General features: G+C 66.6%; 48 protein-coding genes, 4 pseudogenes and 1 riboswitch (1 of these 53 only partly in view). Of the genes and pseudogenes, 38 read left to right on the top strand and 14 right to left on the bottom strand.

Annotation, left to right across the window (positions count from 1 at the left end; genetic code table 11):
- Positions 1-61 precede the first annotated feature (61 nt).
- From gspE to AB4Y98_RS15905, 25 genes are all read left to right on the top strand, one after another.
- Complete coding sequence (gene gspE, locus AB4Y98_RS16025) at positions 62-1,783, top strand: type II secretion system ATPase GspE (protein ID WP_099820353.1); 1,722 nt, start codon at positions 62-64, stop codon at positions 1,781-1,783.
- A 24-nt stretch (positions 1,784-1,807) separates the two neighbouring features.
- Positions 1,808-3,028, top strand: coding sequence for a type II secretion system protein XpsF (gene xpsF / locus AB4Y98_RS16020; protein ID WP_442244688.1), 1,221 nt, complete (start codon positions 1,808-1,810; stop codon positions 3,026-3,028).
- Between the two features lie 49 nt (positions 3,029-3,077).
- Complete coding sequence (gene gspG / locus AB4Y98_RS16015) at positions 3,078-3,521, top strand: type II secretion system major pseudopilin GspG (protein ID WP_032951922.1); 444 nt, start codon at positions 3,078-3,080, stop codon at positions 3,519-3,521.
- Positions 3,522-3,527: 6 nt separating this feature from the next.
- On the top strand, positions 3,528-4,022 hold the full coding sequence (gene xpsH / locus AB4Y98_RS16010) for a type II secretion system protein XpsH (protein WP_127564701.1): 495 nt from the start codon (positions 3,528-3,530) through the stop codon (positions 4,020-4,022).
- Positions 4,019-4,438 (top strand): type II secretion system protein XpsI, encoded by a 420-nt coding sequence (xpsI, locus tag AB4Y98_RS16005; RefSeq protein ID WP_025876704.1) that lies wholly within the window; start codon positions 4,019-4,021, stop codon positions 4,436-4,438. The genes xpsH and xpsI overlap by 4 nt, the downstream gene beginning before the upstream one ends.
- Positions 4,435-5,067, top strand: coding sequence for a type II secretion system protein J (locus AB4Y98_RS16000; RefSeq protein ID WP_442244687.1), 633 nt, complete (start codon positions 4,435-4,437; stop codon positions 5,065-5,067). The genes xpsI and AB4Y98_RS16000 overlap by 4 nt, the downstream gene beginning before the upstream one ends.
- Complete coding sequence (locus AB4Y98_RS15995) at positions 5,064-5,927, top strand: general secretion pathway protein GspK (protein ID WP_117309501.1); 864 nt, start codon at positions 5,064-5,066, stop codon at positions 5,925-5,927. Before AB4Y98_RS16000 ends, AB4Y98_RS15995 begins: the two co-directional genes overlap by 4 nt.
- On the top strand, positions 5,924-7,093 hold the full coding sequence (locus AB4Y98_RS15990; protein ID WP_442244686.1) for a PilN domain-containing protein: 1,170 nt from the start codon (positions 5,924-5,926) through the stop codon (positions 7,091-7,093). The genes AB4Y98_RS15995 and AB4Y98_RS15990 overlap by 4 nt, the downstream gene beginning before the upstream one ends.
- Complete coding sequence (gspM, locus tag AB4Y98_RS15985) at positions 7,068-7,787, top strand: type II secretion system protein GspM (protein WP_425518182.1); 720 nt, start codon at positions 7,068-7,070, stop codon at positions 7,785-7,787. The genes AB4Y98_RS15990 and gspM overlap by 26 nt, the downstream gene beginning before the upstream one ends.
- Entirely contained in the window at positions 7,777-8,559 is a 783-nt protein-coding gene (locus tag AB4Y98_RS15980) for a hypothetical protein (RefSeq protein ID WP_363729748.1), read from the top strand. The genes gspM and AB4Y98_RS15980 overlap by 11 nt, the downstream gene beginning before the upstream one ends.
- Before the next feature lie 9 nt (positions 8,560-8,568).
- Positions 8,569-10,776: a type II secretion system secretin GspD gene (gene gspD, locus AB4Y98_RS15975; protein ID WP_363729751.1), complete on the top strand. Its 2,208-nt coding sequence runs from the start codon at positions 8,569-8,571 to the stop codon at positions 10,774-10,776.
- A 466-nt stretch (positions 10,777-11,242) separates the two neighbouring features.
- Positions 11,243-12,097, top strand: coding sequence for a glycosyltransferase family 2 protein (locus AB4Y98_RS15970; protein WP_312108535.1), 855 nt, complete (start codon positions 11,243-11,245; stop codon positions 12,095-12,097).
- The gene (locus tag AB4Y98_RS15965) at positions 12,094-12,933 is read left to right on the top strand and encodes a glycosyltransferase family 2 protein (RefSeq protein ID WP_312108533.1); all 840 of its coding nucleotides are present in this window, start codon (positions 12,094-12,096) and stop codon (positions 12,931-12,933) included. The genes AB4Y98_RS15970 and AB4Y98_RS15965 overlap by 4 nt, the downstream gene beginning before the upstream one ends.
- 109 nt (positions 12,934-13,042) lie before the next feature.
- A complete protein-coding gene (gene pncB, locus AB4Y98_RS15960) occupies positions 13,043-14,239 on the top strand; it encodes a nicotinate phosphoribosyltransferase (protein WP_442244685.1) in 1,197 nt (398 codons plus the stop codon).
- Positions 14,240-14,374: 135 nt separating this feature from the next.
- Positions 14,375-15,556, top strand: a complete 1,182-nt coding sequence (gene wecB / locus AB4Y98_RS15955) for a UDP-N-acetyl glucosamine 2-epimerase (protein ID WP_442244684.1) — start codon at positions 14,375-14,377, stop codon at positions 15,554-15,556.
- A complete protein-coding gene (locus AB4Y98_RS15950) occupies positions 15,553-17,754 on the top strand; it encodes a hypothetical protein (protein WP_442244683.1) in 2,202 nt (733 codons plus the stop codon). Before wecB ends, AB4Y98_RS15950 begins: the two co-directional genes overlap by 4 nt.
- Before the next feature lie 6 nt (positions 17,755-17,760).
- Positions 17,761-19,908 (top strand): glycosyl transferase family protein, encoded by a 2,148-nt coding sequence (locus tag AB4Y98_RS15945; RefSeq protein ID WP_032978927.1) that lies wholly within the window; start codon positions 17,761-17,763, stop codon positions 19,906-19,908.
- Positions 19,905-22,724 (top strand): NfrA family protein, encoded by a 2,820-nt coding sequence (locus AB4Y98_RS15940; protein WP_442244682.1) that lies wholly within the window; start codon positions 19,905-19,907, stop codon positions 22,722-22,724. The genes AB4Y98_RS15945 and AB4Y98_RS15940 overlap by 4 nt, the downstream gene beginning before the upstream one ends.
- A 21-nt stretch (positions 22,725-22,745) precedes the next feature.
- Positions 22,746-23,774 (top strand): alginate O-acetyltransferase AlgX-related protein, encoded by a 1,029-nt coding sequence (locus AB4Y98_RS15935; protein ID WP_442244681.1) that lies wholly within the window; start codon positions 22,746-22,748, stop codon positions 23,772-23,774.
- Between the two features lie 4 nt (positions 23,775-23,778).
- Entirely contained in the window at positions 23,779-24,903 is a 1,125-nt protein-coding gene (locus AB4Y98_RS15930) for an alginate O-acetyltransferase AlgX-related protein (RefSeq protein WP_442244680.1), read from the top strand.
- Positions 24,904-24,916: 13 nt separating this feature from the next.
- The gene (locus AB4Y98_RS15925) at positions 24,917-26,497 is read left to right on the top strand and encodes an MBOAT family O-acyltransferase (RefSeq protein ID WP_442244679.1); all 1,581 of its coding nucleotides are present in this window, start codon (positions 24,917-24,919) and stop codon (positions 26,495-26,497) included.
- Positions 26,498-26,513: 16 nt separating this feature from the next.
- Entirely contained in the window at positions 26,514-26,747 is a 234-nt protein-coding gene (locus tag AB4Y98_RS15920) for an acyl carrier protein (protein ID WP_032978935.1), read from the top strand.
- Positions 26,748-26,774: 27 nt separating this feature from the next.
- Positions 26,775-28,253: an AMP-binding protein gene (locus AB4Y98_RS15915; RefSeq protein ID WP_442244678.1), complete on the top strand. Its 1,479-nt coding sequence runs from the start codon at positions 26,775-26,777 to the stop codon at positions 28,251-28,253.
- Positions 28,250-28,933 (top strand): alginate O-acetyltransferase AlgF, encoded by a 684-nt coding sequence (locus AB4Y98_RS15910; protein WP_442244677.1) that lies wholly within the window; start codon positions 28,250-28,252, stop codon positions 28,931-28,933. Before AB4Y98_RS15915 ends, AB4Y98_RS15910 begins: the two co-directional genes overlap by 4 nt.
- Positions 28,934-28,937: 4 nt before the next feature.
- On the top strand, positions 28,938-30,071 hold the full coding sequence (locus AB4Y98_RS15905; RefSeq protein WP_442244676.1) for an acyl-CoA dehydrogenase family protein: 1,134 nt from the start codon (positions 28,938-28,940) through the stop codon (positions 30,069-30,071).
- Positions 30,072-30,096: 25 nt separating this feature from the next.
- Here AB4Y98_RS15905 and AB4Y98_RS15900 read toward each other — a convergent pair whose 3' ends face one another.
- The 4 genes from AB4Y98_RS15900 to ettA all read right to left on the bottom strand — a co-directional run bounded on the left by AB4Y98_RS15900 (position 30,097) and on the right by ettA (position 35,147).
- Positions 30,097-31,095 carry a DUF4434 domain-containing protein gene (locus AB4Y98_RS15900; RefSeq protein ID WP_442244675.1) on the bottom strand — a complete coding sequence of 333 codons (999 nt, stop codon included), beginning with the start codon at positions 31,093-31,095 and terminating at the stop codon, positions 30,097-30,099.
- A gap of 72 nt (positions 31,096-31,167) precedes the next feature.
- Positions 31,168-32,484, bottom strand: coding sequence for an NCS2 family permease (locus AB4Y98_RS15895; protein WP_025876668.1), 1,317 nt, complete (start codon positions 32,482-32,484; stop codon positions 31,168-31,170).
- Between the two features lie 63 nt (positions 32,485-32,547).
- Positions 32,548-33,237 carry an outer membrane protein gene (locus AB4Y98_RS15890; RefSeq protein WP_312785965.1) on the bottom strand — a complete coding sequence of 230 codons (690 nt, stop codon included), beginning with the start codon at positions 33,235-33,237 and terminating at the stop codon, positions 32,548-32,550.
- Positions 33,238-33,482: 245 nt separating this feature from the next.
- On the bottom strand, positions 33,483-35,147 hold the full coding sequence (gene ettA / locus AB4Y98_RS15885) for an energy-dependent translational throttle protein EttA (RefSeq protein ID WP_442244674.1): 1,665 nt from the start codon (positions 35,145-35,147) through the stop codon (positions 33,483-33,485).
- A gap of 252 nt (positions 35,148-35,399) precedes the next feature.
- On the opposite strand from ettA, the gene AB4Y98_RS15880 reads away from it, so the two are divergent.
- From AB4Y98_RS15880 to ribD, 6 genes are all read left to right on the top strand, one after another.
- On the top strand, positions 35,400-35,876 hold the full coding sequence (locus AB4Y98_RS15880) for an RcnB family protein (RefSeq protein WP_312785966.1): 477 nt from the start codon (positions 35,400-35,402) through the stop codon (positions 35,874-35,876).
- Between the two features lie 184 nt (positions 35,877-36,060).
- On the top strand, positions 36,061-37,314 hold the full coding sequence (gene glyA, locus AB4Y98_RS15875; RefSeq protein WP_442244673.1) for a serine hydroxymethyltransferase: 1,254 nt from the start codon (positions 36,061-36,063) through the stop codon (positions 37,312-37,314).
- Positions 37,315-37,381: 67 nt separating this feature from the next.
- Complete coding sequence (locus tag AB4Y98_RS15870) at positions 37,382-37,810, top strand: hypothetical protein (RefSeq protein ID WP_049469471.1); 429 nt, start codon at positions 37,382-37,384, stop codon at positions 37,808-37,810.
- 30 nt (positions 37,811-37,840) lie between these two features.
- The gene (locus tag AB4Y98_RS15865) at positions 37,841-38,284 is read left to right on the top strand and encodes a hypothetical protein (protein ID WP_442244672.1); all 444 of its coding nucleotides are present in this window, start codon (positions 37,841-37,843) and stop codon (positions 38,282-38,284) included.
- Between the two features lie 95 nt (positions 38,285-38,379).
- A complete protein-coding gene (gene nrdR / locus AB4Y98_RS15860; protein WP_025876654.1) occupies positions 38,380-38,901 on the top strand; it encodes a transcriptional regulator NrdR in 522 nt (173 codons plus the stop codon).
- A gap of 173 nt (positions 38,902-39,074) precedes the next feature.
- Positions 39,075-40,160, top strand: a complete 1,086-nt coding sequence (gene ribD, locus AB4Y98_RS15855; RefSeq protein WP_442244671.1) for a bifunctional diaminohydroxyphosphoribosylaminopyrimidine deaminase/5-amino-6-(5-phosphoribosylamino)uracil reductase RibD — start codon at positions 39,075-39,077, stop codon at positions 40,158-40,160.
- A gap of 70 nt (positions 40,161-40,230) precedes the next feature.
- Here the strand turns inward: ribD and AB4Y98_RS15850 are convergent, their stop codons facing one another.
- From AB4Y98_RS15850 to AB4Y98_RS15840, 3 genes are all read right to left on the bottom strand, one after another.
- A complete protein-coding gene (locus AB4Y98_RS15850; RefSeq protein WP_442244670.1) occupies positions 40,231-40,872 on the bottom strand; it encodes a hypothetical protein in 642 nt (213 codons plus the stop codon).
- On the bottom strand, positions 40,859-41,740 hold the full coding sequence (locus AB4Y98_RS15845; protein ID WP_442244669.1) for a hypothetical protein: 882 nt from the start codon (positions 41,738-41,740) through the stop codon (positions 40,859-40,861). The genes AB4Y98_RS15850 and AB4Y98_RS15845 overlap by 14 nt, the downstream gene beginning before the upstream one ends.
- Positions 41,741-41,889: 149 nt before the next feature.
- Positions 41,890-42,513 carry an outer membrane beta-barrel protein gene (locus tag AB4Y98_RS15840; RefSeq protein WP_442244668.1) on the bottom strand — a complete coding sequence of 208 codons (624 nt, stop codon included), beginning with the start codon at positions 42,511-42,513 and terminating at the stop codon, positions 41,890-41,892.
- Between the two features lie 230 nt (positions 42,514-42,743).
- Positions 42,744-42,890, top strand: a riboswitch (FMN riboswitch).
- Between the two features lie 77 nt (positions 42,891-42,967).
- Between AB4Y98_RS15840 and AB4Y98_RS15835 the strand changes: the two genes are divergently transcribed.
- The 5 genes and pseudogenes from AB4Y98_RS15835 to thiL all read left to right on the top strand — a co-directional run bounded on the left by AB4Y98_RS15835 (position 42,968) and on the right by thiL (position 47,058).
- Positions 42,968-43,594 carry a riboflavin synthase gene (locus tag AB4Y98_RS15835; RefSeq protein ID WP_346586836.1) on the top strand — a complete coding sequence of 209 codons (627 nt, stop codon included), beginning with the start codon at positions 42,968-42,970 and terminating at the stop codon, positions 43,592-43,594.
- Positions 43,591-44,631, top strand: a pseudogene (gene ribB / locus AB4Y98_RS15830) (3,4-dihydroxy-2-butanone-4-phosphate synthase); the annotation flags it as partial. The gene AB4Y98_RS15835 and the pseudogene ribB, both read left to right, overlap by 4 nt.
- A 275-nt stretch (positions 44,632-44,906) precedes the next feature.
- Complete coding sequence (gene ribH, locus AB4Y98_RS15825; RefSeq protein ID WP_089238735.1) at positions 44,907-45,374, top strand: 6,7-dimethyl-8-ribityllumazine synthase; 468 nt, start codon at positions 44,907-44,909, stop codon at positions 45,372-45,374.
- On the top strand, positions 45,371-45,850 hold the full coding sequence (gene nusB / locus AB4Y98_RS15820) for a transcription antitermination factor NusB (protein WP_442244667.1): 480 nt from the start codon (positions 45,371-45,373) through the stop codon (positions 45,848-45,850). Before ribH ends, nusB begins: the two co-directional genes overlap by 4 nt.
- Positions 45,851-46,095: 245 nt before the next feature.
- Entirely contained in the window at positions 46,096-47,058 is a 963-nt protein-coding gene (thiL, locus tag AB4Y98_RS15815; protein WP_442244666.1) for a thiamine-phosphate kinase, read from the top strand.
- 171 nt (positions 47,059-47,229) lie between these two features.
- On the opposite strand, the gene AB4Y98_RS15810 is transcribed toward thiL, so the two are convergent.
- The 5 genes and pseudogenes from AB4Y98_RS15810 to AB4Y98_RS15790 form a co-directional block, all read right to left on the bottom strand.
- Positions 47,230-47,640 (bottom strand): hypothetical protein, encoded by a 411-nt coding sequence (locus tag AB4Y98_RS15810; RefSeq protein ID WP_230110873.1) that lies wholly within the window; start codon positions 47,638-47,640, stop codon positions 47,230-47,232.
- A gap of 481 nt (positions 47,641-48,121) precedes the next feature.
- Entirely contained in the window at positions 48,122-50,473 is a 2,352-nt protein-coding gene (locus AB4Y98_RS15805) for an autotransporter family protein (protein WP_442244665.1), read from the bottom strand.
- Between the two features lie 248 nt (positions 50,474-50,721).
- The gene (locus AB4Y98_RS15800) at positions 50,722-52,143 is read right to left on the bottom strand and encodes an ATP-binding cassette domain-containing protein (RefSeq protein WP_442244664.1); all 1,422 of its coding nucleotides are present in this window, start codon (positions 52,141-52,143) and stop codon (positions 50,722-50,724) included.
- Positions 52,144-52,409: 266 nt separating this feature from the next.
- A pseudogene (locus tag AB4Y98_RS15795) lies at positions 52,410-53,365 on the bottom strand (FAD-binding oxidoreductase); the annotation flags it as partial.
- Positions 53,366-53,448: 83 nt separating this feature from the next.
- Positions 53,449-53,757 (bottom strand): annotated as a pseudogene (locus AB4Y98_RS15790) (penicillin-binding protein activator); the annotation flags it as partial.
- Position 53,758: 1 nt separating this feature from the next.
- Here AB4Y98_RS15790 and AB4Y98_RS15785 point away from each other — a divergent pair.
- Positions 53,759-53,977 (top strand): annotated as a pseudogene (locus tag AB4Y98_RS15785) (autotransporter outer membrane beta-barrel domain-containing protein); the annotation flags it as partial.
- Positions 53,978-54,127: 150 nt separating this feature from the next.
- Here AB4Y98_RS15785 and AB4Y98_RS15780 read toward each other — a convergent pair.
- Both AB4Y98_RS15780 and AB4Y98_RS15775 read right to left on the bottom strand, forming a co-directional pair.
- The gene (locus AB4Y98_RS15780; RefSeq protein WP_038690519.1) at positions 54,128-54,853 is read right to left on the bottom strand and encodes a fimbrial biogenesis chaperone; all 726 of its coding nucleotides are present in this window, start codon (positions 54,851-54,853) and stop codon (positions 54,128-54,130) included.
- A gap of 57 nt (positions 54,854-54,910) precedes the next feature.
- Positions 54,911-55,423, bottom strand: coding sequence for a fimbrial protein (locus AB4Y98_RS15775; RefSeq protein WP_442244663.1), 513 nt, complete (start codon positions 55,421-55,423; stop codon positions 54,911-54,913).
- 311 nt (positions 55,424-55,734) lie between these two features.
- Between AB4Y98_RS15775 and AB4Y98_RS15770 the strand changes: the two genes are divergently transcribed.
- Positions 55,735-57,116, top strand: partial view of a fimbria/pilus outer membrane usher protein gene (locus AB4Y98_RS15770; RefSeq protein ID WP_363729799.1) — the 5' portion only. The gene runs 1,126 nt beyond the window's last position; 1,382 of the gene's 2,508 nt are visible here — the first part of the coding sequence; it begins with the start codon at positions 55,735-55,737; its stop codon lies off the right edge, out of view.

Here is a 57,116-nt window from a genome sequence, read left to right as displayed (position 1 = left end):
CCGGAGCGGGTGGAAACCACGGCTTAACTGCTAAAGTCGGGACGATCGACAGGAGAGTCACGTGAACGCGCTCGCTGCCACCGCCATCGACGACACTGAAGGCCGCATCCTCGATGCGCTGCTGGCACGTGGTCGGCTCAAGGAAGGAGATCTGGCACGTGCGCGGCCGCTGCATGCCGAGTCCGGTGGCAGCCTGCTTGGGCTGCTGGTACGGCTTGGGCTGGTGTCCGAACGTGACCAGGCGCAGGCCAGCGCCGATGTGCTGGGCCTGCCGCTGCTGGAAGGACGGCAGCTGCCTGAATCGCCACCGCAGGCGCTGGCCGAAGGCCTGCCGCTGTCGCTGCGCTTCCTCAAGCAGTTCCACGTGTGCCCGCTGGCGCTGGATGAACACGGCGTGCAGCTGTGGCTGGCCGATGCTCACGACCCTTACCCGCAGCAGGCCGTGCAATTGGCACTGGGCGTGCCGGTCACGCCGCTGTTGGGCATGCGTGCAGAGATCGATGACCTGGTCGAGCGCTGGTTCGGCCAGGGCCGCAGCGCGATGGGGGCGATCGTGGAAACCGCCGATGGCGAAGGCGGCGCAGTGGATGATATCGAGCACCTGCGCGATCTCGCCTCTGAAGCGCCGGTGATCCGCCTGGTCAACCTGGTCATCCAGCGCGCGGTCGAACTGCGCGCGTCGGACATCCACGTCGAGCCTTTCGAAAACCGACTCAAAGTGCGTTACCGCGTCGATGGCGTGCTGGTCGAAGGCGAGAGCCCGCCGGCCAACCTGACCGCCGCGGTGATCAGCCGCATCAAGATCATGGCCCGGCTCAACATCGCCGAGCGCCGCTTGCCGCAGGACGGCCGCATCATGCTGCGCGTGCAGGGCAAGGAACTGGACCTGCGTGTCAGCACGGTGCCCACCGCGCACGGCGAAAGCGTGGTGATGCGTCTGCTTGATCGCGAGACGGTGGTGTTCGACTTCCATCGGCTGGGCTTCACCGATGCTTTCCTGCCGCAGTTCCGCAAGGTGCTTGAACAGCCGCACGGCATCCTGCTGGTGACCGGTCCCACCGGTTCGGGCAAGACCACCACGCTGTACACCGCGCTGAGCCAGCTCAACACCGCCGACGTCAAGATCATCACCGTTGAAGATCCGGTCGAGTACCAGATCGAGGGCATCAACCAGATCCAGGCCAAGCCGCAGATCGGGCTGGATTTCGCCAATGCGCTGCGCAGCATCGTGCGCCAGGATCCGGACATCATCATGATCGGCGAAATGCGCGACCTGGAAACCGCGCGCATCGCGATCCAGTCGGCGTTGACCGGCCACCTGGTGCTGTCCACGCTGCATACCAACAATGCCGCGGGCGGCATCACCCGCCTGCTCGACATGGGCGTGGAAGACTATCTGCTCACCTCCACCATCAACGGCATCCTGGCCCAGCGCCTGGTGCGCCGGCTGGAGCCAACCCACGCCGAGCGCTATGAAGCCTCGCCGGAAGAAATCGAGCGCTTCGACCTGCGCCGCCTGCAGCCGCAGGGGACGATCCACCTGTATCGGCCGAAGCCATCGGCGCTGGCGCCGACCGGCTACCTGGGGCGCACCACCATCATGGAATTCCTGGTGATGAACGACGCGCTGCGCCGTGCGGTGATGCGCCGCGATGGCATGGGCGAGATCGAACGCATCGCCCGTGAAGCCGGCATGCGCACCATGTACGAGGACGGCCTGAGCAAGGCCCTGAGCGGGCAGACGACCCTTGAGGAAGTCCTGCGCGTGACCGAGGAAGGCTGATGCGCGCGCAGGGACGACGCTGACATGCCGAACTACCGTTACAAGGCGCTCAATACACACGGTGAAGTGTTCGACGGGCAGATGGAAGCGGCCAGCGAGGCCGAGCTGGTCGCTCGCCTGCAGGACCAGGGCCATCTGCCGATGGAAACGCAGCTGGCCGACGGTGGTGCGGTTGGCGGCAGCAGCCTGCGCGGCCTGTTCCGCCAGCGTCCGCTGCAGGGCGCGGCATTGCTGCAGTTCACCCAGCAGCTGGCGACGCTGCTCGGTGCCGGGCAGCCACTGGACCGCGCGCTGTCGATCCTGCTCAGCCTGCCCGAAGACGAGCGCTCGCGCCGCGCGATCACCGACATCCGCGACGTGGTGCGCGGTGGCGCGCCGTTGTCGACCGCGCTGGAGCGCCAGCACGGCCTGTTCTCGCGCCTGTACGTGAACATGGTGCGCGCCGGTGAAGCCGGTGGCAGCCTGCACGACACACTGCAACGCCTGGCCGATTACCTTGAACGCAGCCGTGCGCTGCAGGGCAAGGTGATCAACGCGCTGGTCTACCCGGCGATCCTGCTGGTGGTGGTGGGTGGTGCGCTGCTGTTCCTGCTGGGTTATGTGGTGCCGCAGTTCGCACAGATGTACGAAAGCCTGGACGTGGCGCTGCCGTGGTTCACCAACCTGGTGCTGCAGCTGGGCTTGTTCGTGCGTGACTGGTGGGTGCTGCTGCTGGTGGTGCCGGGCGTGCTGCTGCTGTTGTTCGAACGCAAGGCGCGGCAGCCCGCGTTCCGTCTGGCACTGGATGGCTGGCTGCTGCAACGCCGCGGCATCGGCCGCCTGCTGGGCGAGCTGGAAACCGCGCGGCTGGCGCGCACCCTGGGGACACTGCTGCGCAACGGCGTGCCACTGCTGGGCGCGCTGGGCATCGCCCGCAACGTCCTTGGCAACCGCGCCCTTGCGGCAGACCTGGAGACCGCCGCCGACGAGGTCAAGAACGGCACCGGCTTGTCGCTGGCGTTGTCGCGCGGCAAACGTTTTCCCCGGCTGGCGCTGCAGATGATCCAGGTTGGCGAGGAGTCCGGCGCACTCGATACCATGCTGCTGAAAGCTGCTGATACTTTCGAACAGGACAGTGCCCGCCGCATCGACCGCCTGCTGGCGGCGATGGTGCCGGCGATCACCCTGGTGCTGGCCTCGGTGGTCGGCGCGGTGATCGTGGCCGTGCTGGTGCCGTTGTACGACCTTACCAACGCCATCGGCTGACGATGGCCTCCTTCGCAACCCCGACATCCCGTACCTGAAAGGACCGACCATGATTGCTTCCCGTCGACCGATCCGCCTTTCCTTCACCGCCGCACGTCACCAGTCGGGCATGAGCCTGCTGGAGATCATCATCGTCATCGTGCTGATCGGCGCAGTGCTGACTCTGGTCGCCAGCCGCGTGCTCGGCGGCGCCGATCGTGGCAAGGCCAACATCGCCAAGGCGCAGGTGCAGACCGTTGCCTCCAAGGTCGACAACTACCAGATCGACACCGGCAAGCTGCCCGCCTCGCTCAACGACCTGGTGACCGCACCGGCCGGCGTCGGTGGCTGGCTGGGCCCGTATGCCAAGCCTGCCGACCTCAACGACCCGTGGGGCCACGCGCTGGAGTACCGCGCACCGGGCGAGGGCCAGGCGTATGAACTGATCAGCCTGGGCAAGGACGGCAAGGCCGGCGGCAGCAGCGTCGACGCTGACATCCGCTACCAGCCGTAAGCGCGCATGCTGCTTTTCCTGCCGCGCCGGGTGTCACGCCCGCGCCTGCACGGCAGGCGCGCGGCGGGCCTGTCGCTGCTGGAAATGCTGCTGGTGATCGCGTTGATCGCGGCCATCGGGCTGATCACCGCCGCTGGCATGTCGCGCGGCTTTGCCGGCATGCAGCTGCGCAGTGCCGGCAAGGACATCGCCAACCAGCTGCGCATGGTGCGCGCGCAGGCCATTGCCCGCGGCGAACCGCAGCGCTTCGTGATCGAACCGGCGCAGCATCGTTGGCAGGGCGCCAGCCAGCGCCACGGTGAAGTGCCGGCCAAGCTGAAGGTGCAGTTCGAAGGTGCCGCGCAGCTGGCCACTGCGCCCGGCCAGGGCGTGATCGAATTCCATCCCGACGGCGGCTCCAGTGGCGGCCGCATCCGCCTGCAGCTGGACAGCGCCGAATGGCGCATCGATGTGGGCTGGTTGACCGGTGAAGTCCGTTCCGGACCGTGGCGGGCCCAATGAGGTCGCGCGCCCGTGGCTTCACCCTGCTGGAAGTGATCGTTGCCTTCGCCTTGCTCGGGTTGGCGTTGACGCTGTTGCTGGGCAGCCTGTCCGGTGGCGCGCGGCAGGTGCGCGATGCCGAGCTGCGCACGCGCGCGGTGCTGCACGCGCAATCGTTGCTGGCCGCTGCCGGCGTGGAAGCGCCGCTGCAGGCCGGCAGCCAGCAGGGCGAGTGGGAGCAGGGGCGTTATCACTGGCAGCTGCAGGTGCAGCCCTGGGCCGAGCCGCGTAGTGGTGCACTGCCCGCTGCGCAGTCGCCGGGCGCACCCTGGCTGGCGGAACTGCAGCTGCAAGTGCGCTGGGGCGACAGCGAGCGCGAGCAGTTGCGCTGGCGCAGCCTGCGTCTGTTGCCGCCCGCGCTGGAGAATGCGCGATGAGGCGCCGCGCGCGGGGCTTCACCCTGATCGAAGTGATGCTGGCCACGGTGCTGCTGGCAGGCGGCCTGGCGTTGGCGTTCGCCAGCGTGCGCTCGGCGATGGCGATCAGCCAGCGCGGTGAGCAGATTGCCGCGCAGAGCGAACGCATGCGCGCAGTGCAGGCCCTGCTGCGGCGCCAGCTCGCCAGCGCCCTGCGCAGCCCGCTGGAAGTGCCCGATCCTACCCGCGAACCGGTGTTCTTCCAGGGTGACGATCAGGGCATGCAGTTCGTTGCCGACCTGCCGGGCTATCTCGGTCGCGGCGGCCCCTACCTGCATGCGCTGCAGGTGGATGGCGCAGCCGGCCACCGCCGCTTGCTGCTGGAACTGGTGCTGCTGCAGGAAGGCGAGCGCATCGAAGAGAACCCGCCGCGCCCGCCCGAAGTGCTGGCGGACGAGTTGAAGGACGTAAGGCTGCGCTATCGCGGTGTCGACGCCAGCAACGGGCAGTTGACCGAATGGTTGCCACGCTGGGAGGACACCCGTCGCCTGCCGTTGCTGGTGGAGGTGCAGATCGTGCCAACCCGGGGCACGCCATGGCCGCCGCTGGTGGTGGCACTGCGGGCTGGCGGCAGCGGAGGCGCGCGATGAAGCGTCCACGTGGTGCCGCGCTGGTCCTGGTGCTGTGGCTGATCGCGCTGATGACCGCACTGGTCGGCGCTTTTGCGCTCAGCGCACGGGTCGAACACCTGCAGCAGCGGGTGCTCGGTGACGATGCACGCGGCCAGGAGCGCGCCCGTGCGGGCCTGGAGTACGCGCTGCTGCGGTTGCAGCCAGACCCGCAGCGTCCACCGTGGCAGGCCGACGGCCGGGCCTATCGCTGGCAGTTCGACGACGCCCGCATCGAGATCCGGGTGCTGGACGAGAACGGCAAGATCAACCTCAACCTGGCCGATGCGGCCCTGCTGTCCGCATTCATGCAGGCACTGGGCGAGCCAGCAGAAAGCGCCAGGCAGCTGGCCGGTGCGATCATCGACTGGCGCGACGAAGACAGCCTGCTGCAGCCCGGTGGTGGTGCCGAAGCGCCCGAGTACGCCGCCGCAGGCCTGCCCTATGGCCCGCGCAACAAGCGCTTTGAAACCCTGGGCGAACTGCAGCGGGTGCTGGGGATGCGCGGGCCGCTGTATGCCGCGATGCTGCCGCACCTGACGCTTTACAGCCGGCAGGCGCGACCGGATCCACGCTTCGCCAGTGGCCCGGTGTTGACCGCAATGGGCCTGGATGCGGAACAACTGCTGGCGCAACGCGCCCAGCAGGAGCGTGACGGAGATAACGCTGCGGGTGCATCGGCGCTTGCCAGCGGCAGTGGCACCTATAGTATCGAGTCCCGCGCCACTGACGGCAGCGGACGCCTGTCGGTGCTGCAGGCGGTGGTGCGCAACGGATCGGGCGGGGTGCCCGGCCGGACCTACACAGTGCTTCGCTGGGAGCAGGGAATGGCAGCAAGATGACGGCGTGGCAGGACAGTCTGCGGCAGGTGCAGGGCCAGATCGGCCCCGGTGCCGGCCGTTTCCTGCGCTGGTGGCGGCAGTCGTTGCTGGCCTGGGTGCCGATGCGTTGGCAATGGGCGCTGGGCTGGTCGCAGACCCGCCTGCTGCTGCAGTGCGAAGACGGGCAGTTGCAGGTCTGGCGCGAAACCGGTGACGGCCTCGAGCCTGTAGCCCGCCTTCCATGGCCGCTGCAACCGGCGGACCTGGACCGCGTGCTGGAGCTGCGCCTGCGCAGCCTGCCACGGGTGTGGCTGCTGCCGGCCGGGCAGGTCCTGCGGCGTACTCTGCGCCTGCCTGCCGCAGCCGCTGACCGCCTGCGTGCGGTGGTCGGCTACGAGATCGACCGGCAGACACCGTTCGAAGCCAGCCAGGTCAGCTATGACATCCGTGAGCTGGGCAGTGCCGGCGAAGGCCTGCTGCAGGTGGAGCTGGTGGCCTGGCCGCTGCGCCAGCTGGATGACTGGCGCGCGCAGATCGGAGCGTGGGCCGACGTGCTGGCCGGTGTCGATGCGATCGATGCCCAGGGCCGCGCGCTGCAGGTCAACCTGCTGCCGCCCGCGCAGCGTCAGCAGCGACCGGACCCGATGCGGCGCTGGAATCTGCTGCTTGCCATGGCTGCCCTGGTGATGCTGGTGCTGGCGGCGATGCAGCTGCTGGACAACCGTCGTGACGCCGTCGATGCGCTGCGCGCAGACGTCGAGCGCAGCGCCCGCAGTGCGCGTGGCGTGGCCAGCGAACGCAGCCAGCTGCAGGCGCTGCTGGATGGAGCGGCGTTCCTGGAAACACAGCGCAACCAGCGCGCCAGTACCGTCGAAGTCTGGAACGAGCTGACCCGACGCCTGCCCGATGGCACCTACCTGGAAAAACTGGCGATCGAGAACAACAGCCTGCAGTTGATCGGCCTCAGCAGCGAAGCATCTCAGCTGGTCCCGTTGCTGCAGGACGCGCCGCAGTGGCGCAAGGTCAATCTCACCGGCGTGCTGCAGGCTGACGGTGCCGCCAGTGGCCGCGACCGCTTCACCCTGACCGCCGAGCTGCAGCCATTGCCTTCGGCAGCACCGGCGCCGGCACCCGCCCCGACTGCAACCACGGAGGCGGCCAATGCCGATGCCAAGCGCACGCCGTGACCGCTGGCTGGCACTGGCACTGCTGTTGGCAGTGCTGGGCCTGGCCTACCTGCTGCTGGTGCACCCGTGGTTCACCCAGCCGCTGCGCGCGATCGATGCCGATGCCGCTGCCCTGCGCGAGCGCCAGCAGCGCGTGCAGGCGCAGCTGCAGCAGCAGCCGCAGATCGAACAGCGGCTGCGCGCGACCCGCGACGCCCTGCAGCAGCGCCCGGGTTTCCTGCAGGAAGCCACCGCCGAGGCCGCTGCGGCCGCGCTCGGCGCACGCCTGCAGGATGCGGTGGCGATGGCCAGCCCGGGCAACCGCAGCTGCACCATCAGCAACCGCACCCCATTGAGCGACAACCGTCGCGATGCCGCCTTCGTGCGCGTGGCCATGCAGGTGCGCCTGCGCTGTGGCGTGGCCGAACTGGCCACCGTGCTGCACAGTCTGGAGACCGGCAGCCCGCGCCTGTTCGTGGACAACCTCAACCTGATCGCGCAGCGCTTCCAGCAATCGCCGAACGAATCCGGCCTCGGCCTGGATGTGTCCTTCGAGCTGGCCGGCTACCTGTTGCCGGGTGCTGCCGCCGATTCCTCCACAGCGCCCGTGGCCACACCGCCTGCAGCGGCGCCGGTGGTGTCGCCGCCGGCACCTGTACCTGCACCAGCGGAGCAGCCTGCTGCCGATGCGCAGGAGGTGGCCGATGAAGCTTGAGCAGATCAACCTGCGCACCGGGTTGTTGCTGGCGGTGGCCGGATGGGCTGCGGCGACCTGGCTGGCCACCGGCTTCGGGCTGGGCAGCCAGCTGCCCACGGTCAGCACAGAGGGCGACGCGCAGGCCGCGTTGCCGGCGCTGCCCGTGCTGGCGCCCGAACGCATGGCCGGCGCAGACAGCTATAGCGTGATCAGCGAACGGCCCCTGTTTGCCGAAGACCGCAAGCCGCGCCCGTATCTGCTGGGGGGCAGCGAAGCGGCCGCCAGTCCCGCGCTGCGCCTGACCGGCGTGCTGATGACCCGTGATTTCAGCATGGCCACCTTCACCACCGAGCAGGGCCGGTCGCTGCGCCTGCGCCTCAATGGCGATGCAGTCGATGGCTGGCAACTGGTCGCATTGGAACCGCGCCAGGCCACGGTGATCGGCTCCAGTGGCAGCCAAGTGCTGGAGCTGGCCGTGTTCAATGGCCAGGGCGGTGAAGCGCCGACCGCGCTGCGCGGGGCCAATGGCACACCGCCTGTGCCCGGCGCGGTGGTTCCGCCGCCACAGCCAACGCCCAGCCAGACCCTGCCCAACCCCCGTGCCGCCGATGGCAATGTGGCTCCCGCCTCGCCTGCACCGGCCGCAGCCGCCGCACCCCCTGCAAATACCAACGGTCCCAGCGAAGCGCAGATGCAGGCCATCCGCGAACGCATCCAGGCCCGCCGCCGTCAGCTGCAGCAACAGCAGCAACAACCGTCGCCGCCCCCGGGCGATGGCACCAACCGATAGAGTGAATGCATGAATCTGCGTTTTCTTCCCTGGTCCCTTGCCCTGACACTGCTGGTCGGCTGCAGCACCGTGTCGGCCCCGCATGTGCAACGCAACGGCAACCTGCAGCCATCGGCAAGCGCCGGTCAGGCCGCCACCGATGCGCAGACCGAAGCGGCCGATCAAGCCCAGGGAACGCCGCAGGCGGTGATCCGTCGCGGCACCGGCACCATGATCAACCGCGAGGCCGCGCGCAAGCCGTCGCCCGCGTTGCATGCGGCCAGCTCCGGCGAAGCCACCTTCAACTTCGAGGGCGAGTCGGTGCACGCGGTGGTCAAGGCCATCCTCGGTGACATGCTCGGCCAGAACTACGTGATCGCCCCGGGGGTGCAGGGCACGGTGACGCTGGCCACGCCCAAGCCGGTGTCGCCGGCACAGGCACTGAACCTGCTGGAGATGGTGCTGGGCTGGAACAACGCCCGCATGGTCTACAGCGGTGGTCGCTACAACATCGTCGCCGCCGACCAGGCACTGGCCGGCACCGTGGCGCCGAGCACCGCGCCGGCATCCAGCGCACGCGGTTTCGAAGTGCGCGTGGTGCCGCTGCAGTTCATCTCCGCCACGGAGATGAAGAAGGTACTGGAGCCGTATGCGCGGCCCAATGCCATCGTCAACGTCGACAGCGGCCGCAACGTGATCACCCTTGGCGGCACCCGTGCCGAACTCGAGAACTACCTGCATACCGTCGAAATCTTCGATGTCGACTGGCTCTCGGGCATGTCGGTGGGCGTGTTCCCGATCCAGTCCGGCAAGGCCGAGCAGGTCGCCGCCGATCTGGAGAAGGTCTTCGGCGAAGAGAGCAAGACGCCCAGCGCGGGCATGTTCCGTTTCCTGCCGCTGGAAAACGCCAACGCGGTGCTGGTGATCACCCCGCAGGTGCGCTACCTGGACCAGATCCAGCAGTGGCTGGACCGCATCGATACTGCCGGTGGCAGCGCGCGCCTGTTCTCGCATGAGCTGCGCTACATCAAGGCGCGCGACCTGGCCGAGCGCCTCAGTGAAGCCTTTGCCAGCAGTGGTAACCGTGGCGGTTCCGGCTCGGCAGCGCTGGCGCCAGGCGCCATCCCGTCGCAGCTGGGCAGCGATGGCGACCGTGGCATGGATGCGGGCAACAGCAGCAGTTTCAACAACCAGGTCGGCGGCGGCAGCAGTGGTAGTGGTAGCAGTGCCGGCAGCCTGAACCTGCCGCAGCGCCAGTCGGGCAACGTCAGCATCAGCCTGGAAGTGGAAGGCGATCGTGTTGGCGTGTCGGCGGTGGAGGAAACCAACACGCTGCTGGTGCGTTCGACGCCGCAGGCCTGGCGCTCGATCCGCGAAGTGATCGAGAAACTGGACGTGATGCCGCTGCAGGTGCACATCGAAGCGCAGGTAGCCGAAGTCGGGCTGACCGGCGACCTGAAGTACGGCGTGAACTGGTATTTCGACAACGCCGTGGCAGGGCGCGCGCTGACCGGTGCGCTGTCCGGGTTGTCATTGCCGGCGATGGCCGGCGGTTCCTGGAACACCTTCGCCGGTGCGGTGACCGGCACCGACGGCGCCAACTGGGCCTTCACTGGCCATAACGGCGCTGCCGTGGTCAGTGCACTGGACAAAGTCACCGACGTGCGCCTGCTGCAGACACCCTCGGTGTTCGTGCGCAACAACGCCGAAGCCACGCTCAACGTGGGCGACAAGGTGCCGATCAACACCACCACGGTCAACACCGGTGTCGGCACCAGCAGCTACAGCTCGGTGCAGTACATCGACACCGGCGTGATCCTCAAGGTGCGCCCGCGGGTCACCCGCGACGGCACGGTGTTCCTGGATATCGTGCAGGAGATCAGCAGCGCCTCGGACGTACCGGAGAACTGCAATCCGCAGGAGCGCAACTGCAATCCGCGCATCTCCACCAAGAAGCTGGCCACCGAGGCGGCGGTGCAGAGCGGCGACACCATCATGCTGGCCGGCCTGATCACCGATTCGGCCACGGATGGCAGCAGCGGCATTCCCGGCCTCAGCCGGATTCCGGTGCTGGGTGCACTGTTCGGCCAGAAGAGCCGCACCAGCCGTCGTTCGGAAGTGATCGTGCTGCTGACCCCGACCATCGTCCGCAACGGCCAGGAAGCACGCACCCTGACCGACGAATACAGCCAGCGCTTCCGCGCGATGGAGCCGCTGAACCAGCCGGGCAGGAAGTAAGCCGGCCGGGCTGCGCCCGGCACCCTCCGAAGCCGAAGCCAAAGCAACGGCAACAGCAACAGCAACAGCGGGTTTACTGGGGGAGGGCGGGGCACTGTGGGTTTGCGGGGACGCCGTGAATACGTCCATGTAGGCTTGGTCGCCGCATCCATGCGGCTCACACCCCGCAAACCCACAGTGCCCCACCTTCGACAGTTTCCTGCTGCTGTTGGTAGGTGTCGACCTTGGTCGACACATCTTTCAGATATCGAAATACAGGAATGGGGTCAGAGCATGGATGCGGCTGCCAAGCCCCCATGGATGGGTTTACGGCGTCCCCGCAATCCGACACCACCCCGCCATCCCCCAGGAACCCAGCTGTTGCTGTTGCTTCGGCCCTGGCTTGAAGCCTCTGCAGGTGCCGGGTGCAACCCGGCCGATACCCTCCCGGTGCTAGGCTGTGGCCACCGACAACCACGGAGGCGGGATGGGGGCGATCGTGTTGTTGCCGCTGGGCGTGGACGACGCGGTGCTTGACCGCTGCCTGGCCGCGCTTGATGCCGGTACCGCAGCGGGAACATCGATCTGGCTGGCCGATGACGCGCAGGCCGGGCCACGCGCACAGGCGGTGGTCGAACACTGGCTGGCGCACACCCCGCTGCAGGCCGAATACACCCGCCGCGCCAGGCCACTCGGCGAGGTTGCCCACCTGGACGAAATGCTGCGTGCCTGCGATGGCCTGGACGTCGCGGTGCTGGCCCCGGACAGCGTGCCTGCACCGGGATGGCTGCAGCAGCTGCAGGCCACGTTTGCACGCGACGCGGCCATTGCCACGGCCACGCCGTGGTGCAACGTGGGCGAAACTGCGGCGTGGCCGCGCTTGGGTGAGCTCAACCCCGAACCGGACGACCCAGCGCTGTTGGCCCATGTCTGCGCCGCGCTGCCGACCCTGCATCCTGAACTCCCTTCGGCGGTCACCCACGCCGTGCTGGTGCGCGCCAATGCACGGCGGCGCGCCGGTGGCCTGGATGCAGAAAGTTACCTGGGCTGGAACGCGGCGCTGGTCGATCTGAGCCTGCGCATGGCCGGTCTCGGTTGGCGCAACGTGTTGTGCGAAAACGCCTTCGTCAGCCGTGCCAGTGAAGCGCCCAGCCGCGACGGCGATCTGGAAGCACTGGCCGCGCGCTGGCCAGGCTGGGTACCGCGGCTGGCTGACTTCCTGATGCACGATCCGCTGCACACGCTGCGCCAGGACCTGCAGCACGGCCTGCAGCAGGCGATAATGCCGCGCGGGCAGGGCGACCTGTTCGTCCCGCCATCACCGTTGGAGCCGCCTGTTTGAATTCCGCCATTGCCGCCATCGTCGTCACCTACCAGAGCGGCAGCACCATCGATGCCTGCCTGTCGCGGCTGCGCCAGGCGCAGGACGTGGCCGAGATCCGGGTGGTCGACAATGGATCGCTGGATGACACCCTGGAAGTCGTGCAGCGCCACGCCAGCCACGATCCGCGCGTACGTTTCATCGCCAACCCGGACAATCCCGGTTTCGCCGCGGCCAACAACCAGGGCGTTGCCGATTCACGCAGCCCGTGGCTGGCCTTCATCAATCCGGACCTGATGGTCGAAGTCGATACGCTGGCAGCCCTGCGTGACCGCGCCAATGCGGTGGGCGACAGTCTGCTGGGGGTGGAGCAGGTGGACGAACACGGGCAGGCCGATGACGCGGTGCGGCGCCGTGATCCGGACTTCCTTGCCATGCTGCGCTCGCCCGGTCGTGGCGCGCGGTTGGCTATTGCCCGCGACCCGGCGCAGCCGTTGCAGCAGGTGCCGGCATTGTCCGGTGCGCTGCTGCTGATGCCGCGCGCCCTGTTTGATCGCATCGGCGGCTGGGATGCCGGCTACCGGCTGCACGCCGAAGACCTGGACCTGTGCCGCCGCGTGCGTGAGGCCGGTGGCGTGGTCGCCATCGCCAACGACCTGAAGGTGACCCACGTGCGCGGGGTATCCAGCCGTTCGCGCCCGTTCTTCGTGGAATGGCACAAGCATCGCGGGCTGTGGCGCTATTTCAGCAAGTTCGAGGCGTCGCAGCGGTCGTTGCCGGTGCGGGTGGCAGTGTGGGGGGCGATCTGGGCCCATGCCCTGGTGCAGGTGCCGAGGTTGCTGCGCAGGTCGCTGTAACGCGCTGCCACAGGATCCTCCACGCATGGCGTGGATCTACTGCAGAGCGCGTGAGGGGCCCGCCTCCATCGCGGACCCCGGTTCACCCATACGGGCGCATAATTCCCCCATGCCTATCATCCAGTCCCTGCTCGACACCGACCTGTACAAGTTCACCATGATGCAGGCGGTGCTGCACCAGCACCCCGGCGCGCAGGTTCAATACCGTTTCAAATGCCGCACCCCCGGTATCGAGCTGGCCCGCTACATCGACCAGATCGATGAAGAGATCGACCACCTGTGCAGTCTGCGCTTCAGCCAGGAAGAGCTGGACTACATGCGTGGCCTGCGCTTCGTGAAGCCGGATTTCGCCGACTTCCTCGGCCTGTTCCATCTGGATCGCAAGTACATCCAGCTGCGCGCATCGAAGACCGTACCCGGTGAGATCGAACTGGACATCACCGGCCCGTGGCTGCACACCATCCTGTTCGAAGTGCCGCTGCTGGCGATCATCAACGAAGTCTGGTTCCGCAACACCACCACGGCGGATTTCGCCGAAGGCGAACGCCGCCTGCAGGCCAAGGCCGCGCTGCTGCGCGATACCCCCGGCTTCGAACAGTGCCGCATCGCCGACTACGGCAGCCGCCGCCGCTACTCGCGCGACTGGCATGCCCGCCTGCTGCCGCTGCTGCGCGATGCGCTGGGCCCGCAGCTGGTCGGCACCAGCAACGTGCACTTCGCGCGCCTGTACGGCATGACGCCGCACGGCACCATGGCCCACGAGTACCTGCAGGCGTTCCAGGCACTGGGCCCGCGCCTGCGCGATTCGCAGGTGGCGGCGCTGGAGTCGTGGGCGCGCGAGTACCGCGGCGACCTTGGCATCGCCCTGTCCGACGTGGTCGGGCTGGATGCGTTCCTGCGCGACTTCGACATGTATTTCTGCAAGCTGTTCGACGGCGTGCGCCATGATTCCGGCGACCCGTTCGACTGGGGCGACCGCATGCTGGCCCACTTCCAGCTGCGCCGGGTCGACCCGCGCAGCAAAGTACTGGTGTTCAGCGATGGGCTCGACATCACCAAGGTGATGCGCCTGTACGACTACTTCCGTGGCCGCTGCCAGGTGGCGTTCGGCGTGGGCACCCACCTGACCAACGATCTGGGGCCGACCCCGCTGAACATCGTCATCAAGATGGTCCGCTGCAACGGCCAGCCGGTGGCCAAGCTCAGTGACTCGCCGGGCAAGAGCATGTGCGACGACCCGGGCTACCTGTCCTACCTACGGCAAGTGTTCGAACTGCCTCCTGAAACGGGCCCTAGCGTCACATAGTGACGCTCTGCGTCAGTTGCTTCATCCGGCTTGCTACGCGTCTTTGTGATGCGTATCACATTTACGTGGCCGAACTTCACGAGATCGCTTACGATCCGCGTACAGGATGTTTGCAGGTCTTGAGGGAGTTCTGCGGTGAAGGTTCTTTCTGTTTTCGGTACCCGTCCTGAAGCAATCAAGATGGGGCCGCTGGTAAAGGCGCTGGGTGAGGCGCCGGATATCGAATCCATCGTCTGCACCACAGGCCAGCATCGGGCGATGCTGGACCAGGTGATGTCGCTGTTCGAGATCACCGCCGATCACGATCTTGATGTGATGGTTCCCAACCAGACCCTCAACGGCCTGTGCGCCAAGCTGTTCGAGCGCTTGGATGCGTTGTATGCGCAGGTGCGGCCCGATCGCGTGCTGGTCCACGGTGATACCACCACGGCGATGACCGCTGCAGTCGCTGCCTTCCATCACCGCATTCCGGTGGGGCACGTCGAAGCGGGCCTGCGTACCGGCGACATCACCCGGCCGTGGCCGGAAGAGATGAATCGCCGCGTCATCGATGTCGTCTCTGATTTCCTGTTTGCGCCGACGCCGAGCTCGCGTGCCAACCTTGCACGCGAACATCTGGGCGGCAGGATCCTGGTGACCGGCAACACCGTCATCGACGCCCTGCAGCAGACCGTACAGCAGCTCGATCGCGACCCGGCACTGCGCGCGCGCGCCGATGCGCCCTTCCAGATGCTTGATCCCGAGCGTCGCCTGCTGCTGGTCACCGGCCATCGCCGCGAGAGTTTCGGCCAGGGCTTCCTGGACATCTGCCGCGCACTGGCCGAGCTGGCCCAGCGCGAAGACCTGCAGGTGCTCTATCCGGTGCACCTCAACCCCAACGTGCAGGGCCCGGTGAATGCCGAGCTGGGCCATCTGGGCAACGTGCACCTGGTACCGCCGCAGGATTACCTGAGCTTCGTGCGCCTGATGCAACGCGCCGACGTGATCCTTACCGACTCCGGCGGCGTGCAGGAAGAAGCGCCCGCTCTGGGCAAGCCGGTGCTGGTGATGCGCGATGTCACCGAGCGTCCGGAGGCGGTCGATGCCGGGGTGGTGAAGCTGGTCGGCACCGCGCCGACGCGGATCGTCGATGCCGTCAACGCCGCGCTGGCACAGCCACCCCATTCGACGCATTTCGACCCCGACGCCAGTCCTTATGGTGATGGTCGAGCCAGTGCGCGCATCGTCGCAGCCCTGCGTGGGCATCCACTACCCGAATTCGCCACCGGCCACCGTGCCGGTCTTGCTCCCTCTCCTCTGCAAGAAGTGACGCCATGACCCAGACCGGCCGACGTAGCTTCCTCGTTGTTTCCTCCGTGCTGGCCCTGGCGAGCTCCGCTGCCGCTGCCGCTGCTGACAGCGCTGCCGGCCAGTTCACCGAATGGACCGGGGACAGCACGGTAAGCCGGCAGATGACGCTGCGCCAGCTCGGCTTCCGCCAGCCGCTGGTGCTCAGCGGGCAGGAGAGCCAGCGCGAGGTCTACCTGCCCGTACCAGTGGGCGTGCCGACCCGCGATGCGCAGCTGCAGCTGGATGGCCGCTATGTGCGTGGCCATACCGGGCGCACGTCGGGGCTGTGGTCGGTCGATGGCGATCCGATGGCGGCACGTTCGATCACCGACGCGCAGGGCGACGCCAGCCAGCTGCTGGCCATTGATGGCGAGCCCCGCGAGAACGGCTTCGTCCGTGTCGGCGTGGGCTGGTGGTCGATCGTTTCCGACTACCGCTGCGCGGACCAGAGCGCGCCAGCCAACGTACTGCGGCTGTCGCCGGATTCGCGCTTCAGCTATCGCTTCGATGGACGTGCGGTGGACACCGTGGCCAAGGCCTGGGGCGCACTGCCGCCGCGCGTGCGCCTGCTGGTGGAGGGCAAGGCGCTGCAGGCATCGACCTACGATGCGGCGTGGCGCATCGGTGCAGCATTGCAGACCGGAGGCAAGCAGGTTGATGTGGTCGCACTGCCCAAGGTCGGCGACAGCGTGGACCTGACCGGCATCATCATTCCCGCCAGTCTGCAGGGCGTGCCTGCCTACGCGGCGCTGGCAGCCGGTGAGCGCGCGCACGCAATCAAGGATCTGGCCGAAGTCGGTGCGCTGTTGTCGCTGCGTGACAGCGGCCCACTCGCCGCCGATGTGATGATCGGCAGCGATGCGCTGCGCAACGGCGTGCGGGCGGCACTGGATGCGCTGGCCGTGCAGGTCGGTGCCAGCGGCGCGGATGCCGCCAGCGCCTTCAGCACCTGGCGCGGCGCCGACATGGCGGCATTGGAAAAGCCGATGGCCAATGCCTCGGTGAGCGTGACCACCGTTGCCGGACGGCCGACCCTGGTGGTCGACCCGGCAGCCGGCGGCAAGGTAGCAGGGCTGCTGTCCGAACAGTGGCGCAACTATGCGTTGGGGCGTTCGCTGCAGGTCACGCAGGCGACCGCACCGGCGATGGAAGGGGATCGCGTGCTGCTGAGCCGGCTGGGCAACATCGCCGGCACGCAGGACATCGTCACCCGTGGCGACCGCAGCGCGACCTTCGAACTGGGCGCATTGTCGGCCGATGGCCGGTTGCCGGAAGAGGTGGTGCTGGATGTATCGGCTGCACCCAATGCGGCCGGGCAGGGCGCGGTTGCGACGATCTATTTCAACGACTACCTGCTCGGGGCAAAGGTGCTGTCCACCGATGGCAAGCCGCAGCGGCTGGTTGCCAAGGTGCCCACCTACGCGTTGTCGGCCCGCAATGAAGTGCGGGTCAGCTTCCTGCGGCAGCCGGCGCGGCCTTACTGCCACGATCCAGCCACCGCGTTCCCTGTGTCGATCCTGCCCAGCAGCCACCTGAAACTGGCCAAGCGCACGCTCGGCGCAGACTTCATCGGTGCGGCCAGCCAGTTGGCGCATGCCAATGAAGTGTTCGTGCCGGGTACCTGGCTGCAGGATGCGCCGACCTCGTTGGCCAAGGTCATCGCCATCGCCAGCGCCGTGGGCGCATCGCCGGAAGCAGCCAGCTTCAAGGTTGTGGATGCGGGCACGGCGATCAGCCCGACCAAGCCTTACCTGGCCTTCGCGCTGGCACCGTCCGGTGTCTCGCTGGCGGGCCTGAAGAATGGTCAGCTGCTGATTGCCGGCAAGCCGCAGCCGCTGCTGGACCTGACCGGGTTGGAACACGCCGCTGCAGTGCAGGTGGCCACTGCCGGTGGCCAGACCGGTGTGCTGTACAGCGATCTGGGCACCCGGGGTCCGACGCTCGACACACCGTTCCGCCTGCTGCGTGGCGACCTCGCCGTGATCGACGGCAGTAACGTCGTCCGTGATTTCGACAGCCAGGATCCCTACGGTTCGCGTATCGCCCAGGAGGGCAATCCGCAGTCGAAATGGGAACAGCACATGATATGGCTGCTGTTGCTGGTGGGCATCGTGGTGCTCGCCCTGGCGGCCGCCCGCATCACCCAGATCCGTCGCCGCCGCAAGTCTGCCAGCACCGGGCACTGATCGACCGTGGACGGTCTGTTCTGGAACATCCAGCTGGCCAACTACTACGCTGCCCTGGAGACAGTGGCAGCGGCGGTGGCCGTGCTGATCCTGATTTCCAGCCTTGATGACCTGTTCATCGACGTCTGGTACTGGGTCCGCGAAAGCTGGCGCACGCTGACGGTCAAGAAGCGCCGTGAGTACAAGCCGCTGACCCAGCAGGACCTGCTGCAGCGGCCGGAACAGCCGCTGGCGATCATGGTGCCGGCGTGGATGGAATACGACGTCATCGCGCAGATGGTGGAGAACATGATCGATGTGCTCGACTATCGCGAGTACATCGTATTCGTCGGCACCTATCCCAACGACCAGCAGACCATCGACGAAGTCGAGCGCATGCGCCGGCGCTACAAGCGTCTGCGCCGCGTGGAAGTGCCGCATGACGGCCCCACCAGCAAGGCCGATTGCCTGAACTGGTTGATCCTGTCGATCTTCGACTACGAAAAGCGCCACGACATGGAGTTCGCCGGCGTCATCCTGCACGACAGTGAAGACGTGCTGCACCCGATGGAACTGCGTTTCTTCAACTACCTGCTGCCACGCAAGGACATGATCCAGTTGCCGGTGACCTCGCTGGACCGCGAGTGGTACGAACTGGTGGCGGGCGTGTACATGGATGAGTTCGCCGAATGGCATGCCAAGGACTTGGTGGTCCGCGAGAGCGTGTCCGGCATGGTGCCGTCGGCGGGCGTGGGCACCTGTTTCTCGCGACGTGCGCTGCTGGCGCTGAGCGAGGCCACCGGCAACCAGCCGTTCAATACAGACAGCCTGACCGAAGACTATGACGTCGGCGCACGGTTGGCGACGATGGGAATGCACTCGATCTTCGCCCGCTTCCCGGTGCAGTTCCTGGTACGGCGACCGTCCTGGTTTGGCTGGGGGCCGGTGCGTGAGCGCACCCAGCAGATGGCGCTGTGCGTACGCGAGTATTTTCCCGACAACTTCCGTGCGTCCTACCGGCAGAAGGCGCGCTGGGTACTGGGTATCGGCCTGCAGAGCTGGGAAACGCTGGGCTGGCGCGGCTCGCTGGCGACCAAGTACCTGCTGGCGCGCGATCGCAAAGGCATCATCACCTCCTTTGTCAGCATCATCGCCTACCTGATCTTCCTGCAGCTGCTGCTGTTCTGGCTGCTGAAGATGACCGGTGTGTGGAACCTGCAGTACCCCAGCGTGTTCCAGGCGGGCAGCTGGCAGATGAACGTGGCGCTGCTGACCACCGCTGCCCTGGCCACCCGCGTGGTGCAGCGCTTCTACTTCGTCAACCGGCTGTATGGCTGGGAACACGCGTTGATGTCGATCCCACGCATGGTGGTCGGCAACATGGTCAATTTCATGGCCACCGCGCGCGCATGGCGGATGTTCCTGGCCTATCTGTTTTTCGGCAAGCGCATGGTCTGGGACAAGACCATGCATGATTTCCCCGATGCCGCAGCACTGGTGCAGACCCGCAAGCGCCTGGGTGAACTGCTGACCACCTGGCAGGCCGTCGAGCCCGAGCGCCTGGAACAGGCGCTGCAGCAACAGCAGGGCGGGCGCCAGCAGCCTCTGGGCCGGATCCTGTTGTCGCAGGGCTGGCTGGATGATGAAACGCTGGCCGAGGCGATTGCCTTCCAGGGCGACCTGCAGCGTGCGGTGATCGACGTCGATTATCTGGGCCGGGGCGGGTTCCCGGTCAGCGTCGACGCCTGCGTGCAGTGGCGCATGCTGCCGTTGCCGCCCCTGCAGGAAGGTACCCTGCGGCTGGCCGTGGCCAATCCACTGTCGGAGGCCGCACTGGACCTGTTGAAGCAGGAAACCGGCAACGCCCAGGTCGAGCAGAGCATTGCCCGCGAAAGCGAGATCAACGCCGGCCTGCGCATGATCAGTGGCGCCGAGCTTTGGCGCATCGATACCGTGCCGTTGCTGGGCGACCTGCTGGTGGAAATGCGCCTGATCGACCACGCGCATTTCGAGATCGCACTGGATGAGTACAAGCCCCAGCGTGATGGACGCATCGGCGACTACCTGGTCAAGCGGGGCATCGCCACCGAAGACGCCATCGCCCAGGCGATGGAAGAACAACGCCGCCGCGCGGCGATGCTGCAGTCGCCGCCTCCCGGAGTTGCAACGGTATGAAGACCTCGCTGCTGTCCACCGTCATCGCCGTTGCCCTGGCGGCCGCTGCCCCGGCATACGCGCAGGCCGACGTGCCATTGCCGCTGTCCGGGCCCGCCTACCGCATGGCCGAGCAGGCGTTCGCCGCCTACGAGCGTGGCGATTACAGCACGGCCCTGCGACAGGCCGGCGAAGCATCGCGGCTGCGCCCGGATGTGGTGCGCCTGCGGTTGCTGCAGATCTATTCGCTGCAGAAGCTCGGTCGCAGTGATGAGGCACGCCAGCAGGCGCGGCGTGCGCTGGATGCGGGGCTGAAGGATCCGGCGTTGCCGGGGCTGGCCACCGCGCCGGCGGCCGCTGCTGCCAGCGGCGGTGGTGCCCGCGCCGTTCCGGCGGCACGACAGACGCCGGCTGAGCGCGCTTACCAGCAGGCATTCGCCATCGCGACCGAAGCCTATACCGCCTACAACAACGACCAGATGGCGGTGGCCGCCAGCAAGGCCGAACAGGCCTTCCGTCAGCAGCCGCAGCAGGGTGCATGGGCGATGCTGTGGGTCGCCTCGCTGGAAGCGCAGCAGCAGTTGGAGCAGGCCGACGCTGCGGCGGCTACTGCACTGCAGCTGGGCGCACCGAATGTGGCAGATCTACGCGCCAAGCGCGTGGCATTGGGCCGCCAGCGTGCAGTGAAACCGGCACAGGAAGGCTACCAGGCGCTGATATCGCAGGATTTCCGGGCCGCCGTCGGGTTCGCCCGCGAAGCGGTGGCACGTGCGCCCGACGTCGCCTCGCACCGCCTGCTGCTGATGACCACGCAGTTGCTCGATGGGCAGCTGGCAGAAGCCGAACGCACCGCCGACCAGGCCCTGGACAACGATGCCGACGATACCGTCGCCCTGGTGATGCGGGCCTATCTGCGCCAGCGCCAGGGCAACGCCGCACAGGCCAACGCCGATTTCGACGCGGCCCTGCAGCAGGACTGGCTCGATGATCAGCAGCGCCGCAACGTGCGCCTGCTGGCGGTGGACGCCGCAGTGGCTGCCGGCGATCGCAGCCGTGCCACCGCGCTGCTGGCGCCGCTGCAGGCGGATCCCCTGGACGACGTAGACGCGTCCTCACGGCAGGGCATCCGCGAGGCGGTGACCCAGCGCGAAAAGGCGATCCGTGGCGCACGCGCCGGCCAGACCCTGACGCTGCAGTCCTATCCGGCGCCGTTCCAGCAGTGCCGCGATACGCCTTACGGTACCCAGTGCGAACTGATGCCCGCCGATCTGCAGGGCGAAGGCGGCCCGGCACAGCGCGCCTACGCGGCCTATGGCCGGCAGGATTACCAGCAGGCCATCAGCGAAGCGCGCCAGGCCGTGCAGGAAACGCCGGACAGTGCGACCTTGCAAGGGCTGCTGACCACGACCCTGGCCGCCGGCAACCGCAGCCAGCAGGGCGAGGCGCGCCAGCGCCTGGACAGCGCGCTGGCCACCCACCCCGATGATGCGGGCCTGCTGATGCAGCGTGGCTACCTCAATCAGGCGGCGCGCGAACCGGCGCTGGCGCTGGCTGACTTCCGAGCCGCCGAGGCCACCGGCAAGGCGCCCAAGACGGTGATGATGGACCAGGCCTATGCCAGTGCCGCCAGCGGCGATCACCGCCAGGCCGTGACCCTGCTGCGCGGCGCGATCGACGCTGCCGACGCCGGCCAGCTGCCATTGGACAAGGCGCAGCGCTACAACACGCGCAGTGCCATCGCCGGTTACTCGCGCGACTGGGGCGTAACCGCCTCGGCCGGCTACCGTGGGTCGCGCCAAGCAGCCACCAACCTGGGCGGGGCATCGATCAGCACGCCCGGCGCTTCGGTGTTCAGCACGCTGGAAGCCTTCTGGCGGCCGCAGGCCACCAACAACCAGCACGGCACGCTGGAAGCCTACGCGCGCATCGCCAATACCTTGTACGACGAAGGCGGTACGTTCGAATCGTTGCTGTTCACCGACCCCTGCACCGGGCAGGCGACGCCGGACAACCGTGAACGCGCAGAGCGCCTCAGCCGTTCGCGTTCGATCGCCGGCTGGCCATCCACCGTTGGTTCGTTCGGCGTGCGCTATGCCTTCGGCCAGACCGGCCTCAGCGTCGGCCTGGAACGCCGCCAGTTCCTCGGCAGCGCGACCCGGCGCGGCGGCATCTATGCCGACTCCGCCGCCATCCGCTGCCAGATCCAGATCGAATCCGAACGCCCGCTGCAGGCCAACCTGCTGGCCCGTTACCGGCTCAACGACAGCGCCGGTGGCTGGATGACCTACGCCACCTACGGGTTCTACAACGGCACCGGCGTGCGCACCGACGTCACCCAGTGGTGGACGATCAGCGGCTACGCCCAGGCCGGCCTGAGCTGGGATGACAACCGTGCCCACTTCACCGTCGATGCACTCGACGCCAACGGCGCGCCGTCCCAGCGCGTAAGTGAATCCAATGGCCGCCTGCGCCGCCAGCAGGCCTTCGCCGCGGCAGAACTGCGGGCCGGGCGCAATTACCGCTTCGGTGCCGACCAGACCCGCTGGCTGCTGACCCCTTACCTGGTGCTGGGCGCGGACTGGCAGGACCAGCGCTCGCGGGTGCGCGGCATCGACTATCCCGGCATCGGGCCGCAGTCGTTCAACCTGTCCGACACCCAGCGCAGCTGGTCGCTCGGGGCCGGTCCTGGCGTCGGCGTCCGTTACTGGTTCCGCGAAGACCACTACAACGCGGCGCGCTCCTACCTGGACCTGTCGGTGTCCTACCGCTTCGCCATCGGCGGCGGCGATACCCAGCGGGCCAAGGGCCTGTTCGCAACCGCAACCCTCTACTACTGACTCCGCACGAAGGATCTGCAGATGAAGCCTGTTCCGCTCTCCACCACCGCGCGTCGTCCGCGCATGCTCCTGCTGGCCGCACTGTGCGCGCTGGGCCTGGTCAATTCCGTGCAGGCACAGGCGCCTGCAACCACCATCGCCGCCGCCGCACAGGACTCGTCCATCGTGCTGACTGGCAAGGATGGCTGGCTGTTCCCGGCCTGGGGCAGCCTGACCGACGTCGATAGTGCCGCCGTCGCCCGCAACACGGCGCTGATCGCCGAGGCGCAGCGCACGCTGGCCGCCGCCGGGGTCAAGTTGCAGGTGCTGGTGCTGCCGGACAAGGCCCTGTTCTATGAAGACAAGCTGCCCGATGGCAAGCGCCTGGGCGATGCGGTGCGTGGTCGCTATGCGTTGGAACTGGAGGGATTGGTCAATGCCCACGTGCCGGCTGTCGATGCGTTGCAGGCGATGCGGCAGGTCAAGCAGGGCGGCCAGGAGGTGTTCTATCGCAGCGATCAGCACTGGACCCAGCCGGCCGCCGACGCAGTGGCCGCTGCCGTCGCCGCGAAGGTGAAAGAGCAGGTGCCGACCCTGGCCGGGCAGGCCGGCAGCGGCATGCCGCTGGGCAGCGAGATCAAGGAACGCCGCTTCGGCGATCTGGCCGAGCTGTTCCTGACCGATGAACAGCGCAAGGCGATCGGCCGCGATACCTTCACCGTGCGCCGCCAGGCCGAACAGCAGTCGCTGCTGGATGATGCACCGGCGCCGGTGCACGTGACCGGCCACAGCATGGTGCAGCCGTATTTCGGTTTCCCGCAGAAGCTGTCCAACCTGATCGACCGCCCGGTATCGGTGAACTGGAAGCCCGGCAACGTCGGCCACTGGGTGATGCTGCTGGAGTACCTGGAATCACCCGCGTTCAAGCAGAACAAGCCGCAGGTGCTGGTCTGGCAGATGTTCGAACCGTCCTACCCGCAGGGCCCGGATGCACGCGGCCAGTGGGACAACGCCTCGATCATGACCCCCGAACAATGGAAGGCACGCCTGCACAAGGCGCTGGGGCAGTGATCCGATGAATGCCCGTCCCGGGGCGCCCGCGCCCCTGCCACCTGCTGTCCCACCGCGTGCCCATCGGCTGACCGCCGTGGTGGTATCGGCATTGCTGCTGATCGGCGTCTGCGCCGGTGCCTGGATGCTGGCCAACGCCAAGCTGCCGGCCGAGAAGCTGCTGCCCTCGCGCTGGGCAGATGGCGAAGCCGGGCAGGCGATCAACCAGGCMCTGCGGCTGCCGATCCAGGCCCAGGGCGACCTGCTGGGGGCCGCCGTGCGCTATCGCCTGCTGGGCGATCTTGGCGAGCAGGTGGCGCTGGGGTGCCCGGACTGGCTGTTCTATCGCGATGGCCTGCGTCCGCAGCCGGGTGCCGGTGCCAAGGTATTCAACGATCGCGTGCGCCTGATGCAGCACTGGTCGCAGCAGTTGCAGGCCACCGGTGCGAAGCTGCTGGTGGTGGTGGTGCCGGACAAGTCGCGCATCGAGCAGGCGCACACCTGTGGCCTGCGCTATTCCGAACCGATGCGTGCGCGCTACGGGCAGTGGCAGCAGGCCTTGTCCGCTGCCAACGTGGCCAGCGTGGACCTGCTGCCGGTGCTGGCCGGGCAGGACGCGCCGGTGTTCTTCCGTACCGACGTGCATATGAACCGCATTGGCGCGCAGCGCGCGGCCGACGCGGTGAGCGCGGTGGCATTGCCGCTGCTGGGCGGGCAGGGCAGCCAGGCCTTCGAGGTTGGGCCACTGGGGACACCGAAGCCGCGCATGGGCGACCTGATCGTGCTGGCGGGCCTGGAACACGCACCGCCATCATGGCGGCCGCCGCTGGACCTGGAGCCGGAGCAGGTCATCGCGCCGCTGCGCAGTGGCGGCCTGCTGGACGAAACCCCGCCGGTGGAGGTGCTGCTGCTGGGCAGCTCCAACGGCCGCCGCAGCCTGTTTGCCGAACGCCTGGGCCATGGCCTGGGGCGCGAAGTGTGGAACCAGAGCATGGACGGCGGCCAGTTTTCCGGCGCACTGCTGGCGGCACTGCCGCAGCAGTCGACGTGGCCGCCTACCGTGAAACTGGTTATCTGGGAATTTTCCGAAATGGCCCTGTCCCTGCCGCTGACCGAAGGCGAGCAGAAGGCATTGGCCGGTATCGACTGAGCGCCGACCGACCATGCTGTTCAACTCTTTCCTGTTCCTGCTGATATTCCTGCCGATCGCGCTGGGTGTGCACTACCTGCTGGGCGCGCTGCAGCCCCGGTTGGCCGCGCTCTGGTTGTGCGTGGCCTCGATCGTGTTCTACGGCTGGTGGAATCCGCAGTTCGTGATCCTGCTGGCCGGCTCGATCGTCTTCAACTACCTGGTCAGCCTGGTGATCCTGGCGCTGGCCAAACGTCCCCGGTTGCAGCTGCTGGCCACTGCGCTGGGCGTGGCCGCCGACATCCTGCTGCTGGTGCATTACAAGTACTTCGCGGCGATGGTGAACTTCGTCCACGACATCGGCTTCAACGTCGGCCCGATGGACACACTGATTCTGCCGCTGGGCATTTCCTTCTTCACCTTCACCCAGATCGGCTACCTGCTGGACTGCCGTGCCGGCGTGGTCAACGACCGCAGCCCGCTCAGCTATGTCCTGTTCGTGACCTTCTTCCCGCACCTGATTGCCGGCCCGATCCTGCACCACAAGGAGATGATGCCGCAGTTCAGCAAGCGCGAGACCTATCGCTTCCAGGCCGAGAACCTGTCCATCGGCGGCATGCTGTTCGTCATCGGCCTGGCCAAGAAGGTACTGCTCGCCGACAGCATCGCGCCGTATGCCGATGCCGGCTTCGCCTCCACCGGCGATGTGCAGTTCTGGGGCGCGTGGGCCACCGCGCTCAGCTATGCGTTGCAGCTGTACTTCGATTTCTCCGGCTATTCGGACATGGCGCTGGGCCTGGCCCGCATGTTCGGCATCCGCTTCCCGCTGAACTTCAATTCGCCGTACAAGGCCACCAGCATCATCGACTTCTGGGCGCGCTGGCACATGACGCTCACCCGTTACATCACCGCCTACCTGTACTACCCGGTCGCGATGGCCGTGACCCGCTGGCGCACCCGCCATGGCCGTGCCACCGGCCCCACGGCAGTGGCATCGGCTGGCGGCTTCTTCTCGATGATCGTGTTGCCCACAGTGTGGGCGATGGGCCTGGCCGGCATCTGGCATGGCGCCGGCATGCAGTTCCTGATCTTCGGCCTGCTGCATGCCACCTACCTGGTCATCAACCATGCGTGGCGGGTCTTTGTCGGCGGTCGCAAGCCGGCCGCGATGCGCAAGCTCAATCCGTTCCAGCACGCGGGCTACCTGCTGGTGACCTTCGGCGCGGTGCTGGTGGCGCAAGCGTTCTTCCGCGCCGATGGCGTGCACGATGCGTGGCAGCTGGTGCAGGGCATGTTCGGCGTGCGCGGCTGGGAAAGCATGGAGAACCTTGGCCATGTCGCAGGCATGGGCCTGGCCGATGGCGTGCGTCTGCTGCTGGGCCATCACCTGCAGCTGCTGTACATCCTGGTGGCACTGGCCATTGTCTGGCTGGCACCGAACGCGCACCAGATCATGGGTGTGTATTCTCCCGCGCTGGCAAAACCCAGCCCGGCACCCCGCGCGTGGATGCGCTGGCAGCCCAATTGGGCCTGGCTGCTGGTGATGCTGGTGCTGCTGTCGCTGTGCCTGCTGAACCTGCACAAAGAAACCCGTTTCCTTTATTTCCAGTTCTGACAAGGTGGATTCCAACATGGACAAGCAGACAATCCAGAACCAGCTCATCGATATCGTCGAGGCGGTGATTGGTACCCGCGTGCAGCCGGACGAATACATGGAATCGTTCTTCGATTCGATGTCCAAGGTGCAGCTGATGGTCGAGGTCAAGGACCGTCTTGGCGTCACCCTGCCGGTGGATGAAATCGACGCCCTGGTTGATTCGGTGCAGGTGCTGGCCGACTACGTGGCCGAGCACCGCCCCAGCTGATCGCCCGCGGGTACTGGAGGTAGCGCGATGTACTTCGATTTCGACCAATGCCGTTTCGCCGACCTGGATGTTGCCACGCAGGCACCCGCCCTGCATGCGGCCGATGGCGTACTTGATTGGGCCGGGCTGCATCGCGCCACCCAGCAGTGGATCGATCGTGCGCGTGCTGCTGGCCTGGGGCAGGGCGATGCGTTGGTGATCTCCGGGCACAAGGAATCCGCCTTCGTGGTGGCCATGCTCGGCTGCCTCTGCCTGGGCGTGACCTACGTACCGGTGGACACCATCAACCCGCCAGCCCGCCTGCAGCGCATCACCACGCTGGTGCACGCACGTGCGGTCTACGATGCTGCCGCCGACGCGTTCCTGCCCGGTGCCGACGCGCCGCGAGCGCTGGCGGTGCCGGATCTGGCCTACATCATGTTCACCTCCGGCAGCACCGGCGACCCCAAAGGCGTGCAGATCGGCCGCGACAGCGTTGCGCTGTTCACCGGCTGGATCCGCGACTGCCTGACGCTCGGCCCGGCGCCAGCGTTCATGAACCAGATGCTCTTCAGCTTCGACTTCTCGCTGTTCGATCTGTGCGGAGCACTGGGCCTGGGCGGCTGTTGCGTGCTGTGCCCACGCGAGGTGATCGCCAGCAGCGAACAGTTCGTCGATCATCTGCGGGATTCGCGCGTGGCCGTATGGGCATCCACGCCCTCGTTCGTGCGCCAGCAGATGCTCAATCCGCGTTTCGACGCCGCGCACCTGCCCGACCTGCAGGTGTTCGTGTTCGGTGCCGAATCACTCACGCCGCGCGTGGCTGAAGAGTTGTGGGCGCGCTTCCCGCAGGTGCGCATCATCAATTCCTATGGGCCGACCGAAGCCACCTGTTCCACCACGTGGGTGGAAATCGATCCGGCATTGCGTGCGGCGGCACCCAACCCGTTCCCGATCGGCATCGGCAAGCCCTATGCCGAGGTGTTCCTCGATGATGGTGAGATCTGCATGGCCGGCGACCATGTGATGCGTGGCTATCTCGAGCGCCCAGACCTGGATGCCGGCGTGTTGTTCGAACACAACGGCAAGCGTGCGTACCGCAGCGGTGATCTGGGTGATGTCGACGCGCAGGGTCGATTCTATTTCCGTGGCCGCCGCGACGACCAGATCAAGCTCAACGGCTACCGCATTGAACTGGCCGAGGTCGATGTCGGTCTGGCCCGCCTGCCCGGCGTCGTCGCTGGAGCCGCCGTGGTACTACGGCGGCCCGATGGCAGCCTGGTGCGGATGATCGGCTTTGTTGAAACCACGCAGCCACAGACCGGCCCACTGCAGCGTCCGCCAGCGGACCTGGCGGATTGGAAGGGCCAGCTCGAACGTTACATGCCGCCTTATATGATCCCTTCCGAGCTGTTCGCCGTGGATGCGCTGCCGCAGACGATCAGCAACAAGGTGGATCGCAAGCAACTGGAGCAGCGCTACCAGATCCTGGCGCGCACGCTCCGCACGACGGAGAAACCCGCATGAACACTGTCCTGAAATCGCTGGTCGCCACCGCGCTGCTGCTGTCGCCGTGCGCAGCCTTCGCCCAAGGCGCACCGGAAGGGCGCCTGGCCCAGTTGTATGCCGCGCGCCCGCCCGCTGGCTCTGCCTTCGTGCGCGTGCTCAACCCGGGCAGCACGGTGCTCAAGGCCGGTATCGGCAATGGCGCCGACCAGAACGTCGGGCCGGCAACACGCGCTACCCGTTATGCGATCGTTGAAGGCGGCAAGCCGTTCAGCGTGCGCGTGGCCGGCAAGGCCCGCACGCAGCCAGCGGTGGCCGCCGGCAGTTTCACCACCCTGGTGCTGGATCCCGGCGCAGCGGCCAAGCCCTTCAACGTGCTCGAAGACGGTGGTGGCAGCAGTGACGCCCTCAAGGCCGAGATCCGCTTCTACAACCTCGCCGCCAATTGCATCCAGGGCAAGCTGGCAATGGCCGACAAGGGCGCAGTGGTGTTCCCGGCGGTCGCCGCTGGCCGTAGTGCCGCGCGTGGCATCAATCCGGTCAAGGCACGGCTGGTGGCCGGTTGCGGCGGCAAGGACAGTGCTGCAGTCGAACTGCCTGCGCTGCAGCCCGGCGATCACTACAGCCTGTTCCTGACCGGTAGCGCCAACGCACCGGTGCTGCAGGGCCAGCTCAGTGGCACCGACGCGGTGGGCCGCTGATCCGATGGCAGACCGGCCGGTATTCCGCGAGGACCACGCACTGTTCCGCGACCAGGTCCGTCGCTTCATCGACGCCCAGATCGCGCCCGGGTACGCGCAGTGGGAGCGCGATGGCATCACACCCCGTGCGCTGTGGCGCGCGGCGGGCGAGGCTGGGCTGCTCAACTGCCAGTTGCCCGAGCCGTACGGCATGGGGGGCGACTACGGCCACGCCGCCTGCGTGATCGAGGAACTGGCACGCGCCAACTATCTGGGCATCGGCTTCTCGATCCACTCGGACATGGTCGCGCCGTATCTGATGCAGTACGCCACGCCAGCCGTGCGCGATGCCTGGTTGCCGAAGATGGCGCAGGGCCAAGCGATCGGCGCGATTGCGATGACCGAGCCCAATGCCGGCAGTGACCTGAAGACGGTTCGCACCCGTGCCGACGCGGTGGATGGCGGATATCGACTGAACGGGCAGAAGACCTGGATCACCAACGGCAGCAATGCCGACGTCGCCGTGGTGGTGGCCACCGTCGCCCCGGAACTCGGTGCCGGCGGCCTGACGTTGTTCTGCGTGGACCTGGCCGCTGCGGGTGTCAGCCGCGGTGCCCCGATGGCCAAGATCGGCCAGCATGCGCAGGACACCACCGAACTGTTCTTCGAAGACGTGTTACTGCCGGCCGATCACCTGCTGGGTGAGGAGCGGCGCGGATTCGGTTATCTGGAAGAACACCTGGCGGCCGAGCGCCTGGCCATCGCATTGCGTGCGGCGGCGTCGGCCGAAGGCATGCTGGCTGCGACAGTGGCTTACGTGCGCCAGCGCAAGGCCTTCGGTCGGCTGCTGATCGACCACCAGAACACGCGCTTCGTACTGGCCTCGGCCACTGCACAACTGGCGATGCTGCGCAGCTTCCTCGACCAGTGCCTGGGCGAGCAGATCAGCGGGCAACTGGATCCTACCCGCGCGGCCATAGCCAAGCTCAACGCCACCGAAATCCAAGGGCAGGTGCTGGACGACCTGCTGCAGCTGCATGGTGGCTACGGTTACAGCAGCGAATATGGAATTGGCCGCGCTTGGGCCGACGCGCGCGCACTACGGATTTTCGGTGGCACCAGCGAGATCCTGCGCGACATCATCGGCCGCACGCTGTAGCGCTTTTTGCGCGTCGGTACCGGGGTCAGATCCCCCACCGCTTGCGCAATGCGGCCGCTTCCGGCGTGTCCTGCGACAGCCAAGGGTCCAGCGCGTACACCAGCACGTGCTCGGCGCCGCTGTCGCGTGCCCAGGCCAGCTGTCGCTCGATACGGGCGGCATCAGCGGTTTCGCCCTTGAACTGGGTGCCGTCGTTGTTCTCGCCGGGCAGCTCGCGGAACAGTTCGACGATGGCATCGAAGGCCACGCCACGCGTGCGCAGATGCTGCAGCAGCGGCTGCAGCTGCTGTACGTTGCCGGCGCCGGCAACACCCACGCCGTCCTGCACCATGGGTCTGACCGATGCCTGCGCGAGAACGGCATCCCACAGGGTTACCAGGTCGCCCTGGGTCTGCAGGCGGCTGAAATAGCAGGAGATCGCGCAGTCGCCACCACGCTCGACCGCCGCCTGGGAGATGCCGTGCAGCCACTGCGCCAACCATTGCTGACGGGCGGGATCGGCCCAGTGGTACTGCTCGAGTTCGTAGGGGATGTACCAGCCATTGAATGCCTGCAGGCGAGACCAGGGCGCCTGCGCCAGCCAGGCCCGCGCCTGCGCCAGGCTGTCGGCGAAGAAGGCCTGCAGTGCGGCGTCGTCTCCGCCGATGGCCTGCCACCAGCGTTGCTGGAACGGCAGGCCGACGCGAACCGCGATACCGGCTTCCGAGGCTGCGGTGAACAGCATGCGCACACTGGTATCGGGTAGTTGCCAATCACCCTCGGCGCCACCGACGATGCCGCTCCATTGCAGCACCAGCTGCCTGCAGCCGAGTCTGCGTGCCAGCTGCAGCGAGCGTTGCCAATCGGCCATGCGCCACTGCAGGTGGCTGCGCCACGGCTGCAGGAAGGTGCCGTCCACCTGTTCCGGCAGCGAACAGCCGGGCAGGGTGGTCAATGCCGCCGCTACGGGCGCCAGCAGGGCGGCGCGCAGCAGGCGCCGGCGCAGTGGCGAAGATGGATCGGGAGGCAGCAGGGGCGTGGACATGCGGTCATCATCCCAGAGCACCGTTCGCAACGGGTGAACCGGGCCACGCATGGTGAACATGCGCCCACCGGATCACTCCAGCGCGTAGCGCAGCACGAACAGCACCGCCACCAGCCACACCGCCGGGTGCACCTCGCGCCAGCGGCCGGTGCCGGCCTTCAGCGCGGCATAGGCAATGAAGCCGAACGCCAGGCCGTTGGCGATGGAATAGGTGAACGGCATCGCCAGCGCACACAGCGCGGCGGGTACGGATTCGGTCAGGTCGCTCCAGTCCACTTCCACCAGTTCGCGCAGCATCAGTCCGGCCACGAACAGCAGCGCCGGCGCGGTGGCATAGCCGGGCACCATCGCCGCCAGCGGCGAGAACAACAGCGCGGCCAGGAACAAGGCAGCCACCACCAGTGCGGTCAAACCGGTACGGCCGCCCACCTGCACGCCCGAGGCGCTTTCGGCGAAGGCGGTGGTGCTGCTGGTGCCCAGCAGCGAGCCGGCCACAATCGCCGTGCTGTCGGCCAGCAGAGCGCGGCCGAACCGCTTCTGCGCGCCCGGCAGTTTCAGCAGGCCGGCACGGCCGACCACGCCATACAGCGTGCCGGTGGCATCGAACACTTCCACCAGCACGAACACCAGCACCACCTGCAGCAGCACGGCGATCGGCGCGCCGCCGTTGTGGTGCAGCAGGCCAGGCAGGTCCAGCTGCAGGAAGGTCGGCGCCAGGCTCGGCGGCAACGACACCAGCCCGTGGTACTGCAGATCGCCCAACGCCCAGCCGGCCGCGGTCACCGCCAGGATGCCGATCAGGATCGCACCGCGCACACGCCGCGCTTCCAGGATCGCGATCAGCAGGAAACCGCCCAGTGCCAGCAGCGGCGGCGCGGTATTGAGCGGGCCCAGCGCCACCAGCGTGTCCTCGTTGCCGATGATCACGCCGGATTTCTGCAGCGCGATGATGGCCAGGAACAGGCCGATGCCGGCCACGATCGCCGACCGCAACGACGCCGGAATGCCCGACACCAGCCACGCGCGCACGCCGGTCAGCGACAGCACCAGGAACACCAGGCCGGAAATGAACACCGCCGCCAGCGCCTGCTGCCAGGGCAGGCCGGCAGCGCCGACCACGGTGAAGGCGAAGAACGCATTCAAGCCCATGCCCGGGGCCATGCCCACCGGGAAGTTGGCCGCCAGTGCCATCACCACCGAGCCCAGCGCCGCGGCCAGACAGGTGGCCACGAACACCGCACCGGCGTCCATGCCGGTGGTGCCCAGGATCTCGGGATTGACGAAGACGATGTAGGACATCGTCAGGAAGGTGGTGACACCGGCCAGCAGTTCGGTGCGCACGGTGGTGCCGTGCTGCTGCAGCTGGAACAGGCGTTCGAACAGGGACATCGCAGATCTCTCGTACCTGCACGCCCTGCCGCCCGAAGGACCGGCGGGTGCGTCGCCAGGCGGTTAGAAGTGGTAGTTCAACTTCAGCGTAACGCTGCTGTAGTTGGTATGGAAGCTGCGTCGCGCCGCAGCGGGGTAGTTGGGATCTTCCAGGTAAACCGGGCTGGAGCCCAGATGGGTGTAACGGTACTCCGCACCCGCCGAAAGCTGGTCGCTGAAGCGGTACAGCACGCCTGCGCCGACGTTCGCGCCGGTGGATACATGGGATGCGCGGGTTTCGAATTCGGCCACGCGGCAGCCGTTGGTGGCCTCCACCAGCGACTTGTCGCAGCCCAGCGAAAACTCCTGGCGGGCCACGCTCACGCCGGCGCTGACGTACGGCAGCCACTGGCCCGCCGCGTAACCCAGCTTCAGGTTGATCGCACCCGAACGGGTCACCGCATCCTTGCCGTAGTAAGGGCTGTACCGATGGTTGTCGCGGTCCTTCCACTCCTGGTTGACGTTGCCGAAGGAAAGGGCGCCTTCGATCCCGGCGACCACATTGTTGTCGAACTGCCAGTTGCGGCCGGCCTGCAGCCCGCCAGCAAAGCCGCGGATGCTCTTTTCAGAGGCATTGGTGTTGCTGCGGTCCTGGCTGTGGCCTTCGCCATGGCTGGCATGGGCACCCAGGTAGATGCCTTCCCAGTTCGCCGGCGCGGCCGCGGCAGTGCCGGACAGCAGCAGCGCTGCCGTGGTGGAGATCAATGCTTTCATGGTGTTTTCCTACGAGGGGGATGAATCGGGTGCGTAGGAAAACCGAAGCGTTGGGCCGGGAACATACAACGAGTTGCAAAGTGTGGAGGATGCCGTGTGCGACAAGGAATCAACACTGCTTTACACGGGCAGCCTTCAGCCGGGTGGCGTTGAAGCGCGTCGCGAAGAGGCCAAAAGCGTCAACAAAAATCGATTGCGGCCCATGAAAGGCGAAAGGCCGCGCGAGCGCGGCCTTTCGTTCTTGCTTACTTCAGCGCCTTGAAGCGCAGGCGCTTCGGCGCAGCGTCGTCGCCCATGCGGCGGCGCTTGTCTTCTTCGTACTCGCGGTAGTTGCCCTGGAAGAACTCCACGTGCGAATCGCCTTCGAACGCCAGGATGTGGGTCGCGATGCGATCCAGGAACCAGCGGTCATGCGAAATGACGAAGGTGTTGCCCGGGAACTCCAGCAGCGCATCTTCCAGCGCACGCAGGGTTTCGATGTCCAGATCGTTGGACGGTTCGTCGAGCAGCAGCACGTTGCCACCCTGCAGCAGGGTCTTGGCCATGTGCAGGCGGCCACGCTCACCACCGGACAGCGAACCGACCATTTTCTGCTGGTCCTGGCCCTTGAAGTTGAAGCGGCCGATGTAGGCGCGCGACTGGATCTCGATGCCGTTGATGTTGAGGATGTCCAGGCCGCCCGCGATTTCCTGGAACACGCTGTGGTTGCCTTCCAGCGCGTCGCGGCTCTGGTCCACGTAGGACAGCTGCACGGTCGGGCCGACCACGATCTCGCCGGTGTCCGGCTTTTCCTGGCCGGTGATCATCTTGAACAGGGTCGACTTACCGGCACCGTTGGGGCCGATGATGCCGACGATGGCGCCCGAGGGCACCAGGAAGTTCAGGTTGTCGAACAGCAGGCGGTCGCCGAACTTCTTGGAGACGTTCTTGAATTCCATCACCGCCTGGCCCAGGCGCTCGCCCGGCGGGATGAAGATTTCATTGGTCTCGTTGCGCTTCTGGTAATCGACCGACTGCAGCTCTTCCAGGCGGGCCAGACGGGCCTTGCCCTTGGTGCGGCCGCCCTTGGCGTTCTGGCGCGACCACTCCAGTTCCTTCTGGATCGCCTTCTGGCGAGCCTTTTCCTGGTTGTCTTCCTGCTTCAGGCGCTCATCCTTCTGGGTCAGCCAGTCGGTGTAGTTGCCCTTCCACGGAATGCCGCGGCCACGGTCCAGTTCCAGGATCCACTCGGCGGCGTTGTCCAGGAAGTAGCGATCATGGGTGACCGCCACGACGGTGCCGGTGTAGCGCGCAAGGAACTGTTCCAGCCATTCCACCGACTCGGCGTCGAGGTGGTTGGTCGGTTCGTCGAGCAGCAGCATGTCCGGCTTCTGCAGCAGCAGGCGGCACAGCGCCACACGGCGCTTTTCACCACCGGACAGCTTGCCGACGATGGCCTCCCACGGCGGCAGGCGCAGCGCATCGGCAGCCACGTCCAGCTGGTTTTCCAGCGTGTGCGCATCGCCGGCGGCGAGGATCGCCTCCAGGCGTTCCTGTTCCTTGGCCAGCGCGTCGAAATCGGCGCCTTCTTCGGCATAGGCCGCGTAGACCGCGTCCAGCGCAGCCTGTGCCTGCAGCACTTCGCCAACGCCTTCTTCAACCGCTTCACGCACGGTCTTGGTCGGGTCCAGCTCCGGTTCCTGCGCCAGGTAGCCAACCTTGATGCCGGCCTGCGGACGGGCTTCGCCCTCGAAATCGGTGTCCACGCCGGCCATGATCTTCAGCACGGTGGACTTGCCGGCGCCGTTCAGGCCCAGCAGGCCGATCTTCGCGCCCGGGAAGAAGGACAGCGAGATGTCCTTGATGATCTGCCGCTTGGGCGGGACCACCTTGGACACGCGGTTCATGGTGTAGATGTATTGCGAGGACATGAGGTCTCCGTAGGCGCGACCCTGCGCCCGGTCCGTCACGGGGAACTTCCCGTTGCGGCAGCGGGCACAGACTGAATGGAATACCCCCAATTATAGCCGGAACCGCTTACGCCCCGCGCCGTCCGCAGCGCCCGGGGCTGGCCGAGGACTGAATGGGCCGTCACAGTCCCGCAGCGGGAAGCGTTTCCAGCCGGAAACGGTTCAGATCGAATGCGCAATATGGGCTCACCACCCACCCAGCAGAGGTCTCCCATGCACATCCATCGACTCATGGCCGGCGCCGTGGCCTCTGTACTGGCGCTGGGCGCCATCGCCCCGGCCTTCGCCGACAACGACCACCGTGGTCGCGACCGCGACCGCCGTGAATGGCGAGAAGATCGCCGCGAGTGGCGCCACGACCGTCGCGACTGGGAACGCGACCGCCGCGAAGCGCGCCGTGACTACCGCCACGACCGCCGCTACGACCACGGCTATTACCGCCCGGCACCGCCGCCGCCGCGGGTGGTCTACAGCCCGGGCTACCGGCCCGGCTATGGCTATGGCTGGCAGCGTGGGCACCGCTACCGCGATTACTACCGCGGCCCGATCTACGTGGTGAACGACTACCCGCGCTACCAGCTGCGCCGCCCGCCTTACGGCCACCACTGGATCCGCGATGACCGCGGCAACATGCTGCTGGTCGCCGTGGCAACCGGCATCATCGCCGACTACATCATCAACAACCGTTGATGCAGCGCCGGGGTCGGATCCCTTTCCGCAGCAAAGGGCTCTGACCCCACAACGCCATTCGAAACCATACGGGGCCGGATTCGTTCGTCGAATCCGGCCCCGCGCTTTTCGGCCCCGCCAGGCCGGGGCGGGGCTACAATCAAGGGCTGAGTCGTACCCCTTTCCCCGCCTGCTGGAGTACCCGATGTTCCCGCGTGACGTCCGCATCGAAACCTACGATCCCGAACTGGCCAAGGCCATCGCCGCTGAGACCCAGCGCCAGGAAGACCACGTCGAGCTGATCGCCAGCGAGAACTACACCAGCCCGGCGGTGATGGAAGCCCAGGGCAGCCAGCTGACCAACAAGTACGCCGAAGGCTACCCGGGCAAGCGCTACTACGGTGGCTGCGAATACGTGGACATCGCCGAACAGCTGGCGATCGACCGCCTCAAGCAGCTGTTCGACGCGGACTATGCCAACGTGCAGCCGCACAGCGGCTCGCAGGCCAACCAGGCCGTGTACTTCGCGCTGCTGCAGCCGGGTGACACCATCCTCGGCATGAGCCTGGCCCACGGCGGCCACCTCACCCACGGCGCCAAGGTCAACGCCTCGGGCAAGCTGTTCAACGCTGTGCAGTACGGTGTGAACGATCAGGGCCTGATCGATTACGACGAAGTCGAGCGCCTGGCCCTGGAGCACAAGCCGAAGATGGTCGTTGCCGGCTTCTCGGCCTACTCGCAGGTGATCGACTGGGCGCGCTTCCGCGCCATCGCCGACAAGGTCGGTGCCTACCTGTTCGTGGACATGGCGCACGTCGCCGGTCTGGTTGCTGCTGGCGTCTATCCGAGCCCGCTGGAACATGCCCACGTGGTCACCTCGACCACCCACAAGACCCTGCGCGGTCCGCGCGGCGGCATCATCGTCGCCAAGGGCGCCAACGAAGACCTGGTCAAGAAGCTGCAGTCGATCGTGTTCCCGGGCATCCAGGGCGGTCCGCTGATGCACGTCATCGCCGGCAAGGCCGTGGCCTTCAAGGAAGCGCTGGAGCCGGGCTTCAAGACCTACCAGCAGCAGGTGGTGAAGAACGCGCAGGCGATGGCCAACACGCTCATCGCACGCGGCTACAAGATCGTCTCCGGCGGCACCCAGAACCACCTGATGCTGGTCGACATGATCGGCAAGGACGTGTCCGGCAAGGACGCGGAAGCTGCGCTGGGCAAGGCCCATATCACCGTCAACAAGAACTCGGTGCCGAACGACCCGCGTTCGCCGTTCGTGACCTCGGGCCTGCGCCTGGGCACCCCGGCCGTGACCACCCGTGGCTACACCGAGCAGGACTGCGTGGACCTGGCCAACTGGATCGCCGACGTGCTCGACGCCCCGGCCGATGAAGCCGTCATTGCCCGCGTGCGCGACGCGGTCAGCGCGCAGTGCCGCAAGTACCCGGTCTACGGTTGATCGGGCACTGGGGTCGGAGCCCTTCCCTGCGGGAAGGGTTCTGACCCCGGCACCGGAGTACCCGCGCATGGATGAGCGCCGCCTCAAGTATCTCTATGCAGCCTTGGCTGTGCCGTTGGGCGCACCCAGCGTGCTGTTCGGTGGCGCGATGGCGGTGGTGGGCATGGCGGGAAGCGTGCTTTCACTCGCCGACGGCACCGTCAACCTGCCCGGGCAGGCATTGATGCTGGTGTGGGGCCTGGTTGGCCTCGCCGGCTGCCTCGCCTGGCTTGATCTCAGCTGTGGATACTTGTTCGGAGGACGCAGCGCACTACGCACCCGCAGCCGGGTGCAGTGGGGCGCGCTGCTGCTTGGCATGCTGGCTGCGCTGCCGCTGTTGGGTATAGGGCTGTGGCTGGGCATCACCCATGGCAGCGAAGGCTTCGGTCTGCTGCTGATGGGGCCTTCGCTGCTGGTCCCGGCTGGCATGCTGTTGTGGCTGCGACCTCGCGCTTGAAGCGAGCGACCTGCAAGGAGATTCGAACGCATGGATGAGCGCCTGCACAAGCGCCTGTACATCGCCCAATGCCTGCTGCTGGGGTTGCCTGCACTGGTGGCCGGTGGCGGCGTCGCCGGCTTCGGCATCTACACCTTCCTGACCCGCCACGGCCTGATGCGCGGCGACGAAGGCGCAGTGTTGTTGCTGTGGGCGCTGGCGGGGGTGATCGGCTTGCTGGCCTGGTTGTGGCTCAGCATCCGCTACCTGCGGCGGGGGCGCGATGGCGTGCGGCACACCGCCCGTATTCCCTGGATCGGCTTGGCGCTGGGCGCGATGGCGGCGCTGGCCGTGATCGGCGTGGTGCTTTTCAGCTTGTTTGCCGGCAGTCCCTGGCAGGTACTGGGCTATCTGGTACTGGGCGTGCCGCTGCTGGTGCCGGCTGCGCATCTGGTGTGGTTGCGTCGCGCTCAGGGCCTTGCCGGACAAGGCTGATTGCCGCCTGCATTTGCTGCAAAACCCCTTCTCAGGTACCGTTGCGACGCTACCACGACCGTGGCAGCAGGTATTTCCCCTGAGCCAGGCGTTCAATGCATTGCCCCTTCTGCCAGCATGCCGATACACGGGTCATCGACTCGCGCGTCTCCGAAGACGGCGCGACGATTCGCCGTCGGCGTGAGTGCGAGGCGTGCAACGAACGCTTCAGTACGCTGGAAACCGTTGAACTGAAGCTGCCGGCCATCGTCAAGAGCGATGGCACCCGTGAAGCCTTCGATGCCCGCAAGGTCCGCGCCGGCTTTGACCGCGCGCTGCAGAAGCGTGCGGTGCCGGAAGAGAAGATCGAGGCGGCGGTGCGCGCAGTGGTGCATCAGCTGCGCATCAGCGGCGAACGCGAAGTGCCCTCGATCAAAGTGGGCGAGTTCGTGATGAATGAACTGCGCAAGCTTGACCATGTCGGTTATGTGCGTTTCGCTTCGGTGTACCGCAGTTTCGAGGACGTGGCCGATTTCCGCGAAGAAATCGAGAAGCTCGAACGCGATCTGCCTTCCAGCACCGAGCAGTTGCAGCTGCTGGGCGATGTGATTGCCCTGACCAAGAAAAAGAAGGGCTGACGGCCTCTGCATCGGTAGCTGCCAACCTTGGTTGGCGCCGTGTCGCCCATCCACGCATGGCGTGGATCTACTGGGCTCTGCCAACCTTGGTTGGTGCCGTGCCGCCCATCCACGCATGGCGTGGATCTACTGGGCCTTGGCTGGCATCGTGCTGACGGCGGTACCATGGCGGCATGAGCACATCGTTCACCGTCCTTGACCACCTGCACATGGCCAGCGCGTTGCGGCTCGCCGAGCGTGCGGCCTATACCACCCGCCCCAACCCGATGGTCGGCTGCGTGATCGCCCATGGCGACCGCGTGGTCGGGCAGGGCTGGCACCAGCGTGCCGGCGGCCCGCATGCCGAAGTGTTCGCTCTGCGCGAGGCCGGCAGCGAAGCGCGTGGTGCCACCGCCTACGTCACCCTGGAACCATGCGCGCACTACGGACGCACGCCACCGTGCGCGTTGGCGCTGATAGACGCCGGTGTGTCGCGCGTTGTGGCCGCCATGCGCGACCCGTTCCCGAAGGTCGATGGCGGTGGTTTCGACCTGCTGCGCGACGCCGGCATCGAGGTCGCCGAGGGCTTGATGGCCGCGCAGGCGCGCGAGCTCAACAAGGGATTCCTGTCGCGCGTGGAACGCGGTCGTCCGTGGCTGCGGGTGAAACTGGCCGCCAGCCTCGATGGCCGCACCGCGATGGCCGACGGCAGTTCGAAGTGGATCACCGGCCCCGCCGCGCGCGAAGATGTGCAGCACTGGCGCGCGCGCGCTGGCGCGATCCTCACCGGCGCCGACACCGTGCTCGCCGACGACCCGATGCTGACCGTGCGCTTGGCTGACACTGAAGTCATGCCGCCACTGCGCGTCGTCCTCGATTCGCGCCTGCGCTCGCTGGAATGCAGCCGGGTGCGCGAGGGTGGGGCGCCCACGCTGTACCTGCACGATGCAATGATCAGCCCACCCGACGCCGCCGACGCGGCCTTTGCCAGCGTAGCCGTCCGCCACGGCCGCCTTGATCTGGGCGCGGTGTTGGCACTGCTGGCCGAGCGCGGCATCAACGAAGTGCACACCGAAGCCGGTGCAACGCTGGCCGGCGCACTGGTGCGTGGTGGCTGGGTGGACGAACTGCTGATGTACCAGGCGCCAACACTGCTGGGCGACAGCGGCCGTCCGTTGCTGGCCGACCTCGGCATCGACGTGATGGACCAGCAGCGTCGATTGCATGTGGTCGACCAGCGCCAGGTGGGTGAGGATCTGCGGTTGCTGCTGCGGCCATGAAGAAGGGGACGGAGGGGATTACGTCGTTTGTGGCAAAAACGCCGTAATCCCCTCCGTCCCCTTTTTCAGTTCAACGATCCTCGCCAGGCGGGTGCTCGTTCCACTCGAAGAATGGCAGGAACGCATCGGCCAGCCCGCCCATCAGCGGCGAGGGGTTCTGTACGCGCCAAGCGCCACCGTCATGATCGCGCTCGAAGGACACGGTGATGATCCTCTCCCGGTCCGGTGCCGTCGCGATCATCTGCGTATACGCCGTGGCCAGTTCGCTCGACATCTGCGGTGGATGTGGTCCGTTGAATGGCACCGGATGCGCACGATAGACGGGCAGCAGGGCCGTCAGGTCCGGCAGGTGGCAACGGTAGTCAACATCGGCAATGTCTGCCTGCGGATGATGCATGCTGCCGACACTGCAACGCACCGATGTCTGGCGCCTGCGCAGGGCCGCGGCGGCCTGCGGCCAATCGGCCATTTCAGGCGCCTGGTCCAGGTGGCTTACGCTCGCCAGCGCCGCCGCGATCGCCGGGCCCTTGGATGTACCCAGATAGCGGCCCAGCTCGGCCTGGGCGGCGGTATCGCCGTGCACGATCACCTGTGCGTACAGCTCGAACACGTGTCCGGGCGTGGGCACAGGCGGCGCCGCCAGTGCCGCAACCGGGGCCAGCAATGCAGCCAGCCCCAGTCGCTTCAGCGCAGTGAACTCACGCGCACGCATCGGTCCACATCATCTCGGCCATCGGACGCAGTGCCTTGCACTCCTGCGTCATTTCCTCGGCCGACATCACCTGCGTCTTGGCCTTCAACTCTTCGGTCATCGCATCCACACCGCTGATCTGGTCCGGTGCGATCTTCGCCACGCAGCTGCGGTGCTGCTGCAGCAGAAGATCGCAGGCCGGCACGCCGGTCACCTTCGGTGCCTTGGCTGCTTCAACGTCCTGCATCCAGCCATCGAACGGCGCCAGCGCATCCAGCACCGGGCCCACCAGATCATCGAAGTTGCTGCTGTACCAGTAGCCCTTGTCCTTGGCGGTGTACAGGGTGAGGGTGCCGGTCACGGCCTTGCGCGGGCCACTCTGCAGGGCCTGGGTATAGGCCTCGGTGAAGCGCGCGCGCGGAGCCTTGTCCTCACCCGTCAGGCTGGCGAGGAACAGCGGCTGTACGCTGCTGAGGTCGGCCAGCTGGCAGCTGAAATCGACCTTGGCGATCTTCTGGTCGTCCACATACTCGTTGTCTTCCACGGTGCTGCGCGTGGCACGGCACTGCGAGGCCTTCAGCGCCTTGGCGTACATCGCTTCCGCCGCTGCCGGATCGCCCTTCACTCCAGCCACGGCCAGCACCGTCTGCCACGGCTCGGCCAGCGCCTGGGCCATCATGCCCGGCACCGGCGTTACCGAATCCTGGCCGTCGAAGGCCGGCTTCAATGCATCGTTGAGCGTGCGCGTGGCGGCGGCATCGTCTTCCAGCAATGCGCGTGCGTACAGATCGAAGGTCTGTTCGGGCGTCAGCTGCGCCGGGGCGGCCGCGGCGAGCAAGGGGGCGCACAGCAGTGCGGTGGCCAGCAGGCCGCGGATCGGGGTCTTCATGACGGTGTTCCTGTTCCAGAGGGCGGCAAGCCTAGCGCAATTGTCATTGCATTCGATGGCGCGCGACAGCCAAGCGTGTTGCGCGCGGCGGCCAACAAAAAACGGGCCCCTTGCGGGACCCGTTCGATCACACGACGAGGATCGGGCAATCAGAAGCTGGCGCGCACGCCGGCCGAGTACTGGGTGACGTCGCGGTAGCCGGAGATCTCGCCCACCAGACCCCAGGTCCGGGTGAAGTTGATCTGGCCGCCAACGGTGCCGACCCAGGTGCCCTTGAATTCGTTGCCACCGTCCATGTAACCGGCCTTGATCCAGGCTTCGGTCATGCGCGAAGGCTTGCCACGCAGGCCCATGGTGGCGCGCACCAGGTTGGTGTGGTCCTTCACGCTGAAGCGGCCGTAGTCCACGTCCTTGACGGTGATTTCAGCCTGCTGGCGGACCCAGGCGATGTCGGCGGTGTAGTCGACGCGGTCGCTGAAGGGCATGTGGTAACCGATGCCCAGCTCCGGCTGGTTCAGCTTGAGCTTCATCGAGCCGTAGTCGTAGTCGTACGACTTGCTGCCGTAGTTCCAGCCGCCGAACACATGCACCTGCTCGGCCAGCGCGATCGAACCGCGCACGTAGCCACCATCAACCTTCGGGTCGTTGAACGCTTCGTCGTCGGTCTTGACCTGGGTCCAGCCGCCTTCGACATAGGTGTAGCTCAGGGCGTCGGCCGAGGCCGAGAACGGGGCGGCGGCCAGCAGGGCGGCCACGATCAGGATCTTGCGCATGGGAATTCCTGTGAATTTCAGTCCATTGGCGGTCCACCTATGCGGCAGTCCGTGGCGACCTCATGTCGTCCGATCGCCGATTTTAATGAAAGTTTTACGAAAGGCCAGCCGCTGGCGACCTTGCGCTCGCCATAGCGCGAACTCCGTCACAACTGAACGGTGGGCAGCCGGGTCAGTCCCGGCCCCGCAGAGGGGGCTGCTACAATGGCCGCGCCGGTTCGCCGGTACACAAACGTCTTCAGGGCGGGGTGCAATTCCCCACCGGCGGTAGGTGCGCAAGCACGAGCCCGCGAGCGCCCCGGCCTTACCGTCGGGGGTCAGCAGATCCGGTCCAATGCCGGAGCCGACGGTCATAGTCCGGATGAAAGAAGACGGTGCCACAGGGCCTTTGCGGCCCTGCGCCCGCCTGTTTGCCTTGCGGCGTTTTTCGCTCACTTTTCGCGGAGAACGTTACTTGTTTACTGGAATCATCGAAGGCGTCGGCCGTCTGGCCGCTCGCGAATCCATCGGCGGCGATGTCCGCTTCACCTTCAATGTCGGCAACCTGCCGTTCGACAACGTGCAGATGGGCGAGAGCATCGCCATCAACGGCGTCTGCCTCACCGTCATCGCGTTCGATGCCGGCAGCTTCCAGGCCGATGCGTCCACCGAGACCCTGGGCCTGACCACGCTGGGCCAGCTGGCCGAAGGTGCAGTCATCAACCTCGAACGTGCCATGCGCCCGACCGACCGCCTCGGCGGCCATCTGGTCAGCGGCCACGTCGACGGCCTCGGCCAGGTGCTGTCCATCCACGAAGATGCCCGCGCGCAGCGTTGGCGTTTCGCCGCGCCGGCCGCGCTGCGCCGCTACATCGCCAAGAAGGGCTCCATCTGCGTGGACGGCGTCAGCCTCACCGTCAACGAAGTGGATGACGAAGGCTTTGAAGTGGCACTGATCCCGCACACCGTGGCCAATACCGCGTTCTCGGCCACTGGCGTGGGCAGCGCGATCAATCTTGAAATCGATCTGGTCGCTCGTTATGTGGAACGCCTGATCAGTGTACCGACCAACGGTCAGCACCCACAGGGAGATACCCCATGAACTTCGCCCCCATCCCCGAAATCTTGGAAGACATCCGCCTGGGCCGCATGGTCGTCATCGTCGATGACGAAGACCGCGAGAACGAAGGCGACCTGATCATGGCTGCCGAGCTGGTCAAGGCCAGCGACATCAACTTCATGGTCACCCACGGCCGTGGCCTGGTGTGCCTGCCGCTCACCCGCACCCGCGCCGCCGACCTCGGCCTGGCACCGATGGTGCAGGCCAATACCGCGCAGTTCCAGACCAACTTCACGGTCAGCATCGAGGCCGCCGAGGGCGTCACCACCGGCATCTCGGCGCACGATCGCGCGCACACCATCCGTACCGCGGTGAAGCCCAACGCCAAGCCGTCTGACCTGCACCAGCCGGGCCACATCTTCCCGCTGATCGCCCAGCCAGGCGGTGTGCTGACCCGTGCCGGCCATACTGAAGCCGGCGTGGACCTGGCCATGCTGGCCGGGCTGGAACCCGCCGGCGTGCTGGTGGAGATCCTCAACCCGGACGGCAGCATGGCGCGCCGCCCGGAGCTGGAAGTGTTCGCCCGCGAGCACGGCCTGAAGATGGGCTCCATCGCCGACCTGATCGCCTACCGCCTGGCCACCGAAAAGACGGTCGAGCGCGTGGACGAGCGCGAGATCGACACCGAATTCGGCCCGTTCAAGCTGGTCACCTACCGCGACCGCATCGCGCACGACCTGCATTTCGCGCTGGTGCGTGGCACCCCGGATGCCGACACCCCGACCCTGGTGCGGGTGCAGGTGGAAAACCCGCTGGCCGACCTGCTGCACTGGCGCCGCGATGACTTCGGCGTGGCTGCCACCGATGCCCTGCGTGCCATCGATGCCGAAGGCAGTGGCGTGATGGTGGTGCTGTCGGCCCCGCGCGATGGCGAAGGCCTGCTGGCCCGCCTGCGCCAGCAGCCGGCGCCGGTGGTGCCCGGCAAGGACAAGGACGTGAGCCAGTGGCGCCGCAACGGTGCCGGCGCGCAGATCCTGTCCGACCTGGGCCTGGGCAAGCTGCGCGCACCGCAGTTGCCGGCCAGCGGCCGGCACTACCCGGCAACCACAGGGCACCGCAGTTGCCGGCCAGCGGCCGGCACTACCCGGCAACCACAGGGCACCGCAGTTGCCGGCCAGCGGCCGGCACTACCCGTCAACCTCAGCGCACTGCAGTTGCCGGCCAGCGGCCGGCACTACCCGGTAGCCACAGCGCACCGCAGTTGCCGGCCAGCGGCCGGCACTACCCGTGGTAGCGGCAACGGCCGGGGCCCATCCACGGTAGAATTACCCCTTAATCGAATCCCAAGCCGCATATGAGCCACTACGAAGGCGATCTTCGCACTCCCGAATCGGCGCGCTTCGCCATCCTGGCCAGCCGCTGGAATGCCCGCATCACCGATGTGCTGGTCGCTGGCGCCCGCCAGAGCCTGGCCGGCAACGGCATTGCCGAAGCCAGCATCGACGTGATCCGCGTGCCGGGTGCCTGGGAACTGCCCTTGGTTGCCGCGCGCCTGGCCGCCGCCCACGAACACGCCGCCATCCTCACCCTGGGCTGCGTGATCCGTGGCGACACCCGTCACTACGAACACGTGGCCGACCGCTGTGCCGAAGGCCTGATGCGCGTGCAGCTGGACTTCGGCGTGCCGGTGCTGAACGGCGTGCTGGCAGTGGAACGCGTGGAAGATGCCGAGGCCCGCGCAGGCGGCAGCCACGGCAACAAGGGCGAGGAAGTCGCACTCGCCGCATTGGAAATGGTCAACCTTCTGGAGCAGCTGCCATGAACAAGAACACCCAGGGCAAGCCCTCCGGTAAACCCGTCCGCCGCGATGGCATCGATCCGGTGCTGCGCTCGCGCGCGCGCCGTCGTGCCGTGCAGGCCATCTACGCCTGGCAGATCTCCGGTGGCAACGGCCAGTCGCTGATCGCCCAGTTCGCCCACGAGCAGGCCCGCGAAATCGCCGACCTGGCGTACTTCGAAGCGCTGGTGCATGGCGTGCTCGACAACCGTCGCGACATCGACGAAGCCCTCGGCCCGTACCTGGACCGTGGCATCGAAGAAGTGGACGCGATCGAACGCGCGGTGCTGCGCCTGGCCGCCTACGAGCTGCGCTACCGTCTGGATGTGCCGTACCGCGTAGTGATCAACGAAGCCATCGAATCGGCCAAGCGCTTCGGTTCCGAACACGGCCACACCTACGTCAACGGCGTGCTGGATCGTGCCGCCGTGGAATGGCGCAAGGTCGAATCGGGTCACTGACCCACCTGTGCCCGCCTTGGGCGGGTCTGGACGCTTCCGGGTAGATGCCAACCTTGGTTGGCACGGTTGGGATCCTGCTTTGGTGGGGTCGATTGTTAGTCGACCGCCTTTCGAACAGCGGTCTTGATGTCGGACGGGAGAGCAGTCGACTAGCAGTCGACTCTACCCAGCCGGTTCCACCCAACCGGCATCATCCGCCCGCATCCGCGCCCGCCGCCCATCCATGCAACCCGCCGGAGCACCCCATGTCCCTGGCCGAATTCACCCTCATCGACCGCATCCGCGCCCGCACCGTCGAGCGCGACGACATCGTGCTTGGCATTGGCGATGACGCTGCACTGCTGCAGCCGCGCCCGAACGAGCAACTGGTGGTCACCGCCGACACCCTCAACAGCGGCGTGCACTTCCCGGCCGAAACGCCGGCGTTCGATATCGGCTGGAAGACGCTGGCCGTCAACCTGTCCGACCTCGCCGCGATGGGCGCGCGCCCGGCGTGGTGCACGCTGGCGCTGTCGTTGCCGGAAGCCAGCGAAGACTGGATCGAGGCCTTCGCCGACGGTTTCTTCGCACTGGCCGACCAGCACGACATTGCGCTGATTGGTGGCGACACCACACGTGGCCCGCTGTCGTTGTCGGTTGCCGCGATGGGGCAGGTCTCACGTGGCCAGGCGCTGCGTCGTGATCGCGCACAGATTGGTGATGACATCTGGGTCAGCGGCACCCTCGGCGACGCTGCCGGTGCGCTGCGGCTATGGCAGCAGGGTGCACTGAACGTCGCCGCCGCCACGCTGCTGGCCGACTACGAAACCCTGCGCCTGCGTCTGCTGCGTCCCACGCCGCGGGTGACCCTGGGCCTGCGCCTGCGCGCGTTCGCACATGCGGCGGTGGATATCTCCGATGGCCTGTTGGCCGACCTTGGCCACATCGCGGCACGCAGCGGCGTGCGCGCCGAAGTCGATGCCGACGCGTTGCCGATGTCGGCGGCGCTGCGCGAACTGCTGGGCCGCGATGCTGCCCGTGAGTGCGCGCTGCACGGTGGCGACGATTACGAACTGTGCTTCACCGCCGCCGCCGACCAGCGCGACGCGTTGCACTTCGTTGCCGAATCGCTGGATCTGCCGATCACTCGCATCGGCCGGATCATGGAAGGGCAGGGCGTGCATACCGAAGGCCATGATGGCCCCAGCGGGTACGAGCACTTCGCCTGAAGCACGGCGGGTCGGATCCTTTTGCAACGCAAAGGGCTCTGACCCCAACCTGACGCTATCGCGGTGTTGTGGTAGGTGCCAACCAAGGTTGGCATGCCGTCTCGTTCTCCATATGGTCTTGCGGCCATGCCAACCAAGGTTGGCATCTACCAGAAGCGATGCAGCTTTCGCTCAAGCTGCGTGCACTTGCAAACTGACATATTCGGCCAGCCCACGGCAGGCCAGTATCAATCCCTCGCGCACGTCATCGCCCACCTGCTGCCCCTCATCGCCGTCCACGCGTACACGCTCGATGGCATGCAGTAGTTCCAGCAGCAGTGTCAGCCCGGCATTGGCACGGTCGAGGCGGGCCATCGCGATGCCGTGGCCCTGATTGCGGGTTTTCCAGGGCCAAGGTCGCCCGTCGGCGGCCTCCACGTGGCGAATGCGCTGCAGGCAGCCGAGCAGGGTAATGCCCTCGTCGGCGTGGGCGCCCATCGTGCTGCCCAGCGTGGTTTCCAGTGCTTTGGCCAAGTCATCCGGCAGGCGTTCGACGGCGTCGCCCAGTGTGGCGAACAGATAGGGATAGAGCGAAGAAGTCATGGCGGCATCCTTGTGCATGTAGCAAGGGGCCACTGTCGCGCGGGTGCGAGGGTGGCAGGCGGTGCGTGGTTGCAATACCGGAGGTTGATGTAGAAGCGCCGGCGGGCACGAGGCCCCCACGCACCGCCCGCCATAAACGCGCGGACGGATTGCCTGCCGACGCCACCCGAGGGATGGGCGACGCCGACAGGCAAGCGTAAACAACACATCAACCTAACGGGATTGCAAGCCCGTGCCACCTGTTGTCGGTGGCGATCCATGATGTGCACGGAAGTGCCGCTGCACCAATCAGACAAGTTTCAAATTCGAAATCATTGCAATGTGCGTGCACAGCGAAGCGCAGATGCAGAATGGTTCGATTGCGTCATTCCGCGCCGCACATGGAAGCGGTAGCGCCGGACCATGCCCGATGGCTCTACAGCAAGCTCATCGTGCAATGAGCAACGGCGCCGGAATGCTCCGGCGCCGTTTCAGTTCCTTCTTACCAGCTGTAAGCCACGCTCAGGTTGCCAGTGGCTTCGCGATACCCGCTGTCACCGCGCATCACGCCGAACCCACCCCACGCGCTGAAACCGGAACGGAATTCCACACGCGCACCCGCGCTCAGTTCATAGCGGTTGCGCGGAATGCCGGCCTTCAACACTTCATCATCGAAGGCGATGCCATTACCGGCACCATCTCGGTACCAGTTGGCCGCCAGGTACGGGCTGACCGAGGCACCTGCTGCCGAGCGCGATTCACCCTGCAGGCGCAGGCCGGCACGACCGGACAGGCCGTTGTTGCCCTGCGCACGCACCACGGTGCCGTTGGTCTCGGTATGCACGTCGGTCTTCGCATCGTTGTAGATCAGCTGCAGTTCCGGCTGCAGGCTCAACGCGGTGTTGCCGATCTGGCCGATGTCGAAGCGGTAACCGGCCTCCACCGACGACTGCCAGATGTCCGAGTCGTAGCGCTCCTCGGCCAGACCGTCGCCCTGCACGCGGTTGCGGAACTGGCCGTTCTGCACGCTGGCATCCACATACATCGCATCGTTGGCCCAGTTGCCATACACACCCAGCGCGCCACCTTCCACCTTGCCGCGTGCACTGAAACCGGTCACGTCCGAACGCGAGGTGGCGCTGCTGCGCGCCGCGGTGCCCATCACGCCGACGCGGCCACGGCCGTCATCGAACACGCCGATGTCCGCACCCAGCTGCAGGCGCGAGCGGTCCACGCGCAGGTCGAGCTGGTCATCCACCGCTCCCAGCTTGCTCTGGGTGGCATCCACGCGGGCCCAGCCACGGATGCCATCCGTCACAGCGGCGCCGCGCTGGCGGTCGCGGTAGGTGTGGCGCAGCATCTGGTCCAGTGCGAACTGGTTGGCCAGATAGGCGCCGGTTTCCGGGCGTAGCACCGGGATCGGGTTGATCGGGTCAATGGGGTCAACCGGATCAATGATCGGCTTGCACTGCGGCAGCGACGGGTCAGCCAGGCACGGGTCCGGCGTGGTTGCCAGCTCCGAACGCAGGTACCAGTTGCCGTTGGCGTCCTTCACCAGGAAGTATTCGTACTGCCCACCCACGGCGCGGCCGACCAGATCGAACTGCGCGTTGGACGCGCCGCCGATATCGATCAGCTCGATGCCACGATCGGTCTTGGCACCGGCACCGCCGGCGTTGAGCACGCGCACGTTGGCTTGGCCATTGGCATCGCCAGCAATCACCAGCGTGTCGGTCAGCGAGGTGTCGTCACCCAGCTGGGTATTGAACAGCAGCGTGCCGCCGTTGCCGGTGAACGCATCCAGGCTGAGGGTGTTGAAGCTGCTGCCATTGCCCAGCGCCACGGTACCGCCCGCGCCCAGGGTGAGGTGGCCGACAGTGCTGTCGCCGGTCATCAGCCAGGTGCTGTCGCTGTCGATGCTGGCGGTGGTGACGTTGGTGAAACGGCCGTCTATCTGCGCCTTGTTGCGAAGCACTACGTCCAGGCTGCCGGTAACGCGGCCGGTGTCGAAGGTGATATCGCCGGCAAGGCGTGCGTCATCCACCGTGAAGTGGACCTCGGCTTCGCCCGTTGCACTGCCATCGGGGCGCACCAGCAACAGATGGCCATCGCCGCCGGAGAGCTGGGAGCCGTTGGCGACGGTGATGTCGTAGCGCACCGACCTGCGCGGTGCTACCCAGATGGCGGCCCCACTGTCCGAGGCGACCTGTGCGTTGTCCACGCGCAGGGTGATGGGCTGCCCGAGTACGGACGGGATGGTGCCACCCAACAGTAGTACGCCCGAATTCGCGCCTTCCACCCGGGTGCCATTCTGCAGGATGGCGGTGCCCTGCTGCAGGCGCACCGCATGACCATTACTGAGCATGGCCGCACCCGGTGATGCTTCGGCGCGTACGAACGAAGAGTCGACGATGACGGTGCTGTTGGCATCGGGTTGGCTGGGGGACTTGTCGAGATAGATGCCGACGCTGAACCTGGCGTTGGCCCCCACCGAGCGCACGGTGCTTCCCGTGATGCGTGCACTGGACAGATCGCTGACCACCACATTGCCGTCATGCAGCGTGCTGTTGGTCATATCCAGCGTTGAACTGCCCCGCAGCACGATGCTGGCACCCCTGCCATCGACGAGCGCTTGTACACGGCCGTTGTTCAGCGTTACCTGGGAGTCCGTGCTGGTGATTGTCTCCGTACGACCGCCGTCCACATTCAAGCGTGAGCTGTTGATGAGATTCCAGGCTTCGACGGTGCTGCCTTCACGCACGGTGGCCGATTGGCCGTCAAGGTCACGGGCCAGCGCGGATGTTGCGGGAAGAGCCGCCAGGGCCAACAGCAGGCACTGGGTGAGGGGGCGCATGAGGAGGCACTGGGGACGTGCAGAATGACGGCGCATGGATCACTCCTGATCGGACGAATGTGTCTGGTATGGACAGCCGCGTCATGGGCCGTCACCCCTCTCTTCCGGGGAGCTTGGCCTGTCGGCGATGCTATGCCAAAGACGCCCGGGCATGTCCATTTCGACTCAAATTGTTCCGGCTCAAGGAGCGGGGGCCCATGCAATTTGTTGCAAAGCGTCGTGATCGGCCTCCTGCGTTTCTTGAGGGTTCAGCGTACGACGGCGCCGTCGCTGGTGGGCAGGTTCAACCGCTGGGTAGGCTGCAGTGACTGGATGAAGCCCTCATCGTGGGAAATCACCACCAGGGTGCCCGGGTAGGCGTGCAGGACCTGCAGCAGATGGGCACGAAGGCTCATGTCCAGGTTGTTGGTGGGTTCGTCCAGTATCAGCAGGGTAGGCGGGTGGGCCGCCATCAGGGCCATCGCCAGGCGTGCGCGTTCGCCTCCTGACAGCTGGCCGATGGTCGTCTGCGCCGGAGCCTCACCACGGAACAGGAAGTCGGCCAGATGCAGGCGGCATTCGGAGGGGGTCCATTGGGGTTGGCATGCGGCCATCGCCTGCACCGGCGTCAGCGCGCTCGGCAGTGCATCGTAGTGCTGGTCGATCAGCGCGACCTGCTCCGCTGCTGGCAGCAGCCAGTCGCCCTCACGCTGGACATCGGTGGCACCCTGCAATGCGCGGGCGAAGGTGGATTTGCCGCTGCCATTGTCGCCGGTCACCAGCAGGCAGTCGCCCACCTCCAGGCGTACCTGCAGCTGCAGCACGACCAGGGGCGCGTGGTAGCCGCATGCGCCGTCGGTGACCTGCACCACCACGCCCTCCCGTCGCCAGCCCGCGGGAAGCTGGAAGCGCGGCGCGATGACCTCGTCGCGCTGCAGCTGCCGGCGGCGCTCGGCGATGTCTTCCTGCACGTCTCGGATCTGCTGGCGTTTCTGTCCCGCCGTGGTGTTACCGCGCTCCAGCTTGGTGGCCGAGCGCACCGTGCCCCATTTGCGCTGCTCCACCTTCACTGCGCCACGCTTGCGTGAGGAGGCGGCGCGCTCCTGTTCGCGCATCAGTGCGTCATGCGCCTGCGACTGTGCGCGGTCGAGATCGCGCGCGGTGCGATCCAGCGCGTCGCGCCGGCGCTGCAGTTCCACCTGATGGTCGTGGTAACGGCCCTGGAAGACCTCGATGTGCTGGTTGTGGATATGCCAGAGCGTGTCGCACAGCGCATCGATCAACGCGGTGTCATGTGAGGCGATCAGCAGGGTGCCGTGGTACTGGCGCAGCCGGGCCAGCAGCGAGCGCCGCGCACTGCGGTCCAGATGGTTGCTGGGCTCGTCCAGCAGCAGCACGTCCGGTGCTGAATCCAGCGCACGTGCCAGTGCATGGCGCATCTGTTCGCCGCCGCTGCGCGCCGATCCGTCCAGCACGTGCTGCGGCACAAAGGCAACCGATGCGCCATCGCGCCAGCGGATCTCACCTGCGCTGGGCATGACCTGTCCAGCCAGCATGCGCAGCAGGCTGCTCTTGCCGGTGCCGTTGTTGCCGATCAGGGCGACGCGTGCGCCGGCAGGCAGGCGCAGGTCCACGCCGCTGAAAAGTGGGCGGCCGTTGAAGTGAAGCTCTATATCGTCCAGTCGCAACATGTTGCTTGATCTCCAGCGAGCAGGTCGTTGACGGCCTGATCCTTCGCGACAGTGTGTAACGGTACAGTTTCCGATAAGGGTCTGGTCAGGACTTCAGGTCCCGAACCATTGACGGAACCCGATCCCTGAATTCCCTGGTGAAACTTCGGTTCTGGTAGTTCCCCAGCAGACCACGACCGTCAGCCAAAGTCACTGCAACTACTTGCAATAGCACTATGGCCGACCCAGCCCGGGGAGCAGCGCTAGTGCAGGACCTGAGTGAAATATCAGCCAGGCGGAAGCACCTTGCCCGGGTTGAGAATCCCATCCGGGTCGCCAACGTAGCCGGTGTGAACGCCTGCACCATGAAATCGCGCTTGGCCAGGCCAATGCCATGCTCGCCCGACAGCGTGCCGCCCAGTGACAGCGTCAGTTCGAAGATCTTCGGCAGCGCGGCATGCGCGCGTGCGTTCTCATCGGCATCGTCCGGGTGGTAAAGAATGTTGACGTGCAGGTTGCCGTTGCCGGCATGACCGAAGGTGACGATGGTCAGTGCGTACTCGCGCGCCAATGCCTGTACCCCGGCCACCAGATCGGGAATGCGCGACACCGGTACCACCACGTCTTCGTTGATCTTGCCCGGGGCGACGCTGCGCAGCGCGGGTGACAAGGCCTTGCGTGCAGCCCACAACTGATCGCGCGCGCGGCCTTCCATCGCCACATCCAGCTCGATCATGCCGTCGCCCTCGGCGGCGGTCGCCAATGCCTGCAACAGGTAGGGCAGGGTGTCGTGGTCGCCATCGGCCTCGACCAGCAACATCGCACCCGCTTCCGGCACGTCGGCGCCATTGCGACGCAGCAGCTCCAGGCTGCGCGCGTCCATGAATTCCAAGCGTGTGGGAACGACTGGCTGCGACATCAGCCGCGACATGGCAGCGGCGGCGGCATCGGCATCGCGGTACAGCACGCGCAGGCCAGCCTGGCTGACCGGCAGCGGGGTCAGTTTCAGCGTGGCTTCCACGATCAGTGCCAGCGTGCCTTCACTGCCCACCAGCAGATGGGTGAGGTCGTAGCCGGTGGCGTCCTTGGTGTAGGCGCCGCCGCAGCGGATCACCTCGCCGGTACCGGTCACCGCCACCAGGCCCAGCACGTTGTCGCGGCTGGTGCCGTACTTCACCGCGCGCGGGCCACCGGCATTGCACGCCAGGTTGCCGCCGCGATAGCGCTCGTTGGCGCTGATCGGCTGCAGCCCGGCATTGCACAGGTAAGCCTGCGCGGCAGCTTCCACCGCCGCGCCCCGCTGTGCCCGCGCGGTTGGCATGGGGCTTAGTTGGCGCTGGCGATTGGCATCGGCCGGCCGCCGCTGAAGGTCGACCAGGCCGGCACGCGCAGCACGTTGCCGTTGCTGTCCAGGAACAGCGTGCCGGTGGCGCCTGGCAGGCCGCCTTCGTTGGCCATCTTGTCCAGGTAGGCGCTGATCTTCCATGCATCGAACCCGAACGCGAACAGGCGGCCGGCCGCGCCACGCGCGGTGGGCAGAATCTGCCCGGCGGTGCTGGCCGACGGCAGGCCCAGCACGCCACGCACGTTCCACGCTTCGTTGGGGTACACGATGCCGTCCAGGGCCATGTCGTCTATGGCGGCCAACTGGCTGCGTGGACCGCGCACCAACGCACTCGCCTTCAATGGCGAAACCCTGGGCGCGGATATGCCACGCAACCGCTATGAAGTGCAGGCCGGTGCCGAGCTGAAGCTGGGTCAGCGCTGGTCGGCGTGGGGTGGCATGAGCGTGCAGCGTGGCGACCACGCCTACCGCAACGTGGGTGGCCAGCTGGGGATGCGCGTGCGCTGGTAACAAAAAAAGGAGCCGGGTAATGCCCGGCTCCTTCGCGTTACGCGTGCTGCTTCGTGCATCATCGTAGCGCCGGGCTCTGCCCGATTGCTTTCTGCGGATGTTCCAGCGCAGCCGGGCAGAGCCAAGCTCTACGGCTCGCAATGCGCGGCGTTACGGGGCGCCTACCGTGGCCTGTTGGTCGCGCGGGGTGCCGTAATCATCCAGCCATTGGAACGTCACCTGGTTCGGCATCGATGCACCCGTCGGCAGCGCATAGTGCACCTGCTGGCCCGGGGCGATCATGTCCACGTCCACCTTGCGGCCGTCAGCCAGCGTCAGCGTGCTCAGCGTCACGTGGTAGGCAGTGGGGTTGGTGACCTGCAACGCATTGTCTGCACTGGACCATACCAGTGCTGCAGCGGCATCACGCGCTGCTCCTGGCAGACCCGCAGGCCGGTGGAACAGCTTCACCCGCGTGCGCACCGCGAACTGCAGCAGGTTCTTGCCCGCGGCATCGGCCGGTTTGGGTGGGATATCCAGCAGGTTGAAATAGAACACCGATTCGCGGTCGGTCGGCAGCGCCGGCTCCGACGGACGCGGCGCATACGTAATGCGGTAGGCCTGGCCCTGGTGGGCATTCAGCAGGCGCGGCTCGGCTGGCGTCAGCCGGAAGGGGGTTCGCACGTTCTCTGGACGCGCCTGGCTGTCACCATCGTCGATCCAGACCTGGGTCATTGCCGGTTGCCCGCCGGTATTGCTGGCCTTGATCGTGACGTCGCGGCCTTTCTGGGCGTCATGGACAATGCGGGTGCCCTGCAGGGTTACCGCTGCCGACGCGGGCAGGGACGCCAGGAAGACGGCCAGCGCGAAGGCCCCAGTCGATGCACGGGGTTTCATATGTCACCTCTCGATGGAAGGGATGACCAGCGGTGACGCCAGCCATCCCGGGGCGGCTCAGCGGTAAAGCACCACGAAGTCACCGGATGCATTGGCGGTGCCGGCCGTAGCATCCTGTGCCGGCGATGCGTACCACGCGGAATAGTCGAGCTGGCCGCTGCCATTGGCGGCGATGGTCACCCACTGGGTGGGATCTTCACCGATCTTCTGCTGGACGCCGGCGGCGTCATACAGCGCGACGCCGACCTGGCGCGCGGTGGACGCCGCAGTCAATTTCAGATTGCCGGTGCTGCCATCCGGCGTACCGCCGAAGCGTACGCCCACGTCCTGCGAGGCACCCGAACCGGTGCAATCCAGGCTGATGCTGAAGTTCTTCTGGCCGGCACGGGTATTGGCGTTGACCGATGCGAGATCGACCTGACCCATCGCCACGGTGATCGTGCCGCCGGTGGATTGCACGGCACAGGTGGAGGTGAGCAGTTCACCGGTGATTTCCAGATTCTCGGCGAAGGCAGGAGCAGCGACGGCGGCCAGCAGCGACAGTGCAAGCAGGCGGATCTTCGGATTCATGAAGGTATCTCGTGTTGATGGAATGGGCGTCACCCAGAGGCGAACGGCGGCAGTCTCTTCGATGTGCGGGGTTGGGGACATGCAACAAGTTGCAAAAGACCCTGGGCGACGTTGGCTTTGAAATCATTCCGAAGGCGACGTTTCTGCATGTCGCACGGCCGGACCAGGCATTTCGACGTGTTCAACCGGTTGGGCTAGGACAAGTTGCGTTGCCCATCGTTTGCAATAAATTGCATGGCCTTGGTGGCATCGCAGGCCTAGCCTCCCACTTCTCCCCATTGCACGACGTCCGGGTTCAGCCGGGCATTGCCATGCACCTGTCTGTTTCCGCCCCGCTTCGCACCCTGTCGGCAGCCATTGCACTGGTGTTGGCCGCACCTGCATGGGCAGCGCCCGCGCCGGCTATCGAGTTCAGCGAAGGCTTCCTGCTCGGTGGCGACGCCATCGACATGTCACGCTATGCCAATGGCAATCCACTGCCCGCCGGTGACTACGCGGTGGAAGTGAACGTCAATGGCCAGTTTCTGCTGGCACGCGACATCTCCTTCGTCGCCTCCAGTGACCCGCATATCGCCACGGCCTGTCTGCCCGCCGAGCTGGCAGGCCATCTATCGTTGAAGCCGGCCTATCTGGACGCATTGGCAGCGCAGGACGCCACCTGTATGGATCTGCCGGCACTGGTTGAAGGCGCAACCGTGGCCTTCGACAGCAGCAGCCTGCAGCTGGATATCAGCGTGCCGCAGGCCGCCCAGACACAGCATGCGCGCGGGTATGTCGCCCCGGCGCAGCGCGACCGCGGCATCAACGCCGGGTTCATTGACTACAGTTTCAACCAGCACCGCAGCGATGGGCGCGACAACCGTTACCTGGGCCTGCGTGCCGGCCTCAACCTGGGTGCGTGGCGGTTGCGCCATCGTGCATCAGTGAACCAGGGCGAGCGCGGTACCCATCACGACGTGATCAGCAGCCACCTGCAACGCGACCTGCCAGAGTGGAACAGCCAGCTGCTGCTCGGACAGGGCAATACCGGTGGCGAACTGTTCGACAGCGTGGCGTTCACCGGCGTGCGCATGGCCACCGACGAGCGCATGCTGCCCGATTCACTGCGCGGCTATGCACCGGCGGTACGCGGCATCGCCGAAGGCAATGCAGTGGTGCGCATTCACCAGAACGGCAACATCATCCACGAGGCCAACGTCGCGCCGGGTCCGTTCCTGATCGAAGACCTGTATCCCACCAACTTCGGTGGCGACCTGGTTGTCACCGTGACCGAGGCCGACGGCCGCGAACAGCGCTTCTCGGTCAGTTTTTCTGCGGTGCCACAGGCACTGCGGGTCGGCTCTTCCCGCTTCAGTGCCACGGCTGGCGTGCTGCGCGATGCCGGCGGCAACGTGGAGCCCCTGCGGTTTGCCGAAGGCACCTACGCGCGTGGCATCAGCAACCGCCTGACCCTGCTCGGCGGTGCGCAGGCGGGTGAGGCGTACCAGTCGGTGCTGGCCGGTGCAGCCATCAACACCGCGATCGGCGCCTTCGGTGCCGATGTGACCCACTCGCGCGCGCGTCTGCGCGGAGACGATGCGGTGACCGGCAACAGCATCCGCTTGAACTTTCAGCGCTACGTTGCACGAACAGGCACCAACGTCGGTCTTGCCGCCTATCGCTACAGCACGCGCGGCTACCTCACCCTCAACGA

It is taken from the genome of Stenotrophomonas sp. 2YAF26, assembly GCF_052114625.1.
GTDB lineage: Bacteria > Pseudomonadota > Gammaproteobacteria > Xanthomonadales > Xanthomonadaceae > Stenotrophomonas > Stenotrophomonas indicatrix.
The sequence above is the reverse complement of the archived record's forward strand: the minus strand, read 5'-3'. Positions and strand labels throughout refer to the sequence as shown.

Bases quoted from the DNA above. Each gene is read 5' to 3' on its own strand.
- xpsF (WP_442244688.1), top strand. From the start codon at position 1,808: ATGCCGAACTACCGTTACAAGGCGCTCAATACACACGGTGAAGTGTTC.
- gspG (WP_032951922.1), top strand. From the start codon at position 3,078: ATGATTGCTTCCCGTCGACCGATCCGCCTTTCCTTCACCGCCGCACGT.
- xpsH (WP_127564701.1), top strand. From the start codon at position 3,528: ATGCTGCTTTTCCTGCCGCGCCGGGTGTCACGCCCGCGCCTGCACGGC.
- xpsI (WP_025876704.1), top strand. From the start codon at position 4,019: ATGAGGTCGCGCGCCCGTGGCTTCACCCTGCTGGAAGTGATCGTTGCC.
- AB4Y98_RS16000 (WP_442244687.1), top strand. From the start codon at position 4,435: ATGAGGCGCCGCGCGCGGGGCTTCACCCTGATCGAAGTGATGCTGGCC.
- AB4Y98_RS15995 (WP_117309501.1), top strand. From the start codon at position 5,064: ATGAAGCGTCCACGTGGTGCCGCGCTGGTCCTGGTGCTGTGGCTGATC.
- AB4Y98_RS15990 (WP_442244686.1), top strand. From the start codon at position 5,924: ATGACGGCGTGGCAGGACAGTCTGCGGCAGGTGCAGGGCCAGATCGGC.
- gspM (WP_425518182.1), top strand. From the start codon at position 7,068: ATGCCGATGCCAAGCGCACGCCGTGACCGCTGGCTGGCACTGGCACTG.
- AB4Y98_RS15980 (WP_363729748.1), top strand. From the start codon at position 7,777: ATGAAGCTTGAGCAGATCAACCTGCGCACCGGGTTGTTGCTGGCGGTG.
- gspD (WP_363729751.1), top strand. From the start codon at position 8,569: ATGAATCTGCGTTTTCTTCCCTGGTCCCTTGCCCTGACACTGCTGGTC.
- AB4Y98_RS15970 (WP_312108535.1), top strand. From the start codon at position 11,243: ATGGGGGCGATCGTGTTGTTGCCGCTGGGCGTGGACGACGCGGTGCTT.
- pncB (WP_442244685.1), top strand. From the start codon at position 13,043: ATGCCTATCATCCAGTCCCTGCTCGACACCGACCTGTACAAGTTCACC.
- AB4Y98_RS15950 (WP_442244683.1), top strand. From the start codon at position 15,553: ATGACCCAGACCGGCCGACGTAGCTTCCTCGTTGTTTCCTCCGTGCTG.
- AB4Y98_RS15940 (WP_442244682.1), top strand. From the start codon at position 19,905: ATGAAGACCTCGCTGCTGTCCACCGTCATCGCCGTTGCCCTGGCGGCC.
- AB4Y98_RS15935 (WP_442244681.1), top strand. From the start codon at position 22,746: ATGAAGCCTGTTCCGCTCTCCACCACCGCGCGTCGTCCGCGCATGCTC.
- AB4Y98_RS15925 (WP_442244679.1), top strand. From the start codon at position 24,917: ATGCTGTTCAACTCTTTCCTGTTCCTGCTGATATTCCTGCCGATCGCG.
- AB4Y98_RS15920 (WP_032978935.1), top strand. From the start codon at position 26,514: ATGGACAAGCAGACAATCCAGAACCAGCTCATCGATATCGTCGAGGCG.
- AB4Y98_RS15915 (WP_442244678.1), top strand. From the start codon at position 26,775: ATGTACTTCGATTTCGACCAATGCCGTTTCGCCGACCTGGATGTTGCC.
- AB4Y98_RS15910 (WP_442244677.1), top strand. From the start codon at position 28,250: ATGAACACTGTCCTGAAATCGCTGGTCGCCACCGCGCTGCTGCTGTCG.
- AB4Y98_RS15905 (WP_442244676.1), top strand. From the start codon at position 28,938: ATGGCAGACCGGCCGGTATTCCGCGAGGACCACGCACTGTTCCGCGAC.
- AB4Y98_RS15900 (WP_442244675.1), bottom strand. From the start codon at position 31,095: ATGTCCACGCCCCTGCTGCCTCCCGATCCATCTTCGCCACTGCGCCGG.
- AB4Y98_RS15895 (WP_025876668.1), bottom strand. From the start codon at position 32,484: ATGTCCCTGTTCGAACGCCTGTTCCAGCTGCAGCAGCACGGCACCACC.
- AB4Y98_RS15890 (WP_312785965.1), bottom strand. From the start codon at position 33,237: ATGAAAGCATTGATCTCCACCACGGCAGCGCTGCTGCTGTCCGGCACT.
- ettA (WP_442244674.1), bottom strand. From the start codon at position 35,147: ATGTCCTCGCAATACATCTACACCATGAACCGCGTGTCCAAGGTGGTC.
- AB4Y98_RS15880 (WP_312785966.1), top strand. From the start codon at position 35,400: ATGCACATCCATCGACTCATGGCCGGCGCCGTGGCCTCTGTACTGGCG.
- glyA (WP_442244673.1), top strand. From the start codon at position 36,061: ATGTTCCCGCGTGACGTCCGCATCGAAACCTACGATCCCGAACTGGCC.
- AB4Y98_RS15870 (WP_049469471.1), top strand. From the start codon at position 37,382: ATGGATGAGCGCCGCCTCAAGTATCTCTATGCAGCCTTGGCTGTGCCG.
- AB4Y98_RS15865 (WP_442244672.1), top strand. From the start codon at position 37,841: ATGGATGAGCGCCTGCACAAGCGCCTGTACATCGCCCAATGCCTGCTG.
- nrdR (WP_025876654.1), top strand. From the start codon at position 38,380: ATGCATTGCCCCTTCTGCCAGCATGCCGATACACGGGTCATCGACTCG.
- ribD (WP_442244671.1), top strand. From the start codon at position 39,075: ATGAGCACATCGTTCACCGTCCTTGACCACCTGCACATGGCCAGCGCG.
- AB4Y98_RS15850 (WP_442244670.1), bottom strand. From the start codon at position 40,872: ATGCGTGCGCGTGAGTTCACTGCGCTGAAGCGACTGGGGCTGGCTGCA.
- AB4Y98_RS15845 (WP_442244669.1), bottom strand. From the start codon at position 41,740: ATGAAGACCCCGATCCGCGGCCTGCTGGCCACCGCACTGCTGTGCGCC.
- AB4Y98_RS15840 (WP_442244668.1), bottom strand. From the start codon at position 42,513: ATGCGCAAGATCCTGATCGTGGCCGCCCTGCTGGCCGCCGCCCCGTTC.
- ribH (WP_089238735.1), top strand. From the start codon at position 44,907: ATGAGCCACTACGAAGGCGATCTTCGCACTCCCGAATCGGCGCGCTTC.
- nusB (WP_442244667.1), top strand. From the start codon at position 45,371: ATGAACAAGAACACCCAGGGCAAGCCCTCCGGTAAACCCGTCCGCCGC.
- thiL (WP_442244666.1), top strand. From the start codon at position 46,096: ATGTCCCTGGCCGAATTCACCCTCATCGACCGCATCCGCGCCCGCACC.
- AB4Y98_RS15810 (WP_230110873.1), bottom strand. From the start codon at position 47,640: ATGACTTCTTCGCTCTATCCCTATCTGTTCGCCACACTGGGCGACGCC.
- AB4Y98_RS15805 (WP_442244665.1), bottom strand. From the start codon at position 50,473: ATGCGCCCCCTCACCCAGTGCCTGCTGTTGGCCCTGGCGGCTCTTCCC.
- AB4Y98_RS15800 (WP_442244664.1), bottom strand. From the start codon at position 52,143: ATGTTGCGACTGGACGATATAGAGCTTCACTTCAACGGCCGCCCACTT.
- AB4Y98_RS15780 (WP_038690519.1), bottom strand. From the start codon at position 54,853: ATGAAACCCCGTGCATCGACTGGGGCCTTCGCGCTGGCCGTCTTCCTG.
- AB4Y98_RS15775 (WP_442244663.1), bottom strand. From the start codon at position 55,423: ATGAATCCGAAGATCCGCCTGCTTGCACTGTCGCTGCTGGCCGCCGTC.